Origin of the sequence: Micromonospora maris AB-18-032 (genome assembly GCF_000204155.1) — a bacterium.
GTDB lineage: Bacteria > Actinomycetota > Actinomycetes > Mycobacteriales > Micromonosporaceae > Micromonospora > Micromonospora gifhornensis.
This window is the reverse complement of record NC_015434.1, coordinates 5,207,880-5,265,550: the sequence shown is the minus strand read 5'-3', so window position 1 is coordinate 5,265,550 and position 57,671 is coordinate 5,207,880. Positions and strand designations below refer to the sequence as shown.

The 57,671-nt window shown below is 70.8% G+C and carries 45 protein-coding genes, 2 tRNA genes and 1 pseudogene (1 of these 48 only partly in view); 35 read left to right on the top strand and 13 right to left on the bottom strand.

Translation table 11 applies throughout. The features are described 5' to 3' along the window. Positions 1–440: 440 nt before the first annotated feature. Positions 441–2,300, bottom strand: coding sequence for a beta-N-acetylhexosaminidase (locus VAB18032_RS23160; RefSeq protein WP_415878005.1), 1,860 nt, complete (start codon positions 2,298–2,300; stop codon positions 441–443). A gap of 271 nt (positions 2,301–2,571) precedes the next feature. On the opposite strand from VAB18032_RS23160, the gene ppdK reads away from it, so the two are divergent. Beyond that, the gene (ppdK, locus tag VAB18032_RS23155) at positions 2,572–5,280 is read left to right on the top strand and encodes a pyruvate, phosphate dikinase (protein WP_013735354.1); all 2,709 of its coding nucleotides are present in this window, start codon (positions 2,572–2,574) and stop codon (positions 5,278–5,280) included. 44 nt (positions 5,281–5,324) lie between these two features. Here the strand turns inward: ppdK and VAB18032_RS23150 are convergent, their stop codons facing one another. Then, the gene (locus tag VAB18032_RS23150) at positions 5,325–5,828 is read right to left on the bottom strand and encodes a roadblock/LC7 domain-containing protein (RefSeq protein ID WP_013735353.1); all 504 of its coding nucleotides are present in this window, start codon (positions 5,826–5,828) and stop codon (positions 5,325–5,327) included. A gap of 290 nt (positions 5,829–6,118) precedes the next feature. On the opposite strand from VAB18032_RS23150, the gene VAB18032_RS23145 reads away from it, so the two are divergent. The 22 genes and pseudogenes from VAB18032_RS23145 (at position 6,119) to VAB18032_RS23040 (ending at position 34,425) form a co-directional block, all read left to right on the top strand. Next, on the top strand, positions 6,119–6,472 hold the full coding sequence (locus VAB18032_RS23145) for a VOC family protein (RefSeq protein WP_013735352.1): 354 nt from the start codon (positions 6,119–6,121) through the stop codon (positions 6,470–6,472). Next, positions 6,462–7,685 (top strand): deoxyguanosinetriphosphate triphosphohydrolase, encoded by a 1,224-nt coding sequence (locus VAB18032_RS23140; protein ID WP_043721677.1) that lies wholly within the window; start codon positions 6,462–6,464, stop codon positions 7,683–7,685. Before VAB18032_RS23145 ends, VAB18032_RS23140 begins: the two co-directional genes overlap by 11 nt. A gap of 91 nt (positions 7,686–7,776) precedes the next feature. Then, entirely contained in the window at positions 7,777–8,619 is an 843-nt protein-coding gene (locus VAB18032_RS23135) for a siderophore-interacting protein (protein ID WP_013735350.1), read from the top strand. Between the two features lie 105 nt (positions 8,620–8,724). After that, positions 8,725–10,587, top strand: coding sequence for a DNA primase (gene dnaG, locus VAB18032_RS23130; RefSeq protein WP_013735349.1), 1,863 nt, complete (start codon positions 8,725–8,727; stop codon positions 10,585–10,587). Positions 10,588–10,589: 2 nt separating this feature from the next. Continuing rightward, on the top strand, positions 10,590–11,126 hold the full coding sequence (locus VAB18032_RS23125; RefSeq protein ID WP_043725461.1) for a hypothetical protein: 537 nt from the start codon (positions 10,590–10,592) through the stop codon (positions 11,124–11,126). A gap of 185 nt (positions 11,127–11,311) precedes the next feature. After that, positions 11,312–12,274 (top strand): hypothetical protein, encoded by a 963-nt coding sequence (locus tag VAB18032_RS23120; RefSeq protein ID WP_148272336.1) that lies wholly within the window; start codon positions 11,312–11,314, stop codon positions 12,272–12,274. Positions 12,275–12,779: 505 nt separating this feature from the next. Then, entirely contained in the window at positions 12,780–13,958 is a 1,179-nt protein-coding gene (locus tag VAB18032_RS23115; protein ID WP_013735346.1) for an ROK family protein, read from the top strand. A 49-nt stretch (positions 13,959–14,007) separates the two neighbouring features. Continuing rightward, a complete protein-coding gene (locus tag VAB18032_RS23110) occupies positions 14,008–15,576 on the top strand; it encodes a sugar ABC transporter ATP-binding protein (protein ID WP_013735345.1) in 1,569 nt (522 codons plus the stop codon). Further along, the gene (locus VAB18032_RS23105) at positions 15,573–16,682 is read left to right on the top strand and encodes an ABC transporter permease (RefSeq protein ID WP_013735344.1); all 1,110 of its coding nucleotides are present in this window, start codon (positions 15,573–15,575) and stop codon (positions 16,680–16,682) included. The genes VAB18032_RS23110 and VAB18032_RS23105 overlap by 4 nt, the downstream gene beginning before the upstream one ends. Before the next feature lie 94 nt (positions 16,683–16,776). Beyond that, complete coding sequence (locus tag VAB18032_RS23100; protein ID WP_013735343.1) at positions 16,777–17,820, top strand: substrate-binding domain-containing protein; 1,044 nt, start codon at positions 16,777–16,779, stop codon at positions 17,818–17,820. Positions 17,821–17,876: 56 nt separating this feature from the next. Next, positions 17,877–19,052 (top strand): Gfo/Idh/MocA family protein, encoded by a 1,176-nt coding sequence (locus tag VAB18032_RS23095; RefSeq protein ID WP_043725458.1) that lies wholly within the window; start codon positions 17,877–17,879, stop codon positions 19,050–19,052. Between the two features lie 458 nt (positions 19,053–19,510). Beyond that, positions 19,511–20,671: an inositol-3-phosphate synthase gene (locus VAB18032_RS23090; RefSeq protein WP_013735341.1), complete on the top strand. Its 1,161-nt coding sequence runs from the start codon at positions 19,511–19,513 to the stop codon at positions 20,669–20,671. Continuing rightward, positions 20,655–21,594: pseudogene (locus tag VAB18032_RS23085) on the top strand (SCO3242 family prenyltransferase). The gene VAB18032_RS23090 and the pseudogene VAB18032_RS23085 overlap by 17 nt, the downstream one beginning before the upstream one ends. Continuing rightward, entirely contained in the window at positions 21,591–22,652 is a 1,062-nt protein-coding gene (locus VAB18032_RS23080; protein ID WP_081476191.1) for a sugar phosphate isomerase/epimerase family protein, read from the top strand. Before VAB18032_RS23085 ends, VAB18032_RS23080 begins: the two are co-directional and overlap by 4 nt. Before the next feature lie 35 nt (positions 22,653–22,687). Next, complete coding sequence (locus VAB18032_RS23075) at positions 22,688–23,305, top strand: EboA domain-containing protein (RefSeq protein WP_043721671.1); 618 nt, start codon at positions 22,688–22,690, stop codon at positions 23,303–23,305. After that, positions 23,305–24,156 carry a TatD family hydrolase gene (locus tag VAB18032_RS23070; RefSeq protein ID WP_013735339.1) on the top strand — a complete coding sequence of 284 codons (852 nt, stop codon included), beginning with the start codon at positions 23,305–23,307 and terminating at the stop codon, positions 24,154–24,156. The genes VAB18032_RS23075 and VAB18032_RS23070 overlap by 1 nt, the downstream gene beginning before the upstream one ends. Beyond that, the gene (gene eboE / locus VAB18032_RS23065; protein ID WP_013735338.1) at positions 24,156–25,346 is read left to right on the top strand and encodes a metabolite traffic protein EboE; all 1,191 of its coding nucleotides are present in this window, start codon (positions 24,156–24,158) and stop codon (positions 25,344–25,346) included. Before VAB18032_RS23070 ends, eboE begins: the two co-directional genes overlap by 1 nt. Continuing rightward, positions 25,343–26,731, top strand: a complete 1,389-nt coding sequence (locus tag VAB18032_RS23060) for an alkaline phosphatase family protein (RefSeq protein WP_013735337.1) — start codon at positions 25,343–25,345, stop codon at positions 26,729–26,731. The genes eboE and VAB18032_RS23060 overlap by 4 nt, the downstream gene beginning before the upstream one ends. Next, positions 26,728–27,795, top strand: a complete 1,068-nt coding sequence (locus VAB18032_RS23055; protein WP_013735336.1) for a polyprenyl synthetase family protein — start codon at positions 26,728–26,730, stop codon at positions 27,793–27,795. The genes VAB18032_RS23060 and VAB18032_RS23055 overlap by 4 nt, the downstream gene beginning before the upstream one ends. Before the next feature lie 304 nt (positions 27,796–28,099). Continuing rightward, positions 28,100–30,955 (top strand): PQQ-dependent sugar dehydrogenase, encoded by a 2,856-nt coding sequence (locus tag VAB18032_RS23050; RefSeq protein ID WP_013735335.1) that lies wholly within the window; start codon positions 28,100–28,102, stop codon positions 30,953–30,955. Positions 30,956–31,035: 80 nt separating this feature from the next. Then, a complete protein-coding gene (locus tag VAB18032_RS23045) occupies positions 31,036–33,144 on the top strand; it encodes a ThuA domain-containing protein (protein WP_013735334.1) in 2,109 nt (702 codons plus the stop codon). 273 nt (positions 33,145–33,417) lie between these two features. Next, on the top strand, positions 33,418–34,425 hold the full coding sequence (locus tag VAB18032_RS23040; RefSeq protein WP_013735333.1) for a sugar phosphate isomerase/epimerase family protein: 1,008 nt from the start codon (positions 33,418–33,420) through the stop codon (positions 34,423–34,425). 47 nt (positions 34,426–34,472) lie between these two features. Here the strand turns inward: VAB18032_RS23040 and VAB18032_RS23035 are convergent, their stop codons facing one another. From VAB18032_RS23035 to VAB18032_RS23020, 4 genes are all read right to left on the bottom strand, one after another. Then, on the bottom strand, positions 34,473–35,651 hold the full coding sequence (locus tag VAB18032_RS23035; protein ID WP_013735332.1) for an ROK family transcriptional regulator: 1,179 nt from the start codon (positions 35,649–35,651) through the stop codon (positions 34,473–34,475). 135 nt (positions 35,652–35,786) lie between these two features. Continuing rightward, a complete protein-coding gene (locus tag VAB18032_RS23030) occupies positions 35,787–36,872 on the bottom strand; it encodes a sugar phosphate isomerase/epimerase family protein (protein ID WP_043721668.1) in 1,086 nt (361 codons plus the stop codon). 76 nt (positions 36,873–36,948) lie between these two features. Continuing rightward, entirely contained in the window at positions 36,949–40,293 is a 3,345-nt protein-coding gene (locus VAB18032_RS23025) for a ThuA domain-containing protein (protein WP_013735330.1), read from the bottom strand. A 269-nt stretch (positions 40,294–40,562) separates the two neighbouring features. After that, the gene (locus tag VAB18032_RS23020) at positions 40,563–40,949 is read right to left on the bottom strand and encodes a hypothetical protein (RefSeq protein WP_013735329.1); all 387 of its coding nucleotides are present in this window, start codon (positions 40,947–40,949) and stop codon (positions 40,563–40,565) included. A 275-nt stretch (positions 40,950–41,224) separates the two neighbouring features. On the opposite strand from VAB18032_RS23020, the gene VAB18032_RS23015 reads away from it, so the two are divergent. Beyond that, positions 41,225–41,297: transfer RNA gene (locus VAB18032_RS23015), tRNA-Asn, on the top strand. Between the two features lie 260 nt (positions 41,298–41,557). Beyond that, a tRNA-Ile gene (locus tag VAB18032_RS23005) sits at positions 41,558–41,634 on the top strand. A gap of 222 nt (positions 41,635–41,856) precedes the next feature. On the opposite strand, the gene VAB18032_RS23000 is transcribed toward VAB18032_RS23005, so the two are convergent. Beyond that, on the bottom strand, positions 41,857–42,696 hold the full coding sequence (locus VAB18032_RS23000) for an alpha/beta fold hydrolase (RefSeq protein WP_013735328.1): 840 nt from the start codon (positions 42,694–42,696) through the stop codon (positions 41,857–41,859). 89 nt (positions 42,697–42,785) lie between these two features. Here VAB18032_RS23000 and VAB18032_RS22995 point away from each other — a divergent pair, with 89 nt between their 5' ends. Genes VAB18032_RS22995 through VAB18032_RS22985 form a run of 3 tightly spaced genes read left to right on the top strand, consistent with a single transcriptional unit; the run spans position 42,786 to position 45,148 of the window. Next, positions 42,786–43,583 (top strand): ABC transporter ATP-binding protein, encoded by a 798-nt coding sequence (locus VAB18032_RS22995; protein WP_043725450.1) that lies wholly within the window; start codon positions 42,786–42,788, stop codon positions 43,581–43,583. Then, a complete protein-coding gene (locus VAB18032_RS22990) occupies positions 43,580–44,341 on the top strand; it encodes an ABC transporter permease (protein ID WP_013735326.1) in 762 nt (253 codons plus the stop codon). The genes VAB18032_RS22995 and VAB18032_RS22990 overlap by 4 nt, the downstream gene beginning before the upstream one ends. A gap of 30 nt (positions 44,342–44,371) precedes the next feature. Continuing rightward, positions 44,372–45,148 carry a MerR family transcriptional regulator gene (locus VAB18032_RS22985; RefSeq protein WP_013735325.1) on the top strand — a complete coding sequence of 259 codons (777 nt, stop codon included), beginning with the start codon at positions 44,372–44,374 and terminating at the stop codon, positions 45,146–45,148. A 2-nt stretch (positions 45,149–45,150) separates the two neighbouring features. Here the strand turns inward: VAB18032_RS22985 and VAB18032_RS30235 are convergent, their stop codons facing one another. From VAB18032_RS30235 to VAB18032_RS22970, 3 genes are all read right to left on the bottom strand, one after another. Continuing rightward, positions 45,151–45,735, bottom strand: coding sequence for a hypothetical protein (locus tag VAB18032_RS30235; protein ID WP_013735324.1), 585 nt, complete (start codon positions 45,733–45,735; stop codon positions 45,151–45,153). Positions 45,736–45,749: 14 nt separating this feature from the next. Next, on the bottom strand, positions 45,750–47,789 hold the full coding sequence (locus tag VAB18032_RS22975) for a DUF4153 domain-containing protein (protein ID WP_043721660.1): 2,040 nt from the start codon (positions 47,787–47,789) through the stop codon (positions 45,750–45,752). A gap of 127 nt (positions 47,790–47,916) precedes the next feature. Then, entirely contained in the window at positions 47,917–48,597 is a 681-nt protein-coding gene (locus VAB18032_RS22970; RefSeq protein ID WP_013735322.1) for a dihydrofolate reductase family protein, read from the bottom strand. 249 nt (positions 48,598–48,846) lie between these two features. Here VAB18032_RS22970 and VAB18032_RS22965 point away from each other — a divergent pair, with 249 nt between their 5' ends. Then, complete coding sequence (locus tag VAB18032_RS22965; RefSeq protein WP_013735321.1) at positions 48,847–49,656, top strand: hypothetical protein; 810 nt, start codon at positions 48,847–48,849, stop codon at positions 49,654–49,656. Here the strand turns inward: VAB18032_RS22965 and VAB18032_RS22960 are convergent. Both VAB18032_RS22960 and VAB18032_RS22955 read right to left on the bottom strand, forming a co-directional pair. Then, the gene (locus VAB18032_RS22960; RefSeq protein ID WP_232510847.1) at positions 49,596–50,945 is read right to left on the bottom strand and encodes an RNA polymerase sigma factor; all 1,350 of its coding nucleotides are present in this window, start codon (positions 50,943–50,945) and stop codon (positions 49,596–49,598) included. The two genes, VAB18032_RS22965 and VAB18032_RS22960, sit on opposite strands and share 61 nt — an antisense overlap. Then, positions 50,909–51,280, bottom strand: coding sequence for a YciI family protein (locus VAB18032_RS22955; RefSeq protein WP_013735319.1), 372 nt, complete (start codon positions 51,278–51,280; stop codon positions 50,909–50,911). The genes VAB18032_RS22960 and VAB18032_RS22955 overlap by 37 nt, the downstream gene beginning before the upstream one ends. Positions 51,281–51,412: 132 nt before the next feature. On the opposite strand from VAB18032_RS22955, the gene VAB18032_RS22950 reads away from it, so the two are divergent. The 5 genes from VAB18032_RS22950 to VAB18032_RS22930 all read left to right on the top strand — a co-directional run bounded on the left by VAB18032_RS22950 (position 51,413) and on the right by VAB18032_RS22930 (position 54,878). Then, positions 51,413–51,682: a hypothetical protein gene (locus VAB18032_RS22950; RefSeq protein WP_013735318.1), complete on the top strand. Its 270-nt coding sequence runs from the start codon at positions 51,413–51,415 to the stop codon at positions 51,680–51,682. After that, positions 51,682–52,719: a hypothetical protein gene (locus tag VAB18032_RS22945; protein ID WP_013735317.1), complete on the top strand. Its 1,038-nt coding sequence runs from the start codon at positions 51,682–51,684 to the stop codon at positions 52,717–52,719. The genes VAB18032_RS22950 and VAB18032_RS22945 overlap by 1 nt, the downstream gene beginning before the upstream one ends. Before the next feature lie 157 nt (positions 52,720–52,876). Continuing rightward, positions 52,877–53,263 (top strand): GntR family transcriptional regulator, encoded by a 387-nt coding sequence (locus VAB18032_RS22940; RefSeq protein WP_013735316.1) that lies wholly within the window; start codon positions 52,877–52,879, stop codon positions 53,261–53,263. Beyond that, a complete protein-coding gene (locus tag VAB18032_RS22935) occupies positions 53,260–54,186 on the top strand; it encodes an ABC transporter ATP-binding protein (RefSeq protein WP_013735315.1) in 927 nt (308 codons plus the stop codon). The genes VAB18032_RS22940 and VAB18032_RS22935 overlap by 4 nt, the downstream gene beginning before the upstream one ends. Beyond that, positions 54,183–54,878, top strand: coding sequence for a hypothetical protein (locus VAB18032_RS22930; protein ID WP_013735314.1), 696 nt, complete (start codon positions 54,183–54,185; stop codon positions 54,876–54,878). The genes VAB18032_RS22935 and VAB18032_RS22930 overlap by 4 nt, the downstream gene beginning before the upstream one ends. A gap of 157 nt (positions 54,879–55,035) precedes the next feature. Here the strand turns inward: VAB18032_RS22930 and VAB18032_RS22925 are convergent, their stop codons facing one another. Then, a complete protein-coding gene (locus VAB18032_RS22925; protein ID WP_013735313.1) occupies positions 55,036–57,219 on the bottom strand; it encodes a carbohydrate-binding module family 20 domain-containing protein in 2,184 nt (727 codons plus the stop codon). Between the two features lie 268 nt (positions 57,220–57,487). Here VAB18032_RS22925 and VAB18032_RS22920 point away from each other — a divergent pair, with 268 nt between their 5' ends. Continuing rightward, positions 57,488–57,671, top strand: the 5' portion of a protein-coding gene (locus VAB18032_RS22920) for an LLM class F420-dependent oxidoreductase (RefSeq protein ID WP_013735312.1). 746 nt of this gene lie beyond the right edge of the window; only the first 184 of its 930 coding nucleotides appear in the window; its start codon is at positions 57,488–57,490; its stop codon lies beyond the right edge, outside the window.

Here is a 57,671-nt window from a genome sequence, read left to right as displayed (position 1 = left end):
CGGGCGTGAGGCCCGGTACGAACATCGCGGGAGAGGCTGCTGGGCTGCTCACCGGCCGGGGGCCGTTCACGATGTCCGGGAGATGTGTAACGCCGGGTGGGGGGCGGTCATTCCGACCCGGTCCCGGGGGCGTCGCCGTCGAGGGGGCGTCGCGGTTACCCCCTGTACAACGCCCGGGCTGGGGGCATGATTCCGCCGCCACGGTGACCCAGCCCACTGGCCACCGGGGCATTCGTCGGACATATCGCCTGAGCGTCGCCGGGTCCGCCCTCGCCGTTACGCCGAAACGGCGGGGTCCAGAGCGGCAGGAAACCGCCATTCCGGCGTAATGGGGTCGATCACGCCGGTCAGGTCACATCCCACCGATGGCTGAGGTGGGACCGCCGGGTTGCCGATCCTGCAGACGATGTCCGGGTTGAGCGCAGCATTGGGCGGGACCGTCAGCCTTGGGCGGTATGGGGCGCGCTTTCGGCAGGCGGCGCGGGTCGGGGCGCGGGGACTGAGGGCTGCGCCGGCCAGGGTAGGTCGGGCGAGCGGTGGAAGGCGATTCCCGCCGCCGTCCAGCGCGGGGCGTGGCCGGCCAGCCGCTGCCGAAAGTCGGACCAGTCGTGAGCGGCCCGGTCGGACTGGGCGGCCCGGTCGGACTGGGCGGCCCGGTCGGACTGGGCGGACGGGTGGGGCTGGGGGGACTGGGGGGACCAGGCCAGTTCGGCGATTGCGGGGAGTCGGGGGAAGAGCATGAACTCGATCTCGGTGCGGGTGGTGACGGACTCGGTCCAGAGCGGTGCCTCGACGCCGAGCACCGCGTCGGCCGGTACGTCGGTCAGGTGGGTGGCGGGGTCCCAGTCGTACGCCTGGTGCACGTCGATGTGGGCGGCCCAGTCGTGGCCGATCGGGGTGTCCGGGGCGTACTTCATATCCAGGTAGGCGTGGTTGGCGGGGGAGAGGATCAGTTTGGCGCCCCGGCGTACCGCGTCGGCGGTGGTCGGGTCGTCGGGGCGGGTGCCCCACCACTGCAGGATCCGGCCGTCGGTGTGCGCGGCGGGGGCGATCTGGTGCCAGCCGATGACCGTCTTGCCGAGCCCGGTCACGATTCGTTGTACCCGTTCGACGAAGCGGGTGTAGACCTCGGCGGGCACCTTGAACGCCTCGTCGCCGCCGATGTGCAGCCACGGGCCGGGGGTGAGCGCGGCGAGTTCGCCGAGGACGTCGGCGACGAAGTCGTACGTCCGCTCGCTTGTCGGGTCGACGTAGCTGAACCCGATCTCGGTGCCGGCGTACGGCGACGGGGTTGTTCCCGGGGGTGCCAGTTCGGGGTGGGCGACCAGCGCGGCGTTGGTGTGGCCGGGCAGGTCGATCTCGGGGATGACGGTGATGTGCCGGGCGGCGGCGTACGCCACGATGCGCCGGTAGTCGGCCTGGGTGTAGTGCCCGCCGGGGCCGCCACCGACCTCGGTCGCCCCGCCGACGGCGGCCAGTCGGGGCCAGGAGTCGATGGCGATCCGCCACCCCTGGTCGTCGGTGAGGTGCAGGTGCAGCCGGTTGAGCTTGTACCGGGCCAGGTGGTCGATGACCCGCAGCACGTCGGCGACGCCGAAGAAGTGCCGGGCCACGTCGAGCATGGCGCCTCGGTGCGGGTACCGGGGGCGGTCGAGGATCGACCCGCCGGGCAGCACCCACCGCTCGGCGACCGGGGTGCGGCTCTCGATGGCGGCGGGTAGCAGTTGGCGCAGTGTCTGCACCCCGTGGTGCAGACCGGCGGCGGTGCGGGCGCGCAGGCGTACCCCGTCGCGTGTGACGTCGAGCCGGTATCCCTCGGCGCCGAGGTCGGCCTCGTCGGTCAGTTGCAGGGCGATGCCGCCGGCGGGCGGTTGCCCGACCACGTCGGTCACCGGCAGCGGGTACCCGGTGGCGGGACGGAGCAGCGCGGCGAGTTGTTCGCCGACGGCCAGTGCGGCCGGGTCGGCGCTGACCCGGATCACCGCGTCGGCGGTCAGCAGGTGGTCGGCGTCGGGATCCGGCTCGACCCGCTCGGGCGCCGGGATCACCTCGCCCAGCCGGACCACCGAACCCAACTGGACCACCGCGCCCAGCTGCACCACCGAACCGAGCCGGACCGGCGCGGCCGGGGCGAGCTGCGTCGCCGCCGCCCGCTCCGCCGCGCCCGCCAACTCCTCGGCGGTACGCGTGGTGCTCTCGGCCGGGTGCAGCGGCTGCGGTGGGGTGTCAGGCGGCGAGGACAACGACGGCTCCGAGGACAACGAGGGCTCCGGGGGGTGTATTCGCGGCAGGGGTGGCAATGGTGCGAGGTGTGGTCACAATGCGTGTCGTCAAGAGTACGGCGAGGCCGCCAAATGCGTATTCGTGCGTATGGAAACGTTCCCAGAAACCGCGACGATCGCGGACAGTCGTGATTGCTGTGCCTATTGTCACCGAATGGCCCCGAGCCACTCGTTGTTCGCTTAACCTTCGCCCACCGATCGGCACAACTCCCTGGATTGCCAGCGAGTACTTCCGGGGTAGAAAACTGAACCTTCGTTAAGTGTCAGTCCGGGCGCGTGGGAGGCTCTGGTGGCAGCGCAGGAAACGGTCGAGCACAAGTACGTCTACGACTTCGCCGAAGGCAACAAGGATCTCAAGGACCTGCTCGGCGGCAAGGGTGCCAACCTGGCCGAGATGACAAACCTCGGTCTGCCGGTTCCGCCCGGCTTCACCATCACCACCGAGGCGTGCCAGGCGTACCTGGCCAGCGGGGAGCAGCCCGCCGGGCTGGCCGACCAGATCGCCGCGCACCTGGCCGCCCTGGAGCAGGGCATGGGTCGACGCCTCGGTGACCCGGACGACCCGCTGCTGGTCTCGGTACGGTCCGGGGCGAAGTTCTCCATGCCCGGGATGATGGAAACCGTCCTCAACGTGGGTCTCAACGACCGCAGCGTGGTCGGGCTGGCCGCGCAGGCCAACGGCAACCAGCGGTTCGCCTGGGACTCGTACCGGCGACTGATCCAGATGTTCGGCAAGACCGTCTGCGAGGTGCCGGGCGAGGAGTTCGAGCACGCGATCGACGAGGCCAAGCGGGCCAAGGGCAGCACCGACGACCTGGACCTGGACGCGGACGACCTGCGTGCGCTCGTCGACACGTACAAGAAGATCTTCAGTAAGCACACCGGGAGGGAGTTCCCGCAGGACCCCCGTGAGCAGCTCGACCTGGCCATCGGTGCGGTGTTCGACTCGTGGAACGCCGAGCGGGCGGTGATCTACCGTCGGCAGGAGCGGATCCCGGCCGACCTCGGCACCGCGGTCAACGTGGTGGCCATGGTCTTCGGCAACCTCGGCCCGGATTCGGGCACCGGCGTCGCCTTCACCCGCGACCCGGCCAGCGGCGCGCAGGGCATCTACGGCGACTACCTGGCCAACGCCCAGGGCGAGGACGTGGTCGCCGGCATCCGCAACACCGTGCCGTTGCAGGAGTTGGAGCGGATCAACAAGGCCGCCTACGACGAACTGCTCGACTACATGGCCCGGCTGGAGCGACACTACAAGGACCTCTGCGACATCGAGTTCACCATCGAACGCGGCAAGCTGTGGATGCTGCAGACCCGGGTCGGCAAACGCACCGCCGCCGCCGCGTTCGTCATCGCCGGCCAACTGGTCGACGAGGGCCTGATCGACCTCGACGAGGCGCTGCACCGGGTCAACGGCGCCCAACTCGCCCAGCTGATGTTCCCGCGCTTCCAGCTCGACCACGGCTTCGAGGCGGTCGCCACCGGCATCGGCGCCTCGCCGGGCGCGGCGGTCGGCAAGGTGGTCTTCACCTCGGCCCGCGCCGTCGAGCTGGCCGGTCAGGGCGAGGACGTCATCCTGGTCCGGCGGGAGACCAACCCGGACGACCTGAACGGCATGATCGCGTCCAGGGGCATCCTCACCTCACGGGGCGGCAAGACCAGCCACGCCGCCGTGGTGGCCCGGGGGATGGGCAAGACCTGCGTCTCCGGCGCCGACGCACTCGACATCGACGTGCCGAAACGGCGGTTCACCGTGGCCGGGCAGACGGTCACCGAGGGCGACGTGGTCTCCATCGACGGCACCACCGGCAAGGTCTACCTGGGCGAGGTGCCGGCCACCCCGTCGGAGGTGGTGCAGTACTTCGAGGGGGAACTCGACCCGGAGGCCACCGACGACGCGCTGGTCAGGGCCGTACACCGGATCATGTCGCACGCCGATGCCACGCGGCGGCTCACGGTACGCACCAACGCCGACACGGCCGCCGATGCGGCGCGGGCGCGGCGCTTCGGCGCCCAGGGCATCGGCCTGTGCCGCACCGAGCACATGTTCCTCGGCGACCGGCGGGAACTGGTCGAGCGGTTGATCCTGGCCCGCGACGCCAACGAGCGGGACGAGTCGCTCGCCGCGCTGCTGCCGTTGCAGCGGGCCGACTTCGTGGAGATCTTCCGGGCGATGGACGGGCAACCGGTCACCGTCCGGCTGATCGACCCGCCGCTGCACGAGTTCCTGCCCCCGCTGGAACAGCTCGCCGTCGACGTGGCGGTGGCCCAGGAACGCGGCGAGGACGTGGCCAAGGAGGAGGCGCTGCTGGCCGCCGTACGCCGGATGCACGAGGAGAATCCGATGCTGGGGCTGCGCGGCGTACGCCTCGGTCTGGTCATCCCCGGCCTGTTCGCGATGCAGGTCCGGGCGATCACCGAGGCCGCCGTGGAGTGCACCCGCCAGGGTGTGCGCGCCTGCCCGGAGATCATGGTCCCGCTGGTCGGCGCGGTGCAGGAACTGGAGACGGTACGCACCGAGGCCGAAAAGATCATCGCCGAGGTGGTCGGCGGCAGCGACGTCGAGGTGCTGATCGGCACGATGATCGAGGTGCCCCGGGCGGCGTTGACCGCCGGGCAGATCGCCGAGGCGGCCGAGTTCTTCTCCTTCGGCACCAACGACCTGACCCAGATGGGCTGGGGCTTCTCCCGCGACGACGTGGAGGGCGCCTTCTTCTGGCGCTACCTGGAACTGGGCATCTTCGGCATCTCGCCGTTCGAGTCGATCGACGCCGACGGCATCGGCCGGCTGGTGCGGATCGCGGCCGAGGAGGGTCGGGCCGCTCGCCCCGGCCTCAAGCTGGGCGTGTGCGGCGAGCACGGCGGCGACCCCGACTCGGTGCACTTCTTCCACTCCGTCGGGCTCGACTACGTCTCCTGCTCGCCGTTCCGGGTGCCGGTGGCCCGGCTGGAGGCGGGCCGGGCGGCCGTGGTCACGGCGGGCTCGGACAGTCGCTGAACTGATCGGGTCGGCGGGCGATCGTCCGCCGACCCGGCCGGTGCTCAGATCGGTGGCCGCCGCCAGGTGATGTGCGGGTCCCGACGGGGACGTGGGCCGGGCAGGCTGGCCATCGGGGTGCGTACGGCCAGCGGGGCGCGCCCGTCGGTCTGCAGCGGCGGCATCGGCGTCGATCGGCGGCAGGCGGCAAGCGTCGGCCCGGCCCGATGCACCATCGCCAGCGCCTCCTCGCGCAGCGCCACCAGGTCGGCGCCGGGGGCGGTGACCACTGTCAACAGGACATCCCCGCCGGCCGGATAGGTGATCACACAACCGGCTGCGGTGTGCACCACGGACTCGTGGAACGGGCCCTGCCGGACCGTTGCCGCCATCCGGTTGCCGACGCCGAAGTTCGCGGCGGCCAGGGCTGCCAGGTAGGTGGCGTCCGTCGTGGGCAGGTCGCTGGAAATCAACAGGCCGTCCGTGCCGGCGAGCACCGCGCCGGTGACCTCGGGTCGGCGTCGGCGCAGCGCCTGCAACTCGGTGCCCATCATCGTTTCCGCGTTCACGAGCGTGTCTCTCCCACCGGTCGTGTCTCCGCCTCAACAGGTGACGTTCCGCGTTGGCGACGCTACCCGTGGGCGTCGATAAACGCGATCCCGTGACCGTCGGCAATCGGACGACAACTCTAGTCTGATCGGAGGATGTGAACTCGTCGGCCTCAGTTCGTCGTCGCGCCGTCCGGCGCGGTCGGGCGTAACCTGATGCTCGCCGGAGGACCGTCGTCGCAAAGGGGTGGCCGGATGAGTGTGCGTACCGGGCTGTCGGGTCCTGCCGGTGACCGACCGGAGGTGTCGGCATGACCGTCGTCTGGGCGAGCCTGACCATCGACGCCCGCGATCCGGCCCGGTTGGCCCGCTGGTGGGCCGAGGCGCTCGGCTACCAGGTGATCACCGAGCAGCCCGACGAGGTGGAGATCCGGCAGTCCGTCGACCGGCTGCCCGGCATCGTCTTCGTACCGGTCACCGGTGCCAAGGAGAGCAAGAACCGGCTCCACCTCGACCTGCGCCCGGCCGACCGGGAGGCCGAGGTGGAACGGCTCGTCGACATGGGTGCCCGGCACGTCGACGTGGGCCAGGACGGTACCGACTGGACGGTGCTCGCCGACCCGGAGGGCAACGAGTTCTGCATACTCGCACCGCGTGACGACTGACGCGCAGCGGCGGGTGACGGAGCCGGTCAAGGACGCCGGGGGAGGCCGTTCGCCGTACGAGCGGGACCGGGCCCGGGTGCTGCACTCGGCGGCGTTCCGCCGGCTCGCCGCGAAGACCCAGGTGCACACGGCCGGCACGGACGACTTCCTGCGTACCCGGCTGACCCACTCGCTGGAGGTGGCCCAGATCGCCCGGGAGATGGGCGCGCGGCTGGGCTGTGATCCGGACGTCGTGGACACCGCCGGGTTGGCGCACGACCTGGGACACCCGCCGTTCGGACACAACGGCGAGGCCGCCCTGGACACGGTGGCCGCCGCCTGCGGCGGCTTCGAGGGCAACGCGCAGACGCTGCGGGTGCTGACCCGCCTGGAAGCCAAGGTGTACGACGCCGACGGCACCTCCGTCGGGCTGAACCTCACCCGCGCCTGCCTCGACGCGGTCAGCAAGTACCCCTGGCCACGCCGGCCGGGCCGGCGCAAGTTCGGGGTGTACGCCGACGACCGGCCGGTCTTCGACTGGCTGCGCCAGGGTGCGCCGCCCGGCGAGCGGCGCTGCCTGGAGGCGCAGGTGATGGACTGGGCCGACGACGTCGCGTACTCGGTGCACGACGTGGAGGACGGCATCCACGGCGGATACCTCACGTTGGGGTTGCTGCTCGCCGACGCCGACGAGCGGGCCGCCCTCTGCGCCGACGTGGCCGCCACCTACTCCGGCGAGCCGCCCGACTACCTCGGCCAGGTGTTGATGGAGGTGCTGGCCGACCCACTGCTCGCCCCGCTGGCCGGCTACGACGGCAGCCACCGCGCCCAGGCCGCGCTCAAGGCCACGACAAGCGTGCTCACCGGCCGCTTCGTGGCGGACGCGGTCGCCGCCACCACCGCCCGGTTCGGTCCCGGACCGCACCGTCGCTACGCGGCCGATCTCGTGGTGCCCCGCTCGCTGCGGGCCCGGTGCGCCCTGCTCAAGGGCATCGCCCTGCGCTACGTCATGCGTCGCCCCGGGGCGCAGGGGCGCTACCAGCGGCAACAGGAGATCATCACCGACCTGGTACGGGTGCTCACCGATCAGGCCCCCGAGGCCCTCGACCCGGTGTTCGCCCCGCTGTGGCACGCCGCCCCGGACGACGCGGGCCGGCTGCGGGTGGTGGTCGACCAGGTGGCCTCCCTCACCGACCCGGCCGCCCTGGCCTGGCACGCCCGCCTGGTCGACTGACGCCGCCCGGCTGCCGCTCTCGCCTGGCCCGCCGGCATGATCGACTGATGCCGCCCGGCCGGGGGGCGGTGGGTGAGGTTAGCCTAACCAGATGACGGAGCGCCCGAAGACAGTCACCGCCACCCGCGTGGTCCGCACCGAACGACCCACCGCGCACGTGGTCCGATTGGTGTTCGGCGGGCCCGAGCTGATCGGCCTGCCGGTGGGCGAGTTCACCGACCACTACATCAAGTTCGTCTTCCCGGTGCCGGGGGTCGACTACCCGCGCCCGATGGAACTTGCCGCGATCAAGCGGGAACTGCCCCGCGAGCAGTGGCCCCGGCTGCGGGCGTACACCGTGCGGGACTGGGACGCCGCGACCGGGCAGATGACCGTCGACGTGGTGTACCACGGTGACGCCGGCCTCGCCGGGCCCTGGGCCGCCGCCTTGCGACCCGGCGACGAGGTGTTGTTCACCGGCCCCGGTGGGGCGTACGCGCCGAGCCCGGACGCCGACTGGCACCTGATGGTCGGCGACGAGAGCGCCCTGCCGGCGATCGCCGCGTCCCTGGCCCGGCTGCCGGTGGGCGCGCCCGCGCACGTCTTCGTCGAGGTCGACGGCCGGGCCGACGAGCAGCCGCTGCCCAGCCCCGGCACGGTGCAGCTGACCTGGCTGCACCGCGGCGGAGGCCCGGTCGGTGCGGCCCTGGTCTCCGCCGTCCGTGAGCTGGAGTTCCCGCCCGGCACGGTGCACGCCTTCGTCCACGGCGAGGCAAGCTTCGTCCGCGAGCTGCGCCGCCTGCTGCGGGTCGAGCGGGCCGTGCCCCGCGAGGCCCTGTCCATTTCCGGCTACTGGCGTAAGGGCTTCGACGACGAGGGCTGGCGCGCCACCAAACCCGACTGGAACCGCCAGGTCGAAGCCGACGAACAACCCCAACCGCTCCCCGCCCGGTGATCACGAGGCCGACGGCGGCCAGGTAGTGCCAGCCACCTCATGGCCAACCCGGGAATCGGGGGCGGGGGTGGGCAGGGGAGGATGTGAGCAGAAGGGGGTGGGGGTGTGGCGGGGCGGATTCGGGACGAGGACATCGCGCTGGTTCGGGAGCGGGCCTCCATCGCTGAGGTGATCTCCGACACGGTGACCTTGAAGTCGGCGGGTGCGGGCAACCTGAAGGGGTTGTGTCCGTTCCACGACGAGAAGAGTCCGTCGTTCAACGTCTCGCCCGCTCGTAACGTCTGGTACTGCTTCGGCTGCGGTGCCGGTGGCGACGCCATCAAGTTCCTGATGGACGCCGAGCATCTGAGCTTCGTCGAGGCGGTGGAGCGGCTCGCCGCCCGGGTCGGCCTGCAACTGCGGTACGTGGAGGACGACCGGTCCACCCCCCGCCGGGAGCGACCGCAGCAGGGCCAGCGGCAGCGGCTGGTCGCCGCGCACGCCGCCGCGGCGGAGTTCTACACCGCCCAGCTCACCACGGCCGGGGCGCGTGCCGCCCGGGAGTTCCTGGCCCAGCGCGGCTTCGACCGGGCCGCCGCCGAACGGTACGGCTGCGGATTCGCCCCCGAGGGCTGGGACCCGCTCACTCGACACCTGCGCCAGCGCGGGTTCAGTCACGACGAACTGGTCACCGCCGGGCTGTCCCGACCCGCCCGCTCGGGCAGCCTGATCGACCGGTTCCGGCGTCGGCTGCTCTGGCCGATCCGCGACCTGACCGGCGACGTGATCGGCTTCGGTGCCCGCAAGCTGTTCGACGATGACGACGGCCCGAAGTACCTCAACACCCCCGAGACGCCGATCTACAAGAAGTCGCAGGTGCTCTACGGCATCGACCAGGCCAAACGGGAGATCGCCAAGCAGGGCCGGGTGGTGGTGGTCGAGGGCTACACCGACGTGATGGCCTGCCACCTGGCCGGCGTACCGACCGCGGTGGCGACCTGCGGCACCGCCTTCGGCGGCGACCACATCGGCGTACTGCGCCGGCTGCTGCTGGACACCGACGCCGTGGCAGGGGAGATCATCTTCACCTTCGACGGGGACGCCGCCGGGCAGAAGGCAGCGCTGCGCGCCTTCGAGGACGATCAGCGCTTCGTCGGGCGTACCTTCATCGCGGTCAGCCCCGACAACATGGACCCGTGCGAGCTGCGCCTGGCAAAGGGCGACCTGGCCGTCCGTGACCTGGTCGCGCGCCGCGAGCCGCTCGTCGACTTCGCGCTGCGCCACGTGATCAGCCGGTTCGACCTGGACACCGTCGACGGGCGGGTCGAGGCGATGCGTCGGGCCGCGCCGCTCGTCGCCAAGCTCAAGGACCAGGAAAAACGCCCCGAGTACGTACGCAAGCTCGCCGGTGACCTCGGCATGGAGATCGAGCCGGTGCAGCGGGCCGTGCTGGCCGCCGCCTCCGGACGACCGATGGACACCCCGGCGCGTCCGGCGCGCAGCGAGCCGAGCGTGGACAGTCCGCAGTCGATGGTCGAGCGGGAGGCGCTCAAACTGGCCCTCCAGGAGCCGGTGCTGGCCGGGCCGATGTTCGACGCGGTCGAGGCGACCGACTACCGGCACCCGGTGCACGTGGTGGTGCGTACCGCCATCGCCGAGGCCGGTGGCGCCGCCTCCGCGACCGCCGGTGCGGTCTGGGTCGAGGCGGTACGCGACGCCTGCGAGGACCTCGCGGCCCAGGCCCTGGTCGGCGAGTTGGCGGTCGAGCCGCTGCGGATCGACGGCGAGCCCGACCCGCGGTACGTCTCGATCACCATGGCCCGCCTGCAATGGGGATCGGTCACCGCCCGGATCCGGGACCTCAAGTCGCGGATCCAGCGGATCAACCCGGTCAGCAACAAGGACGAGTACTTCGCCACCTTCGGTGAGCTGCTCTCGTTGGAGCAGCACGCCCGGGCCCTGCGCGAGCAGGCAGCGGGAGGATTGTGATGATCAAGTTGTTCCGTCGCCGACCCAAGCTGCCGCCCGCCGCCCGGCCACCCCTGGAACGCGACGAGCGGGTGCTGGCCTGGGCCGCTGTCGGCAACGGCGAAGGCGACGGGGTGGTCGTCGCCAGCAACCTCGGGCTGTGGCTGCCCGGCCGTGGCCACCGGATCGGCTGGCACGACATCGTCAAAGCGGTCTGGTCGGGCCGGGAACTGACCGTCACTGTCGGTGAGCAGGTCGCCGAGCGGGACGGCTATCTCGTCATCGCCGACCGCCCGGCGGAACGCTACCTGCTGCTCGACCCGGGCGAGCTGCCGCACCAGGTCCGCGCCCGGGTCACCAAGTCGGTGGCGTACACCCAGCATCACGCCCTGCCCGGCGGTTCCGGCCGGATCGTCGGTCGGCGGGTACCCGGCGTCGACGGTCTGACCTGGATGGTCCACTACGACGTCGGCACGCCTGTGGACGACGAGGCCGTGATCGCCGAAACCGACCAGCTGGTCGCAGCGGCCCGCGTAGCCACCACCCCCGAGGGCCTCTGACCCCCGCCCCTCCTGCTCGCACCGTTCTTTCGCGCCGCGCCTCACGCGCCGGGATTGCGTCGACTCGATCTGGGATTGAGTGGCTATGCCGCGGAGGGAAACCACTCGATCTCAGATCGAGCGTGGGAACGACAAGTGTCCAAGATCTGGTGGAGAGATGGTGATCGGGCGGCCACGGTAGGCGGGTGATCGTTCCTGACGAGCGGGCGGGAGTGCTGGAGCGGCTCGTGGCCGAGCAGGCCGGGGTGCTCACCGTCGCGCAGGCCCGTACGGTGCTCGGCGAGCGGGCCGTGCGAGGGCTGGTGCGTTCCGGGCGGTGGCGTTCGATCAGTCGGGGCCTGCTGCTGGCCGGCAGCGGGCGGCTGACCAGGGAACAGCAGTTGTGGGTGGCGGTCCTCGCGGCGGGGTCGAGTGCGGTCCTCGCGGGTGCCACGGCGGCCATCGAGGCCGGGGTACGCGGGCTGCGGATCGAACCCGTGCATGTGCTCGTGCCGTCGGCCCGTCGACCGGGTCGTCGGAGCCTGCGGGGGATGCCGATCGACATGGCGGCCGTGGCGGTGCATCGGACGACGGTGTTGCCCGCCGCGCACCTTGAGGTGGGGCGTCCACCTCGGACCATCGTCGCTCGGGCGCTTGTCGATGCGGCCGGGTGGGCGTCGTCTGCTCGGCAGGCGCAGGAGATCGTCGCGGGTGGGTGCCAGCAGGGGCGGGTGTCGCCGGAGGAGTTGGCGGCGGTGCTCGAGGTGTTGCCTCGGGCGCCTCGGCGGCAGGTGATCCGCCAGAGCATCGACGGGCTGGCTCAGGCGTACGGTCGGATCGAGTTCGTCAGGTGCTGCCGTCGGGCGGGGCTGCCGGAGCCCGAACTGTCGTCACGGCGTACCGACGGGTCCGGACGGGCCGGCTGGTGGGACGCGTACTGGCGGGCGTGGCGGGTGCACGTGGAAATCGACGGTACGCATCAAGGAGACGTACGCGATTGGGTGGACGTCCGCAATCAGGTGGCGGACCTGGAGCATCAGAACGACATCTCGACCACCGGCGACCGCGTCCTGCAATTTCCGGCCTGGCTGGTGCGGACCCACCCGGATCAGGTAGCCGACACCGTAAGACGTGCTCTGCTCGCCGGCGGCTGGGGGCCTGACGAGTGAATCCTGCGGCCGAACCACGATCGCAGACATTGTCGATCATCGTTGTATGTGCCCCTGTCCGTCGTTGGGGAAAGCCAATTTGCTCGGCGTCGATTCAGGCTCATTGAATGCGACGACGGTTGTTCGGGCCGGCTGCAGGGGAGGTGAACCGGCGGCGGCCGAGCATCGGAGAGTCGTCGGGCACCGCGTGGTGACGCTCCGTGAAGGTTCTTGTGGAGCGCGGCGGGTGTGAAGCCGGGAGCGCGGGCCTCCGTCGGGGTGTCGAGAGGATATCCATCGAAGCCCATCATGATCGCGAACGGTGCCCGGGAGATGACTCTTCGGAGCCCTATTGACCTGGGGAAAGGCGATCGGTCCGTACCGGCGGTAGCTTTTGCTTGATCCAACAAAAGTTGGCACCGATTCTCTCTAAGGTCTGGACACCGCGCATCGAAGGCTCCTACTGTGTCGGGCACTACACGTCGGTATTTCATCGATGTGAACGAGCCTGGTGGAGAGGTGAGCCGTGCACACCGCCGACCCCCTGCACGTACGGTTGCTGCGGTTGCTCCGTGACGAGGGCGCGCTGTCGCGCGCCGAGCTCGCCGACCGGCTGGAGATGCCTCGCCCCCGACTGCTCACCGAGCTGGAACGGTTGGTCAGCCTCGGGTTCGTCGCCGAGGCCGGCAAGGCCGCCTCCCGCGGTGGACGTCGCTCCACCCTTGTCGAACTCAGCCCGCACCTGCGGTTCGCCGCCGTCGACCTCGGTGCCAGCTCCATCGACGTCGAGGTGGTGAACGGCCGCCTCGAACCGGTCGCCGCGTACGCGGAGTCGGCCGACATCCGGTCCGGGCCCAAAGCCATTCTCCAGCGGGTCAGCGAGTTGCTGCACAAGGCCCGGGTGGACGGTGCCTACGACCGGCTCGACGCGGTCGGCATCGGGGTGCCCGGCCCGGTCAGCTTCCGCGACGGCGTGCCGGTGTCCCCACCGATCATGCCCGGCTGGGACCGCTTCCCCGTCCGGGAACTGCTCACCCGCGAGCACGGCTGCCCGGCCGTGGTCGACAACGACGTCAACATCATGGCGATCGGCGAGCGGCACGGCGGCGTCGCCCACTCCGTCGACGACTTCCTGTTCGTCAAGATCGGCACCGGTATCGGGTGCGGCATCTACCTCAGCGGCGATGTCTACCGGGGCACCGACGGCTGTGCCGGGGACATCGGCCACATCCAGGTCGACCCGCACGGGCCGATCTGCTCCTGCGGCAACGCCGGCTGCCTGGAGGCGCTGTTCAGCGGGGCCGCGCTGGCCAAGGACGCCACCGCCGCGGCGCGTACCGGCGCCTCGCCCGCGCTGGCCGAGCGGCTGGCCGCCAACGGCACGGTCACCGCCCTGGACGTCGCCGCCGGTGCGGTCGAGGGCGACGTGACCTGCATCCAGCTCATCCGCGAGGGCGGTCGGCGGGTGGGCAGCGTCCTCGCCGGGCTGGTCAGCTTCACCAACCCGTCGATGATCGTGATCGGTGGTGGACTCGCCCAGCTCGGGCACGTGCTGCTCGCCGAGATCCGCAGCGTGGTCTACCGCCGCTCGCTGCCGCTGGCCACCGGCAACCTCCCGGTGGTGCTCTCCGAACTGGGCTCGCGCGCCGGCGTCGCCGGTGCCGCCGTGCTCGCCAGCGACCTGGCCTTCGGGGAGGCGACGTGAACCACCGCCAGACAACGGACCGAGGCCCGAAGTGGAGTGGAGAGCCGGCATGAGCGAAACCGGACGTCCCCTGGTCGAGGCACCCGCCGACGCCGTCGCCGGTGAGGTGGTGCTGCGGCTGTCCGACGTGGTGAAGACCTTCCCCGGCGTACGCGCCCTGGACGGGGTGCAGTTGGAGGTCCGCGCGGGCGAGGTGCACTGCCTGCTCGGGCAGAACGGCGCCGGCAAGTCCACCCTGATCAAGGTGCTCGCCGGGGTGCACCGGCCCGACTCGGGGCTGGTCGAGTGGCGGGGTCAGCCGGTCAGCTTCGCCAACCCGCAGGCCGCCATGCGCGCCGGCATCGCCACCATCTACCAGGAACTCGACCTGGTCGAGGACCTGTCGGTGGCCGAGAACGCCTTCCTCGGCCACGAGCCGCGCAGCCTGGGCTTCATCCGCCGGGGCCACATGGCCCGCCGTACCCGGCAGATCCTCGGTCGCCTCGGGCACGCCGAGATCCCGCCCGGGCGGATGGTCCGGGCGCTGCCGGCGGCCGGCAAGCAGGTGGTCAGCATGGCCCGCGCGCTCTCCCACGAGGCCCGACTGATCATCATGGACGAGCCGAGCGCGGTGCTCGCCCACGACGAGGTCGAGAACCTGTTCCGGATCATCCGTGAGCTGACCGCACAGGGCATCGCGGTCATCTACATCTCCCACCGGTTGGAGGAGATCCGCGAGATCGGCGACCGGGTCACCGTCCTCAAGGACGGCCGGACCACCGCGGCGAACCTGCCGGCCCGCGACACCCCGACCCGCGACCTGGTCTCCCGGATGACCGGCCGCACCATCGAGTACGTCTTCCCGGAGCCCTCCGCCGACACCACGGTCGGCGAGAAGCTGCTCGAAGTCGACGGGCTGACCCGATCCGGCGAGTTCGCCGACGTCTCGCTCACCGTCGCGGCCGGCGAGATCGTCGGCATCGCCGGGCTGGTCGGCTCCGGCCGCTCCGAGGTGCTGGAGACCATCTACGGCGCCCGTCGCGCCGAGTCGGGCACCGTGCGGATGGCCGGCAAGGCGCTGCGGCCCGGCAGTGTCGGTGCGGCCGTACGGGCCGGTCTGGGCATGGCCCCGGAGGAGCGCAAGAGCCAGGCTCTGCTGCTCGGCGAGCCGATCTACCGCAACGTCACGCTTGCCACCTTCGCCCGCTACGCCCGGCTCGGCTTCACCGACATCGGCAAGGAGCGGGCCGAGGCCGACCGGATCGCCGAGAGCCTGGAGATGCGGCCGCGCGACGTGAACCGGCCGGTACGCACGCTCTCCGGTGGCAACCAGCAGAAGGTGGTGGTCGGACGCTGGCTGCTCGGCGGCACCCGGCTGCTGCTGCTTGACGAACCCACCCGGGGCGTGGACGTGGGCGCCCGAGCCGAGCTGTACCAGGTGATCCGGGAACTCGCCGCGCAGGGCGTCGGGGTGCTGCTGGTCTCCAGCGAGGTGCCCGAGGTGCTCGGCCTGGCCGACCGGGTGCTGGTGATGCGGGAGGGGCGGGTCGTGCGTACCGCTCCCGCCGCCGAACTCGACGAATCCACCGTCCTCGACCTCGTGATGTCGGGGTCCCTGATGGAAGGCGCAGCGGCATGACCGATAGTCCGCCCACGACCAAGCTGCCGGCGCAGTCGCCGCCGGTTGACCCGGCCGAGACGGAGGTGGCTGGGCACAAGGCATCGGCCGGTACCGCTCGACTGTCCTGGTGGCACGGCGACGGCGGTGACGGGGCACGGCGCAACCTGGCCCTGATCGGGGTGCTGCTGATCCTGTTCGTGATCGGCGCGGCGACCCGCTCGGACCTCTACTCCAACCCGGACTGGGTCTGGGCGAACATGCTCAGCATCCTCAAGCTCGCCTCGGTGGTCGGGGTGGTCACCGTCGGGATGACCTTCGTCATCATCGGCGGCGGCATCGACCTCTCCGTCGGCGCGATCGTCGCGCTCGCCGGGGTCTGGTGCACCACTGTGGCCACGCAGAGCTTCGGCGCCGCCGGCATGATCTTCACCGCGATCGTCGTCGGGATGGCGGTCGGCCTGGTCAACGGCACTCTCATCGCGTACGGGCGACTGGTGCCGTTCATCGCCACGCTGGCCATGCTGGTGGCGGCCCGAGGGCTGGCCGCCGAGATCTCCGACAAGCAGACCCAGATCTCGCAGAACAGCACCATCAACGGCATCGCCAGCAACAGCCTGCTCGGCATCCCGCTGCTGGTCTACATCCTGGCCGCGGTGGTCATCGCCGGTTGGGTGCTGCTCAACCGCACCACCTTCGGCCGGCGTACGGTCGCCGTCGGTGGCAACCCGGAGGCCGCCCGGCTGGCCGGTATCAACGTCAAGCTGCACACCCTGCTGCTCTACGTGCTGTCGGGACTGTGCTGCGGCATCGCCGCCATCATGCTCACCGCCCAGGCCACCTCGGCCCAGGCGGCGATGGCGAACCTCTACGAGTTGGACGCGATCGCTGCCGTGATCATCGGTGGCACGCTGCTCAGCGGCGGGCGGGGCACCATCGTCGGCTCCCTGCTCGGTGTGATCATCTTTGCCACCATCACCAACCTCTTCGCCATCAACGGCCTCTCCACCGAGGCCCAGAACATGGTCAAGGGCGGCATCATCGTCGCCGCCGTCCTGATCCAGCAGGTCCAGTTCGGCAGCCTGTCCCAGTTCTTCCGTCGCAACAACCGGCTGACCACCAGCTGAACACCGATTCACCCAGATCACCGGCGCACATCGACGGTGGTCGGGTCTCGCACACCCAAATTCCCTCTCCACCACTGATAATCAGGAGGTCGTGATGACCCAGCACAGTCGCCGCCGGCTGCTCTTCGGCGGGGCGGCCGTCGGGGCCGGCGTACTGCTCGCCGGCTGCACCAGCAACGAACAGGCCACGCCGACCGAGGCGCAGACCAAGGCGGCCGAGGGCGGCGGCAACTCCGAGCCCGGCAAGCGGGTGACCATCGGCTTCTCCGCCCCGGCCGCCGACCACGGCTGGATCGCCGCGATCACCAACAACGCCAAGGCGCAGGCCGCCGCGTACTCCGATGTGGAGTTCAAGACGGTCGAGGCCGGCGCGGACGCGGCGGCCCAGCGGGCGGCGCTGTCCACGCTGATCGCGCAGAAGCCCGACGTGATCGTGTTGCTGCCGCACGACGGCAAGGAACTCAACTCGTTCGGCCTGGAGGCGATGGCAGCCGGCATCCCGGTGGTCAACCTGGACCGGGCCTTCCCGGACGCCAAGGCGTACCGGTTGCAGATCAAGGGCGACAACTACGGCATGGGCGTGGCCGCCGCCACCTTCATCGTCGAGCAGCTCAAGGCCAAGGGCATCAGCAACCCGGTGATCGCCGAGATCGCCGGCATCGACTCGCTGGAGCTGACCCAGGAGCGTACGCAGGGCTTCAACGACACCCTGGCCCAGCACAACTTCAAGGTGGCCAACCGGCGGGCGGCCGAGTTCACCGTCGACTCCGGGCAGCGTGAGGCGAGCCAGCTGCTCCAGGCCCTGCCGAAGATCGACGCGATCTGGAACCACGACGACGACCAGGGCATCGGTGTCCTGGCGGCGATCAGCCAGGCCAACCGCAACGAGTTCTTCATGGTCGGCGGCGCCGGCTCGAAGAAGGCGATGGAGGACATCCAGGCCGACAACACGGTGCTCAAGGCGACGGTGACCTACAGCCCGTCGATGGCCTCCTCGGCCATCTCGCTGGCCCGGCTGATCGGCCAGGAGCGGGGCATGTCCGACCTGGTGGAGCTCCAGGTGCCCAAGGAGATCGTCCTCGCCTCCGAAACGATCACCAAGGAGAACGCGAGCAACTACCTCAAGCTCGGGTTCTGACACGACCGGGGGGAGACCCAACCTTGTCCACGAACGACAACGAACTGCGGGTCGGCATGGTCGGCTATGCGTTCATGGGCGCCGCGCACTCACAGGCGTGGCGCACCGTGAACCGGGTGTTCGACCTGCCGGCGCGGGCCCGGATGGCGCTCATCTGCGGCCGGGACTCCGGAAAGGTGGCCGAGGCCGCCGACCGGCTCGGCTGGGACGAGCACACCACTGACTGGCGGGAGCTGGTGTCCCGACCAGACATCGACGTGGTGGACATCTGCACACCGGGTGACAGCCACGCCGAGATCGCGTTGGCCGCGCTGGCCGCCGGCAAGCACGTACTGTGCGAGAAGCCGCTGGCCAACACAGTCGCCGAGGCACAGGAGATGGCCGCCGCGGCGGCCAGCGCCCGCGCCGGCGGGGCGCGGTCGATGTGCGGATTCAACTATCGGCGGGTGCCCGCGGTGGCGCTGATGCGCCAGCTGGTCGCCGAGGGGCGGCTCGGCGAGATCCGGCACGTGCGGGCCACCTACCTGCAGGACTGGATCGTGGACCCGCAGTTCCCGCTGGTCTGGCGGCTGCGTAAGGAGGTGTCCGGCTCCGGCGCGCTCGGTGACATCGGTGCGCACATCATCGACCTCACCCAGTACGTCACCGGCCAGCAGATCACCGGCGTGAGCGCGGTGACGGAGACGTTCGTCAAGGAACGGCCGCTGCCGAGCGAGTCCAGCGGGTTGGCCGCGCAGACCGACGGGGGCAGCGCCGCCACCGGACCGGTCACCGTTGACGATGCGGCGATCTTCGTCGCCCGGCTCAACGGTGGAGCGTTGGCCACGTACGAGGCGACCCGGTTCGCCACCGGGCGTAAGAACGCTCTCCGGGTGGAGATCAACGGGTCGCTGGGCACCGTCGCCTTCGACCTGGAGCGACTCAACGAGCTGGAGTACTACGACGCGACGCGACCCGCCGCCGAGCAGGGCTTCAGCCGGATCCTGGTGACCGAGAGCGATCACCCGTACCTGTCGGCCTGGTGGCCGCCGGGGCACATCATCGGGTACGAGCACTCCTTCACCCACCAGATGCGCGACTTCATCGAGGCGGTGGCGACCGGGGTCGACCCGAGCCCGTCCTTCGCCGAGGCGTTGCAGGTGCAACTGGTGCTGGACGCGGTGGTCCGGTCGGCCGAACTGGGGTCCTTGTGGACCGCTGTGGAGCCGGCACTGGCGACGGCCACCGCCTGAGCCACCTTCGGTACCCGACCGGCGAGGGCCGGCCGCGGTTGCGCCCCGCAGCCGGAACGGGTCGGGTACCGGAGGACGTGCCCTCGGGCTGCCCGGCCCGCAAGGCACGAGCAATGCGGTTCCTCCGGTGCGGTCGGACCGGGATTCCCCGGCCGCACCGGAGGACCGCCGCCCGATTCGTCACCAACCGGCCCCAGGACCCACCCGGGGCTACCACCGGAGGAGTTTCAGTCGTCGTCCGGCCGGTCGCGCTGCCATGCGGCCGGACCGGATGCGGGTAGGCAGAGGCGAGACGCCGACCGTCGCTGCCTGCCAGCCCCGTCCGTCCGTACCGCTCCGGGTCGCCGGTCCGGCGGTGACGCCGCCGACGTCGGCGCCGGTCGGTGACTCGCATCGGAGCGGACGGCGGACGGGGCGCAACATCCCCAGGACGGTCCCATCGAACGGGAAGGAGCGCCATGCGTACGGGTGTCTGGCTGGTGGGAGCGCGCGGCTCGGTCGCGACCACCAGCATCGTCGGGGCGCTCGCGCTGCGCGCCGGGCTGACCAGGCCGACCGGGTGTGTCACCGAACTGCCCGCGGTGGGTGGTCCCGCCCTACCGACCTTCTCCGACCTGGTCTTCGGCGGGCACGACGTGGTCGCCACCCCACTGGCCAAGCGGGCCGAGACGCTCGCCGCCGCCGGGGTGCTGCCCGCTCGACTGGTCGCCGCACTGCCCGAGGAACTGGCCGCGGTCGACCAGGAACTGCGTCCCGCGCCGACCGACGGCAGCCAGGCCGACCGGGCCGCCGCGATCGTCCGCGACCTCACCGGGTTCCGTGACCGACACGGGCTGGCCCGGGTCGTGGTGGTCAACGTCTCGGCCACCGAAGCGGCCCCCGAGCCACACCCCGCCCACGCCGACCCGGCCGCGCTCAGCGCCGCCCTCACCGGCCCCGACGAGGTGCTGCCACCCAGCTCGCTGTACGCGTACGCGGCGGTGACGGCGGGCTGCCCGTACGTCGACTTCACCCCGTCGACCGGGCTGCGGCTGCCGGCGCTTAGCGCGTTGGCCGAGCAGCACCGGGTGCCGTACGCCGGGCACGACGGCAAGACCGGCGAGACGCTGCTCAAGTCCGTACTGGCTCCGATGTTCGCGATGCGCAACCTGCACGTGCGCTCCTGGTCCGGCACCAACCTGCTCGGCGGGGGAGACGGCGCCACCCTGGCCGACCCGGCCGCCAACGCCGCCAAGGTACGCAGCAAGCAGCGGGTGCTCGGCGAGACGCTCGGCTACCTGCCCCAGGGCGACACCCGCATCGACTACGTCGAGGAACTGGGCGACTTCAAGACCGCCTGGGACCTGATCACCTTCGCCGGCTTCCTCGGCACCGGCATGCGCCTGGAGTTCACCTGGCACGGCTGCGACTCGGCGCTGGCCGCCCCGCTCGTGCTCGACCTGGCCCGGCTCGCCGCCGCCGCGCACGCCGCCGGCCGTAGCGGGCCGCTGACCGAGTTGGCCTTCTTCTTCAAGGACCCGCTCGGGGAAGGCACCCACTCGCTGGCCGACCAGTGGACCCGGCTGTGCGAGTTCGCCCACCGGCTGCACACCGGAGGCACCGATGACCCGCGTGGCTGACCTCGTCGAGTTGGTCCGGGCCCCGGCCGCCCTCTCGGTGCCCGGTGACGTGGTCGCCGGTGCCGCCGCGGCCGGCGCGCTCGGTCCCCGTACGCCGGCTCTGGCGACCGCGTCGGTGCTGCTCTACTGGGCCGGCATGGCCGCCAACGACTGGGCCGACCGAAAGCTGGACGCGGTCGAACGCCCGGAGCGGGCCCATCCCGAGCGGGCGGATCAGCCCCGGCGCGGCGGTCGGCCTCGCCGCCGGCCTCACCGCCGCGGGCGTCGGCCTCGCCGCCGCCGCCGGGGGACGCCGCGCCGCCGCCGTCGCGGTGCCGCTGGCCGCCACCATCTGGGGGTACGACCTCCTGGCCAAGAACACCGCCGCCGGCCCGGCCGTGATGGCCGCCTGCCGTGGGCTGGACGTGCTGCTCGGTGCCGCCGGTGGCCGCCCGCTCCGGGCACTACCGGCAGCGGTGACCGTGGCCGCACACACCTGGACCGTCACCGCCCTGTCCCGACGCGAGGTCGACGGCGCTGACAAGGCGCTGCCGCTGCGTACGCTCGCCGGCACCGCCCTGGTCGCGGCGAGCGCCGCGGTACCCCCCGCCCTCCGTGCGGAAGACCCCGCCGCCCGGCAGGCGCACGGCCCCCGCCGCGGCGAGCGCTTCGGAGTCGGCCGCCGTGCGGTCGGCGCGGTAGTGGCGGCGCTGCCGGCCGTTCTCGCCGGGTGGTACGCCGCCCGCTACGGCGCCGCGCAGGCTCGGGTGGTCAGCGAGCCCACCGCCGGCCGGGTCCGCGCGGCGGTCGGTGCCGGCATCACCGGTCTGCCCGCCCTGCAGGGCGCATTGACCGCACGGGCCGGTGCCGGCCTGCTCGGGGTGGCCGTGGCGGCGGCGGCACCACTGGCTCGACGGCTGGCCCGGAAGGTCTCCCCGACATGACCGCTGCCGAGGGCAGGCCCGTCCCCCCGGTCGGCGGGCCTGGCGGCCTACGCTTCGGGTACGGCACCAACGGCTTCGCCAACCATCGTCTCGACGACGCGCTGGCGGTCATCGCCGACCTCGGTTACGTCGGCGTCGCGCTGACCCTGGACCACGACCATCTCGACCCGTTCGCGCCGGAACTGGCCCGGCGGGTCGACGCCGTCGCGCGTCGGCTGACCGACCTCGGCCTCGCCGTGGTGATCGAGACCGGTGCCCGGTACCTGCTCGACCCGTGGCGCAAGCACGCCCCGACACTGCTGCACGACGACGCCGCGCTGCGGGTGGAGTTCCTGCGCCGGGCCGTAACCATCGGCGCCGACCTCGGTGCCGAGGCGGTCTCCTTCTGGGCCGGGGTACGCCCCGAGGCGGTCGCACCGACCCTGGCCTGGGACCGCCTGGTGGCCGGCTGTGCCACAGTGGTCGAGGCGGCCGACCGGGCCGGCGTGACGCTCGGTTTCGAACCCGAGCCGGGCATGCTGGTCGAGGACATCGCCGGCTGGCGGCGGCTGCACGCGGCGCTCGGCGCACCGGCCTGCCTGGGCATCACCCTCGACATCGGACACTGCCGCTGCCTGGAGTCGCTGTCCGTGCCCGACTGCGTCCGTGACGTCGGCAACCACCTGGTCAACGTGCAGATCGACGACATGCGGCGCGGTACGCACGAACATCTGGAGTTCGGCGAGGGCGAGATCGACTTCCCGCCGGTGCTGGCCGCGTTGCGCGAGGTCGACTACCGAGGCCTGGTCGCGGTCGAGCTGCCCCGCCACTCGCACGCCGCACCGGCCGTAGCAGCCCGATCGCTGGACTACCTCCGCATCGCCTCCACCGCGCTGCCCGCCCTGGCCACGCCGGTGGCCGGCACTGCTGAGCGTGCCGCCGCGGCGGACGACATTCCTACCGAACCCCTTTGCTCTGCTTCACCGGACGCATCACTGGCGTCCGATATCCGGACAGCGACCGCTGCGTGGGTTGAAGCAGAGCAAAGGGGCCGTGGGGACGACCCGGGTCTGCGATGACGAGGCAGCGCGACATGAGAGGGGTGAGGACGGCGATGAGATCGGACGACCTGCGGGCGGCCCTGCGGGGCATACCCGACCCGGACTGGTTGGTGGCGGCCCTGGCGGGCGTCGCGGCACAGCCGTCGGCGATCACGAGGTTCTTCCCGGCGGTCGGCCGGCGCTGCGGCCGGGCCGAGCTGACCGACCTGCCCGGGTGGACCGCTGACGAGGCGGCCCGCGCGCTGCTGCTGGCCAACCTGCAGGCCGAGCACGCCGAGCGGGCCGAAGCGCTGTACCGCACCGGCGACGCCGCCGAGAAACGGGCCGTGCTCAAGGCGTTGCCGCTGCTGCCGATCGGTGCGGCCGGGGTGCCGCTGCTGCACGACGCGCTGCGTACCAACGACACCCGGCTGGTCGCCGCAGCCCTCGGCCCGTACGCGGCACATCTCGACGCGTCGACCTGGCGGCAGGCGGTGCTCAAGTGCGTCTTCACCGGCGTACCGCTGGCGGTGGTGGCGGATCTCGACGCCCGCGCCGACGGGGAACTGGCGGTGATGCTCGCCGGGCTCGCCGCCGAACGGCAGGCCGCGGGCCGGAGCATGCCCGACGACGCCACCGCGCTGCTGGACCGGCTGACCGCCGGCAGCCAACCGCACCACAGGGAGGCGTGATGCGCATCTTCGACCCGCACATCCACATGACGTCCCGCACCACCGACGACTACGAGCGGATGGCCGCCGCGGGGGTGCAGGCGATCGTGGAGCCGGCGTTCTGGCTGGGCCAGCCGCGTACCAACGTCGGATCGTTCACCGACTACTTCGACTCGCTTGTCGGCTGGGAGCCGTTCCGGGCCGGGCAGTTCGGGATACGGCACCATGCCACGGTCGCGCTCAACCCGAAGGAGGCAAACGACCCGCGTTGCCGGCCGGTGCTCGACGTGCTGCCCCGCTACCTGGAGAAGGACGGCGTGGTCGCGGTCGGCGAGATCGGGTACGACTCGATGACGCCGGAGGAGGACGCCGCCTTCGCCGCCCAACTCGCCCTGGCGGTCGCCCACGACCTGCCGGCGCTGGTGCACACCCCGCACCGGGACAAGGCCCGCGGTGTCGACCGCACCCTGGCCGTGGTCGCCGAGTCCGGCATCGAACCGGGGCGCGTGGTGGTCGACCACCTCAACGAGGTGACCGTGAAGCAGGTCCGGGACACCGGCTGCTGGCTCGGCTTCTCGATCTATCCGGACACCAAGATGTCGCCGCCCCGGATGGTCGAACTGCTCAAGGCGTACGGAACCGAGCGGATGCTCGTCAACTCCGCCGCCGACTGGGGGCGGTCGGATCCGCTGCTGACCCGGGCCACCGGCGAGGCGATGCTGGCTGCCGGGTTCACCGACGAGGACGTCGACCGGGTGCTCTGGCGCAACCCGATCGAGTTCTACGGGCAGTCGGGTCGGCTCGACCTCAGCGACGGTGACGGTGCCGAAGCCACCTTCGCCGGCAACTCGATCCTGCGCGGCGGCGGCTGATGCGACTACGGCATGCCGGCGGGCGCACCATCCACCTCGGCTACTGCACGAACGTGCATCCCGCCGAGGACCTCGCCGGCATCCTCGCCCAACTCGACCGCTACGCGCTGCCGGTCCGTACGGCGCTCGGTGCCGACCTGCTCGGCCTGGGCCTGTGGCTGGCCGCCCCGGTCGCCGCCGAACTGGCCGCCGACGCGGACGCCCGCCGTCGGTTGCGCACCGAGTTGACGGTACGGGGGCTGGAGGTGGTCACGCTCAACGGCTTCCCGTACGCCGCCTTCCAGGCGCCGGTGGTCAAGGGCGCGGTCTACCAGCCGGACTGGACCACGCAGCAGCGGCTGGACTACACAGTGGATCTGGCCCGGGTGCTGACCGACCTGCTGCCCGACGACGCCGCCCGAGGCTCGATCTCCACCCTGCCGTTGGCCTGGCGTACGCCCTGGGACACCGCCAGTGCGGACGCGGCCCGGCGGCGTCTCGACCAGCTCGCCGCCGGCCTGGCCGCGGTCGAGCGGGACAGCGGCCGGGTGATCCGGGTCGGCTTCGAGCCGGAGCCCGGCTGCGTGGTGGAGAGCAGCGCGCAGGCGGTGTCGGCGTTGTCCGGGATGGACACCGAGCGGCTCGGCGTCTGCCTGGACCTGGCCCATCTCGCCTGCGCGTGGGAGGAGCCGAGCATCGCCCTCGACCGGCTGGCCGCGGCCGGCCTGCCGGTGGTGAAGGTGCAGGTGTCCGCCGCGCTGGAGGCCACCGACCCGGCGGGCGAGACGGCCGCGCTGCGCCGCTGGGTCGAGCCGCGGTTCCTGCACCAGACCCGTACCGTCGGCTGCGCCGGGTCGCACGACCCGGCGGATCCCCGGTGGGCCGCCGACGACCTCGATCTCGCTCTCGACGCCGGGCTGCCCGGCCCGTGGCGGGTGCACTACCACGTGCCGTTGCACGCCCCGCCCGAACCGCCGCTGGACTCGACCCTGCCGGTGCTGCGCGCGGCACTGGCCGCCCTCTTCGCCGGGGTCGATGCCGGCTGCGACCACCTCGACGTCGAGACGTACACCTGGGGGGTGCTGCCGGCCGCGCGGCGCCCCGGCACCGACGCGGAGCTGGCCGCCGGGATCGCCGCCGAGTTGGCCTTCGCCCGCGACGAACTGGTCGCCCTCGGGCTGACCCCGACCGAAACGGTGGTTACCCCATGACCCGAAAACTGCTGGTGCTGGACGTGGTGGGGCTGACCCCGCGGCTGTTGGCCCACATGCCCCGGCTGCGCGCGGTGGCCGACACCGGCTTCTCCGCCGAGCTGGGTACGGTGCTGCCGGCGGTGACCTGTTCGGTGCAGTCGACCTTCCTCACCGGTGCGCTGCCGGCCGAGCACGGCATCGTCGGCAACGGCTGGTACTTCCGTGATCTCGGTGAGGTGCTGCTCTGGCGGCAGCACAACGCGCTGGTCGGCGGGGAGAAGCTCTGGCAGGCCGCCCGGCGGGTACGCAGCGACTACACGGTGGCCAACGTCTGCTGGTGGTACGCGATGGGCGCGGACGTCGACTGGACGGTCACCCCGCGGCCTGTCTACTACGCCGACGGCCGCAAGGAGCCGGACTGCTACACCGATCCGCCGCAGCTGCACGACGACCTCACCGCGCGACTGGGCACCTTCCCGCTGTTCACCTACTGGGGGCCGGGCGCGGGTCTGCCGTCATCGAGCTGGATCTGCCGGGCCGCCGAGCAGATCCTCACCGAGCAGTCTCCCGACCTGACCCTGGTCTACGTGCCGCACCTGGACTACGACCTGCAACGCTTCGGGCCGTCCGCACCCCAGGCCGCCGCCGCGGCAGCCGAACTGGACGGGGTGCTCGCGCCGTTGTTGGACGCCGCGCAGGCTCGGGACACGACGGTGGTGGTGCTCTCCGAGTACGGCATCACCGACGTCTCCCGGCCGGTCGACGTGAACCGGCTGCTGCGCGCCGAAGGGCTGTTGCGGGTGCACACCCAGGCCGGCATGGAGTACCTCGACCCGTGGACGTCGCGGGCGTTCGCGGTCGCCGACCACCAGATCGCCCACGTCTACGTCCGCGATCCGGCGGACGTGCCGGCGGTGGCCAAGCTCTGCGCCGGGCTGCCCGGGGTGGCCGAGGTGCTCGACGCGGACGGCAAGGCGGCACACGGGCTGGACCATCCGCGCGCCGGTGAACTGGTGCTGGTGGCCGAGCCGGACGCCTGGTTCACGTACTACTACTGGCTCGACGACGCCCGGGCGCCGGACTTCGCCCGGCTGGTCGAGATCCACCGCAAACCCGGGTACGACCCGGCGGAGCTGTTCTTCGACCCGGCCGCCCCGGGCGCGGCGAAGCGACGGGCGGCCGTTGCGCTGGCCCGCAAGAAGCTGGGCATGCGGTACCTGATGAGCGTGGTCGGCCTGGACGCCGGTGCGCGGGCGGTACGCGGCTCGCACGGTCGGCTGCCGACCGACCCGGCTGACGGGCCGGTGCTGCTCTGCTCCGACCCGTCGCCGGCCCGGGACCGCATCGCCGCCACGGAGGTGAAGGGGCTGCTGCTGGAGCTGGCCGGACTGGAGGCGCTGTGACGGCCACGATCACTCCGACGGACGCGAACGAACTGCGGGCCCGGTTCGACGCGGAGTTGACCGCCTTTCTCGACCGGCAGGACCCGGACTGGCCGGACGGCGCGCCACGGGGCGTTTTCACCACGCTGCACCGCTTCGTGCTGGCCGGCGGCAAGCGGCTGCGACCGCTGTTCTGCTACTGGGGCTGGCGGGCGGCCGGTGGCCCGGACAGCACCCCGATCGTGACCGCCGCCGCGGCGCTGGAGCTGTTCCACGCCTTCGCGTTGATCCACGACGACATCCTCGACGGCAGCGACCGCCGTCGGGGCGAACCCTCGGTGCACCGGATCTTCGCCGACCTGCACACCCGGTCGTCCTGGCGGGGCGACCCGGAGGCGTACGGGCGCAACACCGCCCTGCTCTGCGGCGACCTCTGTGCGGCCTGGTCGGACCAGATGTTCCACGAGTGCGGGTTGGACGCCGAGTCGGTGCACCGGGGCTACGCCGTCTTCTCGTTGATGCGTACCGAGGTGATCGCGGGGGAGTACCTCGACCTGGTCTCCGGTGTCGGGGGCGGCTCGGTGGCCAGCGCGCTCACCGTGATCCGGATGAAGGCGGCCCGGTACACGGTGACCCGGCCGTTGCAGATCGGCGCCACGTTGGCCGGGGCGTCATCGGAGCTGGTCGACGCGCTGGCCGAGTTCGGCGACCCGTTGGGCGACGCCTTCCAGCTGCGTGACGACGTGCTCGGGGTCTTCGGTGATCCGGCGGTCACCGGTAAGTCGATCCTCGACGATCTGCGCGAGGGCAAGCCGACGGTGATGATGGCGTTGGCCCGCGACGCGGCGAACCGGGCGCAGAGTGCCCGGCTGCGGGAGCTGTTCGGCAATCCTGACCTGGACGCCGAGGGCGCCGCCGAGCTGCGCGAGATCATCGAGAGCACCGGTGCGCGTACCACGATCGAGCAGATGATCCAGGTCCGGGCCGACGCCGCGTTGGCCGCTCTGGCGCAGACAACTGTGACGCCGGAGAGTCGGGCGGCGCTTACCGCGTTGGCGGCTCAGGCGGTCGACCGCCACCGTTGACGTGCAGGTGGATCGTTCGGAACCTCCCCAACTTCTGATCATATAAACGAAAGTCCATGCATCCTCGGCGGAAGGTATGGACACATCGACGAATGCCACTTAGTGTCATAGCCGGTACCGAAATGTTTCGATGAGGTGAACCGGCGGCGCGGGAACCTCGGACTGACCCGTCTCCATCCCCGCGCGACCATGCACCCCGGCCATCGGTCGTCCGGGCAATCCCCCCCGCTACGGCATTCGGCGCGACGGCGCGCGCCCCGCCTGGCTTTACCCGTCAGGAAGGGACAGCCCTCCAATGTCCACAATGGACAGCACTCGCCACCCCGCACGGTGGCTCACCTCCGGCGCGGCCCTGCTCCTGGCCGTCACGGCCGGCACGGTCGCCCTCGGTGTCGGTCCGACCGCGCTCGGCGGACCGACTCCGGCCCAGGCCCACCCCATCGTGGCCACCGACTTCCAGCAGGTCACCCTCGCCAAGGGGGTCGCCGAGGTCGGCGAGCCGATGACCCTGGCGGTACTGCCGGACCGCTCCGTCCTGCACACCGCCCGCAACGGCACGTTGCGCCGCACCGACGCGGCCGGCAACACCACGGTGATCGGCACGATCCCGGTCTACACCCACGACGAGGAAGGGTTGCAGGGCGTCGGCGTGGACCCCAACTTCGCCAGCAACCGGCACATCTTCCTCTACTACGCGCCGCCGCTGTCCACCCCCGGCGGTGACGCCCCGGCCACCGGCACCAGCTTCTCCGCCTGGCAGGGCGTCAACCGGCTCTCCCGGTTCACCCTCAACGCCGACTTCACAGTCAATGCGGCCAGCAAGGTCGACGTCCTCGACGTCGCCGCCGACCGGGGCATGTGCTGCCACGTCGGTGGCGACATCGACTTCGACGCCGCCGGCAACCTCTACCTCTCCACCGGTGACGACACCAACCCCTTCGACTCCGGCGGCTACGCCCCGATCGACGAGCGGACCAACCGCAACCCCGCGTACGACGCACAGCGCAGCGCGGCCAACACCAACGACCTGCGCGGCAAGATCCTCCGGATCAAGGTCAACGCCAACGGCTCGTACTCGATCCCGGCCGGCAACATGTTCGCCCCCGGCACCGCGAACACCCGCCCGGAGATCTACGCCATGGGCCTGCGCAACCCGTTCCGGATGAGCGTCGACAAGGCCACCGGCATCGTCTACGTCGGCGACTACGGGCCGGACGCCGGCTCCACCAGCGCCCGTGGCCCCTCCGGACAGGTCGAGTTCAACCGGATCACCGGCCCCGGCTTCTACGGCTGGCCGTACTGCACCGGCACCAACACCACCAACGAGACGTACGCCGAATGGAACTTCGCCAACAACACCGCCGGGGCGAAGTACAACTGCACCGGCGGCGCCACAAACAACTCGTTCCGCAACACCGGCCTGACCACCCTGCCGGCGGCCAAACCCGCCTGGATCCGGTACGCCGGAGACGCCGGCAGCCCGCCGGAGTTCGGTGGCGGCTCCGAATCCCCGTCGGGCGGGCCGGTCTACCGCTACAACGCCGCGTCGACGTCGACCACCAAGTGGCCGCAGAGCTTCGACGGCCAGTTCTTCGCCGGTGAGTTCGGCCGAGGCTGGATCAAGCCGATCCACGTCAACGCCGACGGCTCGGTGGGCACCATCGACGCCTCGTTCCCGTGGAACGGCAAGCAGGTCATGGACATGGCCTTCGGCCCGGACGGCGCGCTGTACGTGCTCGATTACGGCACCGGCTACTACAACGGCGACGCCAACTCCGCCCTCTACCGCTACGACTACGTCGGCGGTGGCAACCGGGCGCCGACGGCGGTGGCCTCGGCGAACCGCACCTCCGGGATCGCCCCGTTGACCGTGAACTTCTCCTCGGCCGGGTCATCGGATCCGGAGGGCGGGACGCTCACCTACTCGTGGGCGTTCGGCGACGGCACCACCTCGACGGCCGCCAACCCGAGCAAGACGTACACCGCCAACGGCAACTACACCGCCACGCTGACCGTACGCGACCCGCAGGGCGCCACCGGCACGGCGAGCGTACGCATCGGGGTCGGCAACACCGCCCCGACGGTCACCATCACCAGCCCCGGCAACGGCCAACTGTTCAGCTTCGGTGACACCGTGCCGTTCAGCATCACCGTCACCGACCCGGAGGACGGCACCATCGACTGCACCAGGGTCAAGATGACCTACGTGCTTGGCCACGACAGCCACGGCCACCAGATCACCTCGCAGAACGGCTGCACCGGCACCATCTCCGTACCGGTCGACGGTGAACACGACGACGCGGCCAACATCTTCGGCATCTTCGACGCCGAGTACACCGACGCCGGTGGGCTGACCACCCACACACAGCACACCCTGCAGCCCCGCAAGCGGCAGGCGGAGCACTACAGGACCGCCTCCGGTGTCGACGCCTTCGACAAGCCGACCGCCGAGGGCGGCAAGACCGTCGGCAACATCAACAACGGTGACTGGATCGCGTTCGAGCCGTACCGGCTGGGCAACGTCACCTCGTTCAGCGCCCGGGTCTCCTCCGCCGGCGCCGGCGGCACCCTCCAGGTGCGGACCGGCTCGGCCACCGGCACCGTCCTCGGCTCGGCGACAGTTCCCGTCACCGGGGCCTGGGACAGCTTCACCACGGTCACCGGCGCCATCGGCAACCCGCCCACCGGCACCACCACGCTCTACCTGACCTTCGCCGGCTCGGGCACCGGCCACCTCTACGACCTGGACTCGTTCGCCTTCACCACCGGCAGCGGCGACCGGACCGGACCGATCACCGGCCTGGGCGGCAAGTGCCTCGACGTACGCAACGCGGCGACCGCCGACGGCACCCAGATCCAGATCTTCACCTGCAACGGCAGCGCGGCGCAGACCTGGACGGTGACGCCGAACTCGACGATCCGGGCGTTGGGCAAGTGCCTGGACGTCAACGCCGCCGCCTCGGCGGACGGCACCAAGATCCAGCTGTGGACGTGCAACGGCGGTGTCGCCCAGGTCTGGTCGGCGCAGTCGAACGGCACGTTGCGTAATCCGAACTCGGGTAAGTGTCTGGACGTGTCGAACAACAGTTCGGCCGACGGCCAGGCGGTGCACCTGTGGACCTGCCACACCAACGCCAACCAGCGCTGGATCCTTCCGTAGCTGAAAGGAAGGGCCCCTTGTTAACGCCTAGCGTTGTACAAGGGGCCCCTCCTAACACGACGACCGTTTGGGAGAGCGACATGCGCAGACTGCTCCGCCCCGTTCTCGGCGTGGCCACCGCGGCCCTCGCCGTGCTCGCCTGCACCGCCCCGGCCACCCCGGCCAGCGCCGCCGACACCCCGTACGACGTGCTGGTCTTCTCCAAGACCGCCGGCTTCCGGCACGACTCGATCGCGGTGGGCACCCAGACCATCCGCGACCTGGGCGCGGCCAACAGCTTCACGGTCACCGCCACCGAGGACGCCGGTGTCTTCACCACCGGCAACCTCGCCCAGTACGAGGCGGTGGTCTTCCTCAACACCACAGGCGACGTGCTCAACGCCAGCCAGCAGACCGCCTTCGAGTCGTACATCGGCTCCGGCGGCGGCTACGTGGGTGTGCACGCCGCCGCCGACACCGAGTACGGCTGGTCCTTCTACGGCAACCTGGTCGGGGCGTACTTCCGCTCCCACCCGGCCATTGCGCAGGCCACCGTCCGGGTGGAGAACCGCGCCCACGCGGCCACCGCCCACCTGCCGCAGAACTGGACCCGCACCGACGAGTGGTACGACTTCCAGGCCAATCCCCGCCCGGGCGCCCGCATCCTGGCCAACCTCGACGAGTCGTCGTACTCCGGCGGGGTGATGGGGGCCGACCACCCGATCGCCTGGTGCAAGACGTACGCCGGAGGCCGGTCCTTCTACACCGGGGCCGGGCACACCCAGGCGTCGTACTCCGAGCCGGCCTTCCGGGCGCACCTGCTCGGCGGCATCCGGTACGCGGCCGGCCGCACCAAGGCCGACTGCCGGGCCGAGACCGGCTACACCACGCTCTACAACGGCTCGACCACCGGCTGGTCGCAGGCCGGCCCGGGCAGCTTCACCAACTCCGACGCCACCCTCAGCTCCACCGGCGGAATGGGCCTGTACTGGTACAGCGCGAAGCAGTTCACCAACTACTCGCTCAAGCTGGACTGGCGGATCGCCGGAGACGACAACTCGGGGGTGTTCATCGGCTTCCCGCCGTCGAGCGACCCGAACTCGGCCATCAACAACGGCTACGAGGTGCAGATCGACCCGACCGACACCGCCGACCGCACCACCGGCGCGGTGTACGGCTTCAAGTCCGCCGACCTCGCCGCCCGCGACGCCGCGCTGAACCCGGCGGGGGAGTGGAACACCTACGAACTGCTGGTGGAGGGGGAGCGCCTGCAGGTGTTCCTCAACGGGGTGAAGATCAACGACTTCACCAACACCGACCCGGTCCGCTCGCTCGCCGGTCACATCGGCATCCAGAATCACGGTACGGGCGACGACGTCTCGTTCCGCAACATCCGGATCAAGGAACTGGGCAGCACGAACCCACCGCCGGGCAGCAACACGACCGTGCAGGCCGAGGCGTACAACTCGGCCAACGGGGTGACCGTGGTCGGCAAGACCGGCGCCAACGGCGGCCAGGTGCTGGGCTACATCGATCCGGGTGACTGGGCGGCGTACAACAACCTGGACCTGACCGGCGTCACCTCGCTGCGGGCCCGGATCGCCTCCGCCGGCCCCGGCGGGACCATCCAGGTGCGTACCGGCTCGACCACCGGCACCGTGCTCGGGTCGGTGTCGGCACCGAACACCGGCAACTGGAACACCTTCGTCGACGTCAGCGCCCCGCTGTCAAACGTCCCATCCGGCACCCGCAACGTCTACCTGACCTTCACCGGCTCGGGTGGCAGCCTGTTCGACGTCGACGACTTCACCCTGGTCCGGGGCGGTGGCGGCACCGGCCCGATCACCGGGCTGGGCGGCAAGTGCCTCGACGTACGCAACGGGTCGTCGGCGGACGGCACGCAGATCCAGATCCTCACCTGCAACGGCAGTGCGGCGCAGACCTGGACGGTGACGCCGAACTCGACGATCCGGGCGTTGGGCAAGTGCCTGGACGTCAACGGCGGGGCCTCCGCGGACGGCACGAAGATCCAGCTGTGGACGTGCAACGGCGGCGGCGCGCAGAACTGGTCGGCGCAGTCGAACGGCACCCTGCGCAACCCGCAGACGGGCAAGTGTCTGGACGTGTCGAACAACAGCTCCGCCGACGGCCAGGCGGTGCACCTGTGGACCTGCCACACCAACGCCAACCAGCGCTGGATCCTCCCGTAACGATGTAAGGAAGGGCCCCTTGTTAACGCCTGGCGTGGTACAAGGGACCCCTCTTAACACCGGCAAACCGGAGGGCCTTTTGCGTCGCGGGTGACAGGCCTAGAGTGAAGGCGGCGACCGCGAGGTGGCCGGTGAGCCGACGGGAGGCGCAACCCGTCGGCCCCAGGCGCGACCATGCCCACCGGCACACCGTCGAGGCCGCCGCATCCGGCATCCCTCGCCCCGGTCCCGCAGTCACGGAATCCCCAACACCACGACAGGGGAAAAGGACAGATGGCGCGACCGATCACGCTGTTCACCGGCCAGTGGGCCGACCTTCCGTTCGACGAGGTGTGCCGGCTCGCCGCCGAGTGGGGCTACGACGGCCTGGAGCTGGCCTGCTGGGGCGACCACTTCGAGGTCGACAAGGCCCTCGCGGACGACTCGTACATCGAGCGCAAGCGCGAGACGCTGGCCAAGCACAACCTCCAGGTCTTCACGATCTCCAACCATCTGGTCGGCCAGGCGGTCTGCGACCACCCGATCGACGAGCGGCACCAGGGCATCCTGCCCGCCCGGATCTGGGGCGACGGCGAGCCCGAAGGCGTCCGCCAGCGGGCCGCCGAGGAGATCAAGGACACCGCCCGTGCGGCGGCCAAGCTCGGCGTCAACACCGTCGTCGGCTTCACCGGCTCGTCGATCTGGCACACCCTGGCGATGTTCCCGCCGGTGCCGCCGTCGATGATCGAACGCGGCTACCAGGACTTCGCTGACCGGTGGAACCCGATCCTCGACGTCTTCGACTCCGTCGGGGTGCGGTTCGCCCACGAGGTGCACCCGAGCGAGATCGCCTACGACTACTACACCACCAAGCGGACCCTGGAGGCGATCGACCACCGGCCCGCCTTCGGCCTGAACTGGGACCCGTCGCACTTCGTCTGGCAGGAGCTGGACCCGGTCAACTTCATCTTCGACTTCGCCGACCGGATCTACCACGTCGACTGCAAGGACGCCAAGGTGCGTACCGGTGACGGCCGGCGCGGCCGGCTGGCCTCGCACCTGCCCTGGGCCGACCTGCGGCGCGGCTGGGACTTCGTCTCCACCGGTCACGGTGACGTGCCGTGGGAGGACTGCTTCCGGGCGCTCAACGCGATCGGCTACGACGGGCCGATCTCGATCGAGTGGGAGGACGCCGGCATGGACCGCCTGGTCGGTGCCCCCGAGGCGCTCCAGTTCGTGCGCCGGCTCGCCTTCGACGCCCCCTCCGCCGCCTTCGACGCGGCGTTCAGCAGCAAGGACTGACCGCACCTTCCGTGCGGCCCGACGACCACCGGGCCGCGCGGACGCGGTCAGCCGGACGTGAAGACGTGATCGCTGGCCAACCGGGCCGCACCGACCAGGGCGGCCCGGTCCGCCAGGTCGGAGAGCACCACCGGCATGGTCCCGGTGGCCAGCGGCGCGGACCGGCGGTAGACCACGCCACGGATCTCGGAGAGCAGGATGTGCCCGAGCCCGTCCGGTGCCCCGCCGATCACCACGATGCCCGGGTTGAAGAAGCTGACCAGTCCGACGAGTACCCGCCCCACCCGGCGGGCCGCGTCGCGGACCAGCGCCTGGGCGGCCGGATCACCGGCGGTCGCCGCCGAGGCGATGTCCGGCACGGTGAGCGTGCCCGTCTCGGCCAGCCGGGCCGCCAGCAACTCCGACCGGCCACCGCGGGCAGCCGCCGACGCCGCCCGGATCAGCCCCGCGTCCCCGCAGTACGCCTCCAGGCAGCCGAATTCGCCGCAGGCGCAGACCGGCCCGTCCTCACCGAGCGGCAGGTGGGCGATGTCACCGGCGCTGCTCGTCGCCCCCCGGTAGAGCGAACCGCTGAGCACCAGCCCGCAGCCGATCGCGGTGCCGAGCTTGAGGTAGAGGAAGTCGTCGAAGGTCCGGCCGATGCCGGCGTGCTGCTCACCGAGGGCGAGCACGTTCGCGTCGTTGTCGACGAGCGCCGGACAGCCCAACTCGGTGGCGAACGCGTCCCGGACCGGGAACCGCTGCCAGCCGGGCAGCACGGCCGGCGCGACCGAGGCGCCGCCGTCGACCGGCCCGGGCAGCGCGATGCCGACCCCGGTGAGTTCGGCGACGCCGAGTTCGGCACGAAGCTTCTCGACCAGTTCGACAGCCCGGGCGATCACCGGCTCCGGCCCACCCCGAACGTCCGCCGGTTCACCGGTCTCGGCCAGCACGTTGAGCTCACCGTCGGTCAGCGCCACGCTGATCCGGTCGGCCGCCACGACGACGCTGGCGAAACGCACCCGACCGGCGAGGCGCAGCAACGACGACCGGCGTCCGCCCCGGGAGGCGGCCTGCCCGGCGGTCTCGACCAGCCCGCGGGCGACGAGTCGATCCAACTCGGTGGTGAGCGTCGAGCGGGACAACCCCAGGATGTCACCCAGCTCCACCCGGGAGCGGGGGCCGTCGTCGCGCAACAGCCGGACCAGCCTCGCCTGCTGCGGATTCTCTGGGCGGACGAGTGTCATCACCAACACCTCCCGTCCGAAGTCTTTCATGTAGGTGTTTCCAGCCTGTAGCGAGCCGGGGCCGCATCCGTCACCGGATGCGGCCCCGGGATTGAAGATGTCACCGCGTCCACGGTCTCCCGCATGTCGAGTCCGTCAGCCCCGCAGACCCGACATGTGCTGGTAGCTCACCTCGGCGTAGCGCAGCGAACGGCCCGGGTCGGCGGCCCCGCCCGGCGCGTTGTCCTGCTCCCACATCGGGTTGTGGTAACCCTTGGCGCCCATGTTGGCGAAGAAGTTGCCGTAGTCGATGTCGCCCTGGCCGAGCGGCACCATCTCGTACCCGGCCGCGACGTTCGGGTTGAACGCGCCGTCCTTGGCGTGGAACAGCGGGAACCGCATGGTCCGGGTCGCCACCGTGGCCAGCGGGTCGAAGACGTCGGTCTGCAGGTTGCCGTCCGGGTCGGTGTAGGCACGGAAGCGGTGCTGGGCCACGTGCGCCCAGTAGATGTCCATCTCGAAGAAGACCCGGTCGGCCTCGGTCTTGTCGAAGAAGTACTCCAGCTTGCGGATGCCCGAGGAGCGGGTGGGCCGACCCAGCCCGTCCAGCGGCCCGCTGTCGAGCAGGAAGTTGTACGCCGCGTCGTGGTTGTGCGTGTACAGCTTCAGCCCACGGGCACGGGCCATCTCACCGAACAGGTTCCACCGGTCGGCGGCGGCGTCCCAGTCGGCCTTGTAGTTGCTGCTCGTCGGGTCGCTGCCGGTGCCGATGTGCTGCATGCCGAGGATCTCGGCGGTGTCGAGGGTCTGCTCGAACGCGGCGATGGTGTTCGGCGTGACGGTGCTGGGGATCGAGGCGTGCGAGCCGTTGGCGCGCAGCCCGTTGTCGTCCAGGATCTTCCGGATCTCCGTCGGGGTGATCTGCCGGCCCAGGATGCTGGTGTGCTGGGTGTAGCCGGCGAACTCCACCTCCTTGTAGCCGATCTCGGCGAGCCGGCCGAGCACCCGCTCGAAGCCGTACGGCACTCCGCTGGTGTCCGGGGCGGCGCTGATCCGGTCCCGGACGCTGTACAGGATGATGCCCCGCTTGCCGGGCGGGACGAGCACCCCGTTGCCGTTGCCCTTGCTGTTGGCAACGGCGGCGGAGCCGAAGCCGGCGGCGCCGGCGGCCGCCGCGCCGGCGACCCCGGCGAAGGCGCCGAGTATCCGACGCCGGCTCATTCCGTGCTGACTGTCGCTCATGTCCTACTGCCTTTCTCGGTGGTGTTACCGGTGGGGTGGCTGGGGTCGTCGGGTGACGACCCCAGCCGGAGGGTGCCTACGGGGCGAGGCCGATGCCCGGACCGTTGAACTGCACCCAGTTGAGGTTGCCGAAGCCGCTGGCCGGGCCGCCGGCGACGGTGGTGAACACCAGGTACAGCCGGAACGTCTCACCGGGGTCGGTGATCGGCACGCTGGTGCTGGTGAAGGCGTTGTTGCCGGTGGTCGCGTTGACCGTTGCGGTGGTCAGCAGCGGACCGGTCGGCGAGTCCCGGCGGAACTCGACGTTGAAGCGTGGCTGCCCGGCCGTGGCCGCGCTGCCACCGGACGTACGCAGGGTCACCGAGTCGATGTTCCGCAGGTTGACCGTGCCGTTTATGGCGATCCAGTCACCGTTGTCGAGGCTGCCGCGTTGCTGCCCGCCGCCGGCGTCCGCGGTGTTGCCGACCGTGGTGCCGGACTGTTCCCGGGCGAACTCCACCTGCTGCAACTTGTCCTGGATGACCTGCTGACCGATGGTGGTCAGCGGCGGCTGACCGTTGGCGCCGTTGTCGGTGTAGGTCGCGCTGATCACGCCGTAGATGTAGCCGCCGTGTGAGGCGTCGTCGGCGAGCGTGGGCAGCACCCCGGAACAGCCGAGCTGGTTGGCCTCCCCGTGCCCGTGGTCGTCGTGACCGAGAACGAAGGTGACTTCCACCTTCGCGCAGTCGATCGGGCCGTCCTCCGGGTCGGTGACCGTCACCGACCAGGGGATGTCGTCACCCCAGCTGAAGAAGCCGCCCTCGATCGGTACGTCCACCCGTACCGTCGGGGCGGTGTTGCCGACCGTGATGGTGGTGTTCGCCGTCGCGGTCTTGCCACTGGAGTCGGTCACCGTCAGCCGCGCCGTGTAGACGCCGTTGCTGGTGTACGTGAACGAGGGGTTCGGGTCGACGGAGTCGGTCGTGCCGTTGCCGTCGAAGTCCCAGGCGTACGAGATGGAGTCCGCCGGATCCGGGTCGCGCGACCCGTCACTGGAGAACGCCACGGTCAACGGGGCCTGCCCGTTGGTCGGGGTCGCGTTCAGCACGGCCGTCGGCGCCCGCAGGCCCTTGACGTAGCTGAACTTCACCATCGCCGCGTCCGGGTTGATGTTGAAGAACCCGTCCCCGTACGTGAGCAGGTAGAAGTTGCCGTCCGGACCCCACATCATGTCCATCGGGTTGTCGCAGAGGAACGGCCTGGCCGGCGTGACCGGACCTCCGCCGCAACTCAACAGATCGTTGATCTTCAGGACGTCGCCCTGCGAGTCGAGCCGGATCTCCCGCAGGTAGTCCCGGGTGAACTCGCCGAAGAAGATCGCGCCGTCGTAGTACGCGGGGAACTTCGTCTCCGACCTCAGCTCCGGGTCGTAGTCGTACTTCGCCGCGCCGTGCGGACCCACACCGCCGGTGCCGAGCTCCGGGAAGAGCACCGGACAGGTCTGGGTCGGGGTGGACAGGTAGGACTCCGGGCAGGGCGTCGGGGCCTGGAAGGAGTACCAGAGCTCCGACTTCTCCACCGGCGGCAGGTCGACCAGGCCGGTGTTGTGCCGGGAGGTGTTCTTCGGCGCCGCACAGTCGAACGGCGCGATCGGCGAGATCGGGCTGGTGGTCCAGTTCATCTCGAAGTACGGCAGGTCCGGCTGTACGCACAGCGGCCAGCCGTAGTTCGCGGGCTTGTCGACCACCATCATCCGCCCGGTGCCCGCCGGCCCTCGCCCGACCGCGGCGGTCGAGGAGTCGGGGGAGTAGTCGGTGATGTACGCGACGTCGTTCTTGTCCAGGGTGATCCGGAACGGGTTGCGCAGCCCCATCGCGTAGATCTCCGGTCGGGTCTTGTCACCCGGATCCTGCGCCTCGGGGAACAGGTTCCCCTCGGGGATGGTGTAGCTGCCGTCCGCCTGGACCTTGATCCGCAGGATCTTGCCCCGCAGGTCGTTGGTGTTGGCGGAGCTGCGCCGGGCGTCCACGAACGGTGCCTGGTAGACCCCGCTCGCGCTCACCGAGTCGTTGTGCGGGGAGAAGCCACCCGAACCGCCGCCGCCGGCCGGGGTGTCGTCGCCGGTGACCAGCCACAGGTTGTTCTCCGAGTCGAAGGCGATGTCGCCGCCGACGTGACAGCAGGCGCCCCGGTCCACCGGTACCTGCATGATCTTCTGTTCGGTGCTCAGGTCGAGCGAGGGGTTCTCGCCGTCGACGAACTTGAACCGCGACAGCTGGAAGTAGCCCTTCCAGTTGTCCCAGGCGTTGGGGTTGGTGCTGGTCGTGGGCGCAGCGCCGGTGGGAGTGTCACCCGGTGGGGCGTAGAACAGGTAGACCCACTTGTTGGTGGCGAAGTCCTTGTCGATCGCCGGGCCGTACATCCCGTCCTCGCTGTGGGTGTAGACCGGGATCTGGGCCAGCAGGGTGGTGCGGTTGCCGTCCGGCTCGTGCAGCCGTACGCCACCACGTCGGTCGGTCTGGATGACCCGCCCGTCGGGCAGCACGTCGAAGCCGATCGGCTCGTTGACGTTGGGCTGGGCACCGATCACCGTCATCTGGTAGTTGGCCAGCACCGTCGCGCCACAGTCGCCGTCGGTGACGCCGGCCGCCCACTGGATCGCGCCACCGAGGTGAGCGCGCAGGTCGGTGCCGCTGAAGCTCTCCGGGGTGGCGCCGAGTCCGGTGTAGAACGAGCGTCCGCCCTGGTAGTCCTTGCACCAGGTGATGGGGTGGTCGAAACCCATGCTGCCGCCGGCGTACGTCTTCTCGTCCACCGTCGCCAGGACGTGCGAGAAGCCCCGGACGTTGGCCGCGAAGTTGTACCACCGGTCCGTCGTGGTCCACCGCTCGGGCAACGAGGCCGAGGCCGGGTGTACCCGGTCGGCCACGGTCACCGTGGCGGCGCTGGCCGGCGTCGCCGCGCCGACGGCGCGGGTGCCGAGGACCTCGTCGAGGAAGCCCCAGCCCGGCTCCGCCTCGATCGCCGAGTGCACGCCGACGAAGCCGCCACCGGCGCGGTAGTACTTCTCGAACGCGGCTCGTTGGTCGTCGTCGAGCACATCGCCGGAGGTGTTCAGGAACACCACGGCGCGGAACTGCTTGAGGTGCGGCTCGCGGAACTTGCGGGCGTCGTCGGTGACGTCCACCGTGAACCGTCGTTGCTTGCCGAGCTGCCGGATGGCGTCGACGCCGGCCGAGGTGGCGGGGTGGGCGCCGTCGGCCGACCGGGTGAAGACCAGCACCTTGTACTGGATGCCGTTGTTTGTCGATGTCGCCTCGCCGGCCACCGGCGCGGCTTGCGCCGGCGTGGTCTGCGGGGCGCCGGTCGCGACGAGTGTCGCGCCGACGAGGGTGAGGAGACTCAGATAGGTGAGGGCTCTGCGGCCCAACGGTCTGTGCATCGAACCTCGCTCTGATCGGTCAGTTCCGTCCCGGCACGCGCGGTGCCGGGGCGGTTGGGGGTTACCAAACGAGCCTGGCCAGGTCTAACGAGGACGATATTTGCGGCCGGCAATAAAGAGAAGGGGTCAGAGGCAGAAGTTTCAGCGATATCGCCGGGACTTTCGTTCAATACGGGCGAAAGTTACCGCGAGGGTGGACACTTTGCCAGTGCGCACACAGCAGCCGGGCCCGACCGCCACACTGGCGACCGGGCCCGGCTGAAGGGTTGCTACAGATTCGTGCCGTTGGTGCCGGACGGCTTGCTGCGGGCCGTGGTCGACGTCGTCGACCCTGCGGTCGACCCTGACGAGCTGGGGCCGGGCTTGGCGCCGGCCGTGGCCGGCGTGCCGGCGAAGGCGTCGTCGGCAGCGGTGGGCCCGTGCTTGCCGTTCTGGTTCAGCTTCTCGCCCAGCTTGGAGTGGCCGAGCTTGTCCTTGCCCTCGTGGTAGAGCCGGCTGGCCTGGGCCTGGGCGACCCCGGCCGCCTCCTGGACGGTCGGGTGGTCGAGCACCTTGCGGCCCTGGACCATCAACTCCTCGTACTTCTCCCGGCCGGCACGGGCGCCCAGGACGAACCCTGCAGCCAGCCCGCCAAGGAACATGATCTTTCCGCGCATGGCGGCTCCTCTCGTACCTGACGCGCCGTCGACCCGCTCTCGATCACCGGGAGCGGGGCCGACCAGTTCGCGCCTGCGTCCTGTCGTCGGCAGCTAACTACCCATCCTGCTCTCTGCTCATACCTCCTTGTGCCCCGATGGCGATTTGCCCCAGACAATCCGATCGGTCGGTCCGATGATCAGGAGGGTAACCCCCTGGACCAAGACCCCCCGGAGTCCTGTACTCTTGTGCCCGGCGCACGGCGCGGAGAGATCCGCACCGGGCGGCTGTGCAGTCCCCCGTAGCTCAATTGGCAGAGCAGCCGGCTGTTAACCGGCAGGTTTTTGGTTCGAGTCCAAACGGGGGAGCTTGCTTCTCCAGCACGACATGCCCACCGGCAGCCCGGTGGGCATTCGCCGTTTCCGGGCCGCCGAGATGTCCATACCCCGCCGCTACCAGGACGCCAGCTGCATCGACCGTGCTGGTGCGGCCGGTGGGCGGGGCGGGATCAGTTTTCCCGGCTGCCCGCTGTATTCTCGCGTTGCCCATCGTGCTGCTGAGGCGGAGGGCGACGCCGGTATGAGCGGCCGGTGATCGACAGGGGCGGGATCACTCCGGCCCTGGTGCCGGGGCGGTAGCTCAGCCGGTTAGAGCAGGGGACTCATAATCCCTCGGTCGCGGGTTCGAGTCCCGCCCGCCCCACCAGCCTTTTTCCTGGTCAGCCAGGTTGCCGACGACCCGCACGCACCGGCGATCCTGCCACCCGACGACAAACGGCGGACGTTCTGCACGCCTGGGTCGCCGTTGCCACATGCGGTGCCGATCCTGGCCGACGTCGAGGCCGGACGGTGGCGGTGTGCCACCTGGCCCGGCCTTGCTCCGGTGGCACCCCGCCGCTGACTCGTCTCTGTGGGCCCGGCGGGCCGGTCAGCGCAGGAACGCTGTCAGGGTCTGTAGGAACCACTGCGGATCGTCGTGCCAGGGCTGGTGTCCGCCGGTTGGCAGCACGGCCAGCTCAGCCTGCGGAAACAGCGTGGCGTACGCGGCGGCGCAGCTCGGGGGAAGTGCGACGTCGTATTCGCCGGCGACGAGCAGGACCGGTGCCCGGAGGTGGGCGAGGTCGGCTCTGGTCGCCTGCGGGTCAAGGGCCCCGGCCGAGTAGTAGATGCCGGCCGCCTCCGCGTTCCTCTGACTCGCCTCCCGGTCGAGCCGAGTCCGGAGGTCGGCATCCCATCGCCCGTGCATGAAGGGCTCGATCGCCTGCCAGTCAGCCGCGGTGGCATCGCCCGACCAGATCCGCTCGAAGGCGGCGAAGGCGGCAGGGAACCAGGGCTCGCTGTGGCGCAGTTCCGCGACCTGGCGACGGTCGGCGTCGGTGACCTCCAGGTCGACCACCCGCGGGCTGGGGGTGACCAGCACGAGACGGCCGATCCGGTCGGGGTGGCGGGCGGCGTACCGCACGGCGAGACCGCCACCGGCCGAGTGCCCCAACAGGTCGATCCGCTCCTGGCCGAGATGCGCGCGTAGCGCTTCGACGTCCTCGACGAGCCGGTCAACGCGATAGGTCGCCGGGTCCGCCGGGATGGCCGAATCACCGGTCCCGCGCAGGTCGAGACGCACGACCCGGCGATGGGCCGACAACCCGCCCAGGTCACCGAGGTAGGCCGAGGACTGCATCGGGCCGCCGGGAAGGCAGATCAGCGGGGAACCCTCGCCAACCTGGTGGTAGGCGAGCCGGGTGCCGTCGGTGCCATCGAAGAAGACCATGCAGGGACCGTACGCGTCGGAAGCCTTTGTCAGGGGGCGGCGGACGGGGCTTGACCCTGACGCAGCGTCAACCCTCCATGCTGCCGGTCATGAGCATTCCACCACCAGCCGGTCGGGCCGAGGGGCCGGCGATCCAGGTACGAAATCTGGAGAAGTCGTTCAAGCAGTTGCCGGTGCTGCGCGGCGTGGACCTCGACGTGGCGCGGGGCAGCATCGTCGCCCTGCTCGGCTCGAACGGGGCGGGCAAGACCACCCTGGTGAAGATCCTGGCCACGCTGCTGCGGGCCGACGCGGGCACCGCCCGGGTCAACGGTTTCGACGTCGCCGGGCAGGCCGGCCAGGTACGCGAGTCGATCAGTCTGACGGGGCAGTTCGCGGCGGTCGACCAGATCCTCACCGGGCGGGAGAACCTGGTCCTGGTCGCCCGGCTCCGGCATCTCGCGGATCCGGGTGCGGTCGCGGACGACCTGCTGCGGCACTTCTCGCTGACCGAGGCGGCCAACCGGCGGGTGGCGACGTACTCCGGTGGCATGCGCCGCCGGCTGGACATCGCGATGAGTCTGATCGGCAACCCGCCGGTGATCTTCCTCGACGAGCCGACCACCGGGCTGGACCCGCAGGCGCGCATCGAGGTGTGGCAGACCGTCAAGGAACTCGCCGGTGGAGGTACGACGGTGCTGCTCACGACCCAGCATCTCGACGAGGCGGAGCAACTCGCCGACCGGATCGCGATCCTCCACCAGGGTCGGATCCTCGTCGAGGGGACCCCCGACGAGCTCAAGCGGCTGCTCCCCGCGCCCGAGGTCGAGTACGTCGAGAAGCAGCCGAGCCTGGAAGACGTCTTCCTCGCCCTCGTCGGCACCGCAACGGAGAAGGCAGACCGATGAACAGGCATCTTCTCGGCGACACCGCGGTCCTGCTGGGCCGCTCACTGCGCCACATCGCCCGCAGCCCGGACACCATCATCACCACCGCGATCATGCCGATCGCCTTCCTGCTGCTGTTCGTCTACGTCTTCGGCGGCGCGATCGAGACCGGGTCCGGGTCGTACGTGGACTACCTGCTGCCCGGCATCCTGGTCATCACGATCGCCTCCGGCATCTCCTACACCGCCTTCCGGCTCTTCCTGGACATGCAGGGCGGCATCGTCGAACGGTTCCAGTCCATGCCGATCGCCCGGTCCTCCGTACTGTGGGCACACGTCCTGACCTCGCTGGTCGCGAACCTGATCTCGCTGGCGGTCGTCCTCGGTGTCGCCCTGGTGGTGGGCTTCCGCACCGGGGCGGGGGTGCTGGGGTGGCTCGCGGTCGCCGGCATCCTGGCCCTGCTCACCCTGGCGTTGACCTGGCTCGCTGTGCTGCCCGGCCTCACCGCGAAGTCGGTGGACGGCGCGAGCGGGTTCGCGTACCCACTGGTGTTCCTGCCCTTCGTCAGCTCGGCCTTCGTGCCCACCGAGTCGATGCCCGGCCCGGTCCGGGCCTTCGCCGAGCATCAGCCGGTGACCGCGATCGTTGACGCGATCCGGGACCTGTTCGCCGGGCAGCCGGTCGGTGCCGACATCTGGACCGCCCTCGCCTGGTGTGTCGGCATCCTTGTCGTCGCCTACGTCCTCGCGGTCGTCACCTACCGTCGTCGGGTCGCCTGAGTCGGCGGCGACAGGGGGCAGGATCAGAGCATGCTGACGATCGGTCAACTGGCGGCGTACGCCGGTGTCACCGTGCGCGCGGTGCGGCACTATCACCAGGTCGGGCTGCTGCCCGAGCCGGACCGGGACGCTTCCGGTTACCGGCGCTACAGCGCCAGGGCGGTCGTATCCCTCGTGAAGATCCGTACGCTGGCCAACGCCGGTGTGCCGCTGGCCCGCATCGGTGAGTTGCTCGACGCCGATCCGTCGGCCTTCGCCGACGCGGTCCGGGCCATCGACGAGCGGCTGCGCGACCAGATCGAGCGGCTGGAGACCAGCCGCAGGCAGATCGCGCAACTGGTCGGCGGCGACCGGCTGACGCTCCCGCCGGAGGTCACCGCCTACCTCGATCGGCTCCGCGAGCTGGGGGTGTCGGAGCGGGTGGTGGAGGGTGAACGGGACGGCTGGATCCTGGTCGCCGCTCGCTGGCCCGAACGGATAGCCGAATTCATGCCCGGCAAGCTCGCGCAGCTCGACGATCCGCAGGTCGTCCGGCTCTACCGGGTGCTGTCGGAGATCTTCGACGACGAGCCGGGTGAGACCGACGACCCACGGCTGGCGGAAGTCGCCGACATCATGGTGGGCCTGGCCGAGCAGGCGTACCGCGCCGGTGAGATCCTCCGCGACGAGGCGTCCGACGAGTTGCCACAGGACCTCGTCGACGTGCTCGCCGTGGAGTCCGATCCGAGGGTGCAGCGGCTACGGGACCTGCTGCGCGAGCGGGGCTGGGCCGGGTGGAACCGGATGGAGCCGCTGCAAGGGTGCTGACCTCAGGTGTCGCAGGCGACGCCGATGCCGAGGCGTACCTGTGACGTCCGCCCCTGCGAGCGGATCGTCAGTGGCAGGCAGGTCGGCTGCGCGACCCACGTGCCGCCGACGAAGGCCAGCCACTGGGCCTGGTCGTCGTCGGGGGCACAGGCCTGCACCTGAACGCTTACCGCTGGTACCGCCGGGCGGCCCCAGCCGACCCGGGCCCGGTCTTCCCAGCCGGGCCCGACCCGCAGGTCGACCACGGCGCCGACGCGTACGACAAGTCCCCATTTGGCGAACAGCCGGGCCGCCGGATCCGGTTTCTCCGACTCCTGGGCTTCGATCACCTCCCGGTCCGGCACCGCGACGTCCGCACCCACGATGCGGTAACCATCAGGTGGTTCCCGCAGCTTGTCGACCGCGGAGGAACACGACACCACCCCGTCGCCGGCCTGGCTCGACCCGGTGGTGTCGGGGGCGGCCAGGGACGTGGCAGGCACCGGCGGACGCGGTTCTTCCTGGCCGGTCTCCTCGGCCGTGCAGGCGGCCGAGGCGAGGAGCAGGCAGCAGGCGAGCGGCCACGACAGGATTCGGCTGGTCGGCATCCGCGTCACCTCCGTCAGCGGCGGGTCTTCGGCAGGTCGAACTGGTCGGCGCGGCGGCAGTCGCGCTGGTTGCCGATCGCTTCGGGCCCCAGCCGGTCGAGCACCTCCCGGGCGCGGTCCCGGCCCCGGTTCCAGGCGTACCACGGGTCGGGTTCGGCCAGGTCGTCGGCGATCCAGCTGAGCGTGCAGCGGCGTACCGGGTCGGGCAGGGCGGCCAGGGCGGGCGTGGCGTCGGCGGAGAGGGCGCGCAGGTACCAGGCGTCGATGCGGCCGGTCTCCTGGTACCGGGCGACGTTGCGCCGGGCCGCGTAGTCCTCCGGGTTGAGCACCGCCAGGCCGAGCAGCAGCACCACCGCGAGCGCCGTGGCCAGCCGGGGGATCCAACCGCCGCGCCAGCGTACGCCGGCCACCAGGATCATCAGGAAGACCGCGCCGAGCAGCAGCTCGAAGCCCATCACGAAGATCCGCTCGCCGGTGAAGCTGTAGACCTTCTGGTACGTGTACATCCGCGACAGCGCGGACACCACGATGACCACGGTCAGGGCGCTGAGCAGGCCGAGCAGGACCCGCAGCAGCACCCGGTCGAGGTGGCGGTCCCGGCGGGCGAAACGGGTCACCCCGCCGAGCACCGCCAAGGTCAGCACGGTCACCACGACCAGCTGCCAGAAGCCGCTGCGGGCGTACTCGGCGTAGCTCAGGCCGGTGGTCCGCAGCACGTGCCGCTGCCCGCCGAAGAGCACCGTGAACTGCACCGCCACGAAGCCGCCGAACAGGGCGGTCAGCGCGGCGATCGGCGGCGCCCATTCCAGCAGACCGACGCGGCGTTCGGTGGGCCGGTCCACCGCGGACAGATCCGGCGGCGCGGCGAGCGTGTAGACGGCGGCCACCGCGATCAGGCCGCCCACGGCCGCCAGGAACAGCCACCGGAACACACCACTGACACTGATCTCCGGCAGCAGCGCGCCGAGGACCTGCGAGAACGCCGCATCGGCGGAGGAGAGCAGGGGACCGAACACCACGAGGACGACCACGGTGGCGACCACCGAACCGACCACCCGCCGTACGCTGCCGGGGCTGCCGGGCGCGCGCAGGTGTCGGCGCACCCAGGGCAGCCCGCGCAGCCCGGCGATCGGTGCGGCCACCAGGCTGAACAGGATCGACCGCACCCGCTGCCCACCGATGATGGCCAGGGCGGCGCAGCCCAGTGCGCCCAGCACGCAGAAGGTCACCAGCCACCAGGCGTTGCGGAAGGCCAGCACGGCGAGCAGCGCCAGGGCGGCACCGGCCCAACCGGCCCGGACCCACCGTTCGGTAGGGGCAAGTTCGGCGGTGTGTTGCCGTACCGCCACGACGACCGCGACGGTGAGCACCAGCCAACCGAGGAACCAGCCGATGCCGGTGCGCCCCAACGGCACGAAGGCTGCCACCCCCAGCGCGCCGACCAGCACGGCCAGCGGCGTGGCCAGGTGACCTGTCGCCTCCGGGCCGGGCCACACCCGCTCGAAGAAGGTCGGTGGCGGTGGGGTCCGTCGGAAGGCGTACCCGGGGCCGGGCGGCGGATACGAAGCCGGAAGCCCACCCGACGTCACCGCCACCGGCCGCCCGCCGCCCGCCGGCTGGCCTGCGGGTGGGGACTGGCTGGCGGTGGTGGCGGCCGAGGCTGTCGCGGCGGGCGCGGTGTCCGGCGGCGCTTCAGCAGCCGATGCTGCCGTGGACGGTGTGGTGGTGGCCGGTGACGTGCTGGTCGGCGCGGGCGCCACCGCCGCGGCGACGGCGGGTGGCGCGGCGGCGGTCGTGGCCCCGCCTTCCTGCACCAGCGGTAGGAAGATGGCGTAGCCCTGGGTGCCGGCCGGCACCTGCACCGGGATCGCCCAGGTGGGTTGGTCGGTCGGACCGGGCCACACGATGGACGGCAGCCCTTCGACCTCCGGTACGACAAGCAGTCGGGGCGCCGTCCCGGCGGGATCCGCCGGGACGGCGACGGTCGGGGCAGGGGCCTCGCGGGATTCCCCGATGGCAGCCGGGGACGGCTCGACCGGTGGCGGCTCGGACACCGCACCTCCTTGGACGATGATTGCCGTCACTCTAGGCGCGGACGCGCATTCTCGACGCCCCGTGTCGCCGAGCAGACGCCGCGCCGCAAACCCGCCGGACGCGCCACCGCCCCGGAGGACGCTGCCCCTAGCTGCGGCCCCGGTCGTCGAGGGTGAGGGGAGCACGCCCGTGCACCGCGTACCGGATGTGGGTGATCTGCGGGGCCGACACGACGCGGGTCGGGGTCAGCTCGATGGCCTCGAACTCGTCCACGTCCAGGTCGGCGTCGAACAGCCGCATCCCGGTGCCCAGCACCACCGGCGCGATGTGCAGTTCGAACTCGTCGAGCAGCCCGGCGCGCAGGACCTGCCGGAACAGGGTGCCGCCCCCGGAAACCGCCACGTCCTTGCCACCTGCGGCGGCCCGGGCCTGCGCCACCGCGCTGGCCACGCCGTCGGTGACGTACGTGAAACTGGTGCCGCCCTTGCGCACCACCGGAGGGCGGGGCCGGTGGGTGACCACGAAGACCGGTGCCCGGAACGGCGGCTCGTCGCCCCACGGCACCTCACCGCCGTCGGCCATCCGGCGACCCATCACGTACGCGCCGGCCGCCTCGAACGACTCGGCGAGGATGTCGGAGTTGACGTCCTGCGCGCCGCCGGCGAAGCCCTGCCGTTCCCGCCAGGACATCGCCTCGGTGGCCCAGCGCGTCACCCGGAAGAAGCCGTGGCTCTCCGCCGAATGCAGCCAGTCACCATCGCCGTCGTGCCGGGGGCCGGCGTAGAAGCCGTCCAGCGACACTGACATCTGCGCGGTCACCTTGGTCATCTCGTTCCTCTCGGTCTCGCGGCACCCGTCATGGGTGCTGCTCGCCGATGGATCGGAGCGGAGCCGACGCCAACTACCGCCCTCGGTTGTGATCTGAATCACTGGCAGGTTGCGGGTGAGTCGATTCAGCGCCTCGTTGCGATGCCGCTGTCTGGCTGGAGACAGAGACGTTCGCGCCGCCGCGTGGACCGTCATCATTCGGTGAGAGATCCACTGCTCGTGGACTCGTGCTTCACGACGGAGGAATCGATGAGGACACTGGCCCTACGACGGTCGGCCGCCACACTGGCCGCCGCACTTGTCGCCACGCTCGCTGTTGCCCTGCTGCCCGCCACGCCGGCGCTCGCACTGCCCTCGGGTGCCGGCTGGTCGGCCTCGTGGAGCTACTACCAACCGAACGCCTACCAGTACTCCGGCACACTGCCCGGGGTGCGCCTGACCGGTTACGCCACCGACAACGCCGGCACCTCGGCCACGCTCGGCACCATCGAGGACACCGCGGCGGACGGACGCTGCGCCCGGGTGATGCTCTACGCGTACGGTGTCGGCTACATCGCCGACCGCACCACCTGCGGTAACGGCAGCTACCTGACATACAACACGGTCAGCTACGACCAGGGGCTGTTGGTGATCGTCTACCGGATGATCGACGGAACGAACACCAACGACAAGGGTTTCTACATGTTCATCCCCGGCTCGGCCACCGATTCGGAGCTGCGCACCGTCGGGACCGGGGCCAGCTGGTCGTACTACACCTCCACGGCGTACCAGTACACGGTCACCCGATCCGGCGTCAGCCTCATCGGATACGGCGTCCACCAGGCGGGGGATCTGCGTTCCTCGCTGAACACGGTGGAGAAGACCGCCGTCGCCAAGGGGGCGTGCGCCAGCGGGACGGTCACCGGCGGGACGACCGTCAGCGGCAGCACCTGCCTCAACGGCGGCACCACCTCCTTCCACCGCAACGACCACAGCTACAACCTGGAGGCGTCCGCCTGCTACAAGCCTCTTCTCAGCACCCAGCGCTGCCTGGCGGTGAACATCCCCGAGCCCTGGTGATCCCCCTCAATGCGACCTGAGTCGCTTGCGGCGGCGGCCCGGCGGAGCAGGTGCCGGCGTTCGGGGTCGCTGCCGGCGGCGAGCTCCGCCGCCTGCCGCCAGGCCGTTGCCGCGCTGGCCCGGTCGCCGGCCAGCTCCAGCAGGTGCGCGCGGACGGCGTGCAGCCGGTGGTGCCCGGCGAGGATGCCCGATTCCAGTTGCGCCAACAGGGCCAGCCCAGCGGCCGGCCCGTGCACCATGCCCACCGCCACGGCCCGGCTCAGGGTCGCCACCGGGTTGGGTGCCAGGCGTTCCAGCAGCTCGTACAGGGCCAGCACCTGCGGCCAGTCGGTCTCCTCAGTGGTCGACGCCTCGGCGTGCACGGCGGCGATCGCGGACTGGATCTGGTACGGCCCCGGGGTCGAGGTGGTCAGGGCCCGCTCGACCAGCGCGCTGCCCTCGGCGATGGCCCTCCGGTCCCATCGGCGACGGTCCTGCTCGGTCAGCGGCACCAACTCGCCGTCCGGGCCGACCCGCGCGGCGGACCGCGCCTCGGTCAGCATCATCAGCGCGAGCAGGCCGGTGGTCTCCCCGTCGTCGGGCAGCCGGTCGTGCAGTCGGCGGGTCAGCCACAGCGCACGCCGGGTCAGGTCGGACCGGTGCAACTGCGGGCCGCTGCTGGCGCTGTAACCCTCGTTGAAGATCAGGTACAGCACCTGGCGGACCGCGGCCAGCCGCGCGCTCTGCTCCGCCTCCGGCGGCAACTCGAACCGGGCGCCCACCTCGCGCAGCCGCTGCTTGGCCCGGAAGATCCGCTGGTTCATGGTCTTCTCCGGCACCAGGAACGCCGCCGCGATCTCCGCCGTGGTCAGCCCACCCACGGCCCGCAGGGTCAGGGCCACCTGCGCGCTCGTCGACAACGCCGGGTGGCAGCAGAGCAGGAAGAGTTCCAGCAGGTCGTCGCGGGGCACGTCGGCGTCCGACGGCGGCCCGACCAGCGCGTCACGCCCGGTGGTGTCGAGCACCGTACGCTCGCGGCGCGCCCGGGCGACCTCGGACCGTACGTGGTCGACGTAGCGGCGGGCGGCCACGGTGTGCAACCAGGCCGCCGGATGCTCCGGTACGCCGTCGCGCGGCCACGTTTCGACGGCGGCGACGATCGCCTCCTGCACGGCGTCCTCGGCCGCGCTGAAGTCGCCGTAGCGGCGGACCAGCACGCCGAGCACCTGGGGGGAGAGCCGGCGCAGCAGTTCGGCAGCGGCCTCGTCGAGGCTCAGTTCTCGACCCCGTCGCGGATCATCAACGGCCACATCTCGATGCCGCCACCGACGCCGGGAGCGAACCGCAGCCCCGGGTACGACCGGGCGATCTCCAGCGCCCGTTGCTCACTGTCCACGTCGACCACGAAGTACGAGCCGACGTACTCCTTCGCCTCCAGGTACGGCCCGTCGGTGACCACCGGGGTGTCGCCGGCCATCCGCACCGAACGGGCCGGGGCGTCCAGCCCCTGCACGTCCACCAGCTCACCGCGGGCGCGCAGCTCCTCGTTGAAGGCGTCCACCTCGCCGATCAGCGTGGCCAGGTCGCCGGCGGGCAGGCTGCCCCAGATCTGCTCGTTGCCGTAGATCAGCATCAGATACTTCACGTGGAACCCTCCGTTGCGATGTCCGCAAGGTGACAGGACGCCCGGGCCTGCCCCGATGCACTGTTGTAGCAGGTCAAGAGGCTGCGGATGGCGGGCCACATCCGACTCTGCCCGAGCCAGGAAGGACTCGCCATGGCCGCTCCCACCGTGACCGCCTCTCTCAACGCGACCAGCTACGCCCCCGGTGCCCAGATGCTGCTCACCGTCACCTACGGCGACCCCGACACCAAGACGCTCACCGTCACCGTCGTGGTCACCGACGCCCAGGGCAACAGCAGCGCACCAGCCAAGGTCACCGCCGTCATCGACCCGCTCACCGTCACCGTCACCGACGACTCGAAACGTACCTGGACCCGGGTGTCGGACAACGGCACCGTGGCCGTGTACCGGGCGGTGGCCTGATGCCCCGGGTGACCGTCACGGTGCGTGACTCGTCCGGGCAGACCGCCACCGCCGCCGCCAACTACAGCCTCACCCCACCGGTGCTCGGTGGCTACTACCTGTCCGGCAACGCCGACCCGACGACCGACATGTCGGGCGGCAACTTCCGCTCGCTGACCCAGTACCGCAGCTTCGCTGACAGCAACATCTTCCCCGGCTACAACCGGCCGTGGCTGGTCACCCTCGGCCGGTCCGGGGTGCAGATGAACATGGTGCTGGAACTCAAGCACTACGGGGCCGGTGACACCGGGTCCCAGACCTTCACCGTGGACGGGGTGCGCTACACGGTGCCGGCCCCGGCGATGACCATCCAGCAGCGGCCGGGGACGGTGTGGCCGAAGGCGTACGGCTACAGCCAGGTGATCTCGGGGCAGTGCGACGGACTGTTCGCGCGGGCGCTGTCGCAGTACCGGACGCTGGGCTTCGGGGTGAACATCCAACTCGCCTCCGAACTCGACACCGACCACGAGTTCGGCACCACCGAGGCCGGCAAGGCGTACACCTGGGCGGAGTCGGACGCCCGGGCGGTGCAGGCGATGACGTACATCGTCAACTGGTTCCGGGTCAAGGCACTGCCGTCGGGAACCACCTTCTCGGTCGGCGTCGGTGGCTTCGACCGGGCCTCGTTCACGCGCACCCACCCGGAGTCGCTGATGTCGCGCCTGGACTACCTGCAGTGGAACGTGTACGCGACGAGCGCGTCGGACACCGCGTTGGCCCGGTTCCGCCGCACCAAGGACTGGGCGGTGGCCGACCTCGGTCCGGTGGCGCTGTCCCGACCGGTGATCGTCGCCGAGTGGGGGGTCCGGGTCGCCGAGATCCCGGACCAGGCGGCCTGGATAGCTACGGTGCCGGCCGCGATCGCCCGGCTCAACGCTGAGCGGGGGCCGATCTTCGCCCGGACCAACTACTTCAACTCCGGCTGGGGCACGTTGAGCCCGAAGGCCACCGGGTTGGCCGCGTTGCGATCCGCGTACGCCCGCTCGCCGTACGCCTGAGTTGGCCGGTGGTGCCGGGTGCGTGCCCGGCGCCACCGGCCCTTCGCTGCCCGGAGATCGGCCCCTGGCCCCGCCCGAAAGCCGACGACTGCCGTGCCTTGACAGCGAGCCGTGCTGGTTGCATGGTTAGTTACATGAGTAATGAACCAGCCAACCGATGGAGCGCAGCGGGGCGGCGGGTGTGATGGACGACGGCCGGCCGATCTTCCAGCAGATCGCAGAACTGCTGGAGAGCTCGATCCTGGACGGGACGCTGGCCGAGGAGAGCCAGGTGCCGTCGACGAACGAGCTGGCGGCCTTCCACCGGATCAACCCCGCGACCGCCGCCAAGGGCGTCAACAAGCTGGTCGACGACGGAACGCTCTACAAGAAGCGAGGAATCGGGATGTTCGTCTCCTCCGGCGCCCGCGCCAAGCTGCGCGCCCGCCGCCGTGACGAGTTCGCCCGGCAGTACGTGCAACCGCTGGTGGCCGAGGCACGCAAGCTCGGCATCGACCCGGCCGAGCTCAAACACATGATCGACAATTGGGAGGAGACCCGATGAGCCCGGTGGTCACCGTCACCGACCTCACCAAACGGTACGGCGACGTCACCGCGCTGGACCGCGTCAGCTTCACGCTCGCGGAGAACCGGATCTACGGCCTGCTGGGGCGCAACGGTGCCGGCAAGACCACCCTGATGCAGCTGCTCACCGCGCAGATCTTCGCCACCAGCGGGGAGATCAGCGTCTTCGGTGAGCACCCGTACGAGAACGAGCGGGTGCTCTCCCGGATCTCCTTCATCAAGGAGAGCCAGACCTACCCGTCGAACCTGCGGGTCAAGCACGCGCTGCGGGCCGCCGCCCTGGTCTACCCCAACTGGGACGAGGAGTACGCCCAGCAACTGGTCGAGGACCTCCGGCTGCCGCGCGAACGCAACGTCCGCAAGCTCTCCCGGGGCATGCTCTCGGCGCTCGGCATCGTCATCGGACTGGCCGCCCGGACCCCGCTGACCTTCTTCGACGAGCCGTACCTCGGCCTCGACGCGGTGGCCCGGCAGATCTTCTACGACCGGCTGCTGGCCGACTTCACCGAACAGCCGCGCACCATCGTGCTCTCGACCCACCTGATCGACGAGGTCAGCGACCTGATCGAACACGTCCTGCTGATCGACCAGGGCCGCCTGTTGCTGGACAGCGAGACCGACGCGCTGCGCGGGCAGGTGGTCACCGCCTCCGGTCCGGTCGCGGCGGTGGACGAATTCGTCCGCAGTGGCACCGAACTGCACCGGGTACGCCTCGGCGGAACGGCCCGGGCCACCGTGCGCGGTGACTTCGGCGCGGCCGAGCACGAGCGGGCCCGCGCACTGGGCGTGGACCTGGTCGCCTCGTCGCTCCAGGACATCGTCGTACGCCTGACCACGTCGTCAAACGGACCCGCAGCGGACGCCGGCAGCGCCGTCGCGGCCGACAAGGAGGCCGTCCGATGAACCGCACCCTGACCGTCGCCCGGATGCAGTTCGTCGCCTGGCGCAGCGTGGTCGGCTGGCCGTGGGCGATCCTGCTGCTCAGCTTCGCCATCAACCTGGCGTTGTTCAGCGCGATGAACGAGAAGGACGACTTCGAGCCGACCACCGGCGGCCTGATGAGCATCTACGTGGTGATGTTCGTCGCCAGCATCAGCGCGATCACGATGGACTTCCCGTTCGCGATCGGGCTCGGTGTCTCCCGTCGCAGCTTCTACCTCGGCAACGTGCTGCACTTCGTCGGTCAGGCGATCGTCTACGCGGCGGTGCTCTACCTGCTGGCCGTGATCGAGCAGGCCACCGACGGCTGGGGCGTGAACCTGCGCTTCTTCGGCATCCCCTTCCTCATGGTCGAGCATCCGGTCCTGCGGTACCTCGGCTTCGCGATCCCGTTCCTGCTGCTGGGCTTCGTCGGCATCGCCATCGCCGTGGTCTTCAAGCGCTGGGGGATGAACGGCATGCTCACCCTGTCGACGGTGGCGCTGGTCGCCGTCGGAGGCTCCGCGGTGCTGATCACCTGGCAGGGCTGGTGGTCGGCGATCGGTCGCTGGTTCGCCGACCAGCCCGGCGCCGCCCTGCTGGTCGGCTGGCCCGCCCTGCTGACCGTGCCGCTCGCCGTGGTCAGCTACCTGATCATCCGCCGCGCCACCCCCTGATGAAAGGAAGGGCACCTTATTAACGCCTGCCGTAGAGCAAGGGCCCCCTTTTAACACCACGACCGGCTGTGTGCCGCAGGGCGCGACGGCTCACCGTGAGAACAACGGGGGCGGCCCCTCCCGATCGGGTTCGGGAGGGGCCGCGCGGTGGGTGCGGTCAGCGCCAGGTGTCGGTCAGGGTCACCGAGCCGGACGCGGTGGCGGTGCGGTTGGTGCCCGACTCCCAGACCACCTGGCCGGAATCGGTGCGCTTGACGTACTTGTAGGAGAATGCGGTGCCCGCCGGCAGGCTCAGCTGCCCGGTCCACACCGGGTACGCCGTCGGCGAGAGTCGTACCCCCTTGGCCGGGTCCCAGCCGCCGAGGGCGGGCAGGTCACCGACGACGTAGATGTGCTGGCCGTACGTGGTGCTCGCGGTGGCCTGGAAGGAGACCGTGGCCTCGCCGGGCGGGTTGGTGGCCGGCTGGTTCCAGGTCACCGTGAAGGCTGTCCCGCCGGTGCCGGTGCGGTTGGGGTCGTTCTCCCACTGCACGCCGTTGCCGACCTTGACCAGCTTCCACTCGAAGGCGGTACCGGCCGGGACGTCGACCGCGCCGCTCCAGGTCGGGTAGCTGCCCGAGGTGGTGGACAGCTTCACCCCGTTGGCCGGGTTCCAGGAGCCGAGCTGCGGGATCGAGCCGACCACGTACACCTCCTGGCCGGGGTTGGTGGTGACGGTGGCGGTGAACCGGGTCGACCCGGCCGGCTGCGTCGGGCTCGCCGTCGGCGTCGGGGAAGCGGTCGGGGAAGCGGTGGGCGTGACGGTCGGACTGGCCGTCGGGGTCGGGCCGTCCAGGCGCGCCTCGACGTGCAGGGCGACCGCCTGGTCCGCCGGGATGGCGGCGCTGAAGCTGCCACCGGAGACGGTCACCGCCCCGCCGGGGCAGGCCCCGGTCGACCGGTCGTACGCGCCCCGACCCACGTTGCAGTACCGGCCGTCCGGCAGTGAGGTGCTGAAGCTGCGGCTCCACGTGCTGCCGGTGGCGTTGAAGGCGGCGTACCCCCGGTTGCCCCGGGCGAACGCGAGCCGGCCGTTGCCGTCGGTGACCACCGAGGCAATGCCGGTGCCGGCGACCGCGTTGCGGAAGCCCGGCATGCCGGCCACCCCCGCGTCGCGGTGCTCGCAGATCCAGGCGCTGCTGGTGCAGTCCGTGGCCAGGGTGGTGCCGTTGGAGGCACTCGGCGGGCCCTGCCCGTGCACCGAGCCGAACGCGTAGCTCGACATCAGCTGGGGCCGGCCGTACGGGTGGGCCATCATGAACGTGTCCGCCAGGTAGTAGCGGGCACCGTTCTTGTAGGTGAGCGTCGGAGTCTCCCGCTGGGTGTCGTGGTTGTCGATGAACACCACCGCCTGCTGTCCGGTCAGGCCACCGTAGTTGGGCAGGTTGCCCAGCTGCGCGATGTTGCCGTCGCGGAAGGCCGACGAGACCGACCGCTGGTAGTCGAAGTTGGTCACCCCGCCGTACGGCGCGTAGGCGGTGTAGGGGATCGTGCCGTCGCCGTACACCTCGTGGAACAGGTCCGGTCGGCCGCCGAAGCCGGGCACGTCACGCAGCCGGTTGATGATGTCGGCCAGGTGCGACTCCTGCACGTGCTTGGCCGCGTCCACCCGGAACCCGGCCACGCCCAGGTCGATCACCGCGTTCATGTACTTGGCGATCTTCCGCCGTACCTCGGGGTCGGCGGTGTTGAGGTCGGCCAGGTCGAGCAGCTCGCAGTCCTGGACCTCCTGCTTGTTGCCCCAGTTGTTGATCTTCCGGTAGCAGGGCCCGAAGTCGGCGTAGCCGTAGCTGTCGCCGGAACCGTCGTTGAACAGGTTCGGGTAGCTGTACTTGCTGTAGACCGTGCCGGCGCTGCCGGGGCCGCTGTTGGCCGAGCCGGTGCCGCTCATGTGGTTGAGCACCATGTCCACGTAGATCTTCACGCCCTGCGCGCGGCAGCGCTCGACCATGTCGACGAACTGGGCCTTCGAGCCGCGCCGGGTGGCGTCCAACCGGTACGACACCGGCTGGTAGTCCTGCCACCACGGGTAGGTGGCGCCCTCGGCGCTGGGCAGCACCACGTGTTCCTGCGGCGGTGAGACCTGCACCCCGCCCCAGCCGTTCGGGCCGAGGTTTGTCTCGCACTCCTCGGCGATGGAGTCCCACCGCCACTGGAACAGGTGGACGATCGCGTCGCCGTTGGCGCGTACCTCGGCTGCGCTGGCCGGGGCGGTGGTGGTGGCGACGACGGTGAGGCTGGCCGCGACAAGTGTCGCGGCCAGGGCCGCGGGTATCGCGGCGCGGGGACGGGGAACTCGCACGGGCCCTCCTCGGGGGACGGTCAGGCAGTGGTGGTGGTAGCCAACGTTTCCTGCAAGTTATGCAAGAAGTTGCGATGATGCGTGACCGTAACAGCGACATCGATGCTTGGGAACCTCTGATTCACAAGTCGCCCGTATGAAGAACAAGCCCTTGCGGACGCCTGCAATCACTGCAAGGATTTGCGTCCACTTCGTTCGAAACAACCGGTGGCTCACACCGGCGGCACAAGTCGGGGCGGTACGGTCGTGAGCTTTCTATGCTCGACTCATGGAACTGCGGATCTTCACCGAGCCCCAACAGGGCGCGACCTACGACGACCTGCTCGCCGTGGCCCGTCGCGCCGAGGAGACGGGCTTCGGCGCCTTCTTTCGCTCGGACCACTACCTGAAGATGGGGTCGGTAAGTGGCGACCCCGGCCCCACCGACGCCTGGACGACCCTGGCCGGACTGG

Excerpts from the sequence above, each read along its gene's own strand:
- VAB18032_RS23145 (WP_013735352.1), top strand. The coding sequence starts at position 6,119 with ATGACCGTCGTCTGGGCGAGCCTGACCATCGACGCCCGCGATCCGGCC.
- VAB18032_RS23135 (WP_013735350.1), top strand. The coding sequence starts at position 7,777 with ATGACGGAGCGCCCGAAGACAGTCACCGCCACCCGCGTGGTCCGCACC.
- VAB18032_RS23110 (WP_013735345.1), top strand. The coding sequence starts at position 14,008 with ATGAGCGAAACCGGACGTCCCCTGGTCGAGGCACCCGCCGACGCCGTC.
- VAB18032_RS23105 (WP_013735344.1), top strand. The coding sequence starts at position 15,573 with ATGACCGATAGTCCGCCCACGACCAAGCTGCCGGCGCAGTCGCCGCCG.
- VAB18032_RS23100 (WP_013735343.1), top strand. The coding sequence starts at position 16,777 with ATGACCCAGCACAGTCGCCGCCGGCTGCTCTTCGGCGGGGCGGCCGTC.
- VAB18032_RS23095 (WP_043725458.1), top strand. The coding sequence starts at position 17,877 with ATGGTCGGCTATGCGTTCATGGGCGCCGCGCACTCACAGGCGTGGCGC.
- VAB18032_RS23090 (WP_013735341.1), top strand. The coding sequence starts at position 19,511 with ATGCGTACGGGTGTCTGGCTGGTGGGAGCGCGCGGCTCGGTCGCGACC.
- VAB18032_RS23080 (WP_081476191.1), top strand. The coding sequence starts at position 21,591 with ATGACCGCTGCCGAGGGCAGGCCCGTCCCCCCGGTCGGCGGGCCTGGC.
- VAB18032_RS23075 (WP_043721671.1), top strand. The coding sequence starts at position 22,688 with ATGAGATCGGACGACCTGCGGGCGGCCCTGCGGGGCATACCCGACCCG.
- VAB18032_RS23070 (WP_013735339.1), top strand. The coding sequence starts at position 23,305 with ATGCGCATCTTCGACCCGCACATCCACATGACGTCCCGCACCACCGAC.
- eboE (WP_013735338.1), top strand. The coding sequence starts at position 24,156 with ATGCGACTACGGCATGCCGGCGGGCGCACCATCCACCTCGGCTACTGC.
- VAB18032_RS23060 (WP_013735337.1), top strand. The coding sequence starts at position 25,343 with ATGACCCGAAAACTGCTGGTGCTGGACGTGGTGGGGCTGACCCCGCGG.
- VAB18032_RS23050 (WP_013735335.1), top strand. The coding sequence starts at position 28,100 with ATGGACAGCACTCGCCACCCCGCACGGTGGCTCACCTCCGGCGCGGCC.
- VAB18032_RS23045 (WP_013735334.1), top strand. The coding sequence starts at position 31,036 with ATGCGCAGACTGCTCCGCCCCGTTCTCGGCGTGGCCACCGCGGCCCTC.
- VAB18032_RS23040 (WP_013735333.1), top strand. The coding sequence starts at position 33,418 with ATGGCGCGACCGATCACGCTGTTCACCGGCCAGTGGGCCGACCTTCCG.
- VAB18032_RS23035 (WP_013735332.1), bottom strand. The coding sequence starts at position 35,651 with ATGACACTCGTCCGCCCAGAGAATCCGCAGCAGGCGAGGCTGGTCCGG.
- VAB18032_RS23030 (WP_043721668.1), bottom strand. The coding sequence starts at position 36,872 with ATGAGCGACAGTCAGCACGGAATGAGCCGGCGTCGGATACTCGGCGCC.
- VAB18032_RS23025 (WP_013735330.1), bottom strand. The coding sequence starts at position 40,293 with ATGCACAGACCGTTGGGCCGCAGAGCCCTCACCTATCTGAGTCTCCTC.
- VAB18032_RS23020 (WP_013735329.1), bottom strand. The coding sequence starts at position 40,949 with ATGCGCGGAAAGATCATGTTCCTTGGCGGGCTGGCTGCAGGGTTCGTC.
- VAB18032_RS23000 (WP_013735328.1), bottom strand. The coding sequence starts at position 42,696 with ATGGTCTTCTTCGATGGCACCGACGGCACCCGGCTCGCCTACCACCAG.
- VAB18032_RS22995 (WP_043725450.1), top strand. The coding sequence starts at position 42,786 with ATGAGCATTCCACCACCAGCCGGTCGGGCCGAGGGGCCGGCGATCCAG.
- VAB18032_RS22990 (WP_013735326.1), top strand. The coding sequence starts at position 43,580 with ATGAACAGGCATCTTCTCGGCGACACCGCGGTCCTGCTGGGCCGCTCA.
- VAB18032_RS22985 (WP_013735325.1), top strand. The coding sequence starts at position 44,372 with ATGCTGACGATCGGTCAACTGGCGGCGTACGCCGGTGTCACCGTGCGC.
- VAB18032_RS30235 (WP_013735324.1), bottom strand. The coding sequence starts at position 45,735 with ATGCCGACCAGCCGAATCCTGTCGTGGCCGCTCGCCTGCTGCCTGCTC.
- VAB18032_RS22970 (WP_013735322.1), bottom strand. The coding sequence starts at position 48,597 with ATGACCAAGGTGACCGCGCAGATGTCAGTGTCGCTGGACGGCTTCTAC.
- VAB18032_RS22965 (WP_013735321.1), top strand. The coding sequence starts at position 48,847 with ATGAGGACACTGGCCCTACGACGGTCGGCCGCCACACTGGCCGCCGCA.
- VAB18032_RS22950 (WP_013735318.1), top strand. The coding sequence starts at position 51,413 with ATGGCCGCTCCCACCGTGACCGCCTCTCTCAACGCGACCAGCTACGCC.
- VAB18032_RS22945 (WP_013735317.1), top strand. The coding sequence starts at position 51,682 with ATGCCCCGGGTGACCGTCACGGTGCGTGACTCGTCCGGGCAGACCGCC.
- VAB18032_RS22940 (WP_013735316.1), top strand. The coding sequence starts at position 52,877 with ATGGAGCGCAGCGGGGCGGCGGGTGTGATGGACGACGGCCGGCCGATC.
- VAB18032_RS22935 (WP_013735315.1), top strand. The coding sequence starts at position 53,260 with ATGAGCCCGGTGGTCACCGTCACCGACCTCACCAAACGGTACGGCGAC.
- VAB18032_RS22930 (WP_013735314.1), top strand. The coding sequence starts at position 54,183 with ATGAACCGCACCCTGACCGTCGCCCGGATGCAGTTCGTCGCCTGGCGC.